General features: G+C 57.3%; 54 protein-coding genes, 1 tRNA gene and 6 pseudogenes (2 of these 61 only partly in view). 21 read left to right on the top strand and 40 right to left on the bottom strand.

The genetic code is table 11. From position 1 onward, the window contains the following. The 4 genes from EC915_RS17855 to EC915_RS17840 form a co-directional block, all read right to left on the bottom strand. On the bottom strand, positions 1-597 hold the 5' portion of the coding sequence (locus EC915_RS17855) for an HAD family phosphatase (protein ID WP_133751840.1). 78 nt of this gene lie to the left of the window's left edge; only the first 597 of its 675 coding nucleotides appear in the window; it begins with the start codon at positions 595-597; the stop codon falls past the left edge of the window. Between the two features lie 193 nt (positions 598-790). Further along, positions 791-1,915, bottom strand: a complete 1,125-nt coding sequence (locus EC915_RS17850; protein WP_133751870.1) for a beta-glucosidase — start codon at positions 1,913-1,915, stop codon at positions 791-793. Positions 1,916-1,947: 32 nt separating this feature from the next. Further along, the gene (gene glf / locus EC915_RS17845) at positions 1,948-3,141 is read right to left on the bottom strand and encodes a UDP-galactopyranose mutase (RefSeq protein WP_133751839.1); all 1,194 of its coding nucleotides are present in this window, start codon (positions 3,139-3,141) and stop codon (positions 1,948-1,950) included. After that, on the bottom strand, positions 3,129-4,298 hold the full coding sequence (locus EC915_RS17840; protein ID WP_133751838.1) for a glycosyltransferase family 1 protein: 1,170 nt from the start codon (positions 4,296-4,298) through the stop codon (positions 3,129-3,131). Before EC915_RS17840 ends, glf begins: the two co-directional genes overlap by 13 nt. Before the next feature lie 322 nt (positions 4,299-4,620). Between EC915_RS17840 and galE the strand changes: the two genes are divergently transcribed. The 3 genes from galE (at position 4,621) to EC915_RS17825 (ending at position 7,283) form a co-directional block, all read left to right on the top strand. Next, entirely contained in the window at positions 4,621-5,697 is a 1,077-nt protein-coding gene (gene galE / locus EC915_RS17835) for a UDP-glucose 4-epimerase GalE (protein ID WP_133751837.1), read from the top strand. Between the two features lie 114 nt (positions 5,698-5,811). Further along, on the top strand, positions 5,812-7,035 hold the full coding sequence (locus EC915_RS17830) for a zinc-dependent alcohol dehydrogenase (protein ID WP_133751836.1): 1,224 nt from the start codon (positions 5,812-5,814) through the stop codon (positions 7,033-7,035). Positions 7,036-7,067: 32 nt separating this feature from the next. Further along, on the top strand, positions 7,068-7,283 hold the full coding sequence (locus EC915_RS17825; RefSeq protein ID WP_372237922.1) for a PLD nuclease N-terminal domain-containing protein: 216 nt from the start codon (positions 7,068-7,070) through the stop codon (positions 7,281-7,283). Positions 7,284-7,581: 298 nt separating this feature from the next. Here the strand turns inward: EC915_RS17825 and EC915_RS17820 are convergent. The 4 genes and pseudogenes from EC915_RS17820 to EC915_RS25685 all read right to left on the bottom strand — a co-directional run. Continuing rightward, positions 7,582-7,788 (bottom strand): annotated as a pseudogene (locus EC915_RS17820) (DUF1275 family protein); the annotation flags it as partial. 156 nt (positions 7,789-7,944) lie between these two features. After that, positions 7,945-8,379: pseudogene (locus EC915_RS25695) on the bottom strand (methyl-accepting chemotaxis protein); the annotation flags it as partial. A 96-nt stretch (positions 8,380-8,475) separates the two neighbouring features. Beyond that, a pseudogene (locus tag EC915_RS25690) lies at positions 8,476-9,219 on the bottom strand (PAS domain-containing protein); the annotation flags it as partial. A 611-nt stretch (positions 9,220-9,830) separates the two neighbouring features. Then, positions 9,831-10,544, bottom strand: a complete 714-nt coding sequence (locus tag EC915_RS25685; RefSeq protein ID WP_372237921.1) for a methyl-accepting chemotaxis protein — start codon at positions 10,542-10,544, stop codon at positions 9,831-9,833. A 1,298-nt stretch (positions 10,545-11,842) separates the two neighbouring features. On the opposite strand from EC915_RS25685, the gene EC915_RS17805 reads away from it, so the two are divergent. From EC915_RS17805 to EC915_RS17790, 4 genes are all read left to right on the top strand, one after another. Then, positions 11,843-12,349, top strand: a complete 507-nt coding sequence (locus EC915_RS17805) for a ferritin-like domain-containing protein (protein ID WP_133751832.1) — start codon at positions 11,843-11,845, stop codon at positions 12,347-12,349. Positions 12,350-12,477: 128 nt separating this feature from the next. Further along, positions 12,478-13,830: an APC family permease gene (locus EC915_RS17800; protein ID WP_166651018.1), complete on the top strand. Its 1,353-nt coding sequence runs from the start codon at positions 12,478-12,480 to the stop codon at positions 13,828-13,830. 232 nt (positions 13,831-14,062) lie between these two features. Then, complete coding sequence (locus EC915_RS17795; protein ID WP_256658768.1) at positions 14,063-14,590, top strand: hypothetical protein; 528 nt, start codon at positions 14,063-14,065, stop codon at positions 14,588-14,590. A 23-nt stretch (positions 14,591-14,613) separates the two neighbouring features. Continuing rightward, a complete protein-coding gene (locus tag EC915_RS17790) occupies positions 14,614-15,150 on the top strand; it encodes a sterol desaturase family protein (protein ID WP_133751831.1) in 537 nt (178 codons plus the stop codon). On the opposite strand, the gene EC915_RS17785 is transcribed toward EC915_RS17790, so the two are convergent. Genes EC915_RS17785 through fni form a run of 5 tightly spaced genes read right to left on the bottom strand, consistent with a single transcriptional unit; the run spans position 15,035 to position 21,006 of the window. Further along, complete coding sequence (locus EC915_RS17785; RefSeq protein WP_133751830.1) at positions 15,035-16,033, bottom strand: phytoene/squalene synthase family protein; 999 nt, start codon at positions 16,031-16,033, stop codon at positions 15,035-15,037. The genes EC915_RS17790 and EC915_RS17785 overlap by 116 nt on opposite strands. After that, the gene (locus EC915_RS17780; protein WP_133751829.1) at positions 16,030-17,520 is read right to left on the bottom strand and encodes a phytoene desaturase; all 1,491 of its coding nucleotides are present in this window, start codon (positions 17,518-17,520) and stop codon (positions 16,030-16,032) included. Before EC915_RS17780 ends, EC915_RS17785 begins: the two co-directional genes overlap by 4 nt. Beyond that, complete coding sequence (gene crtY, locus EC915_RS17775; RefSeq protein ID WP_133751828.1) at positions 17,517-18,683, bottom strand: lycopene beta-cyclase CrtY; 1,167 nt, start codon at positions 18,681-18,683, stop codon at positions 17,517-17,519. The genes EC915_RS17780 and crtY overlap by 4 nt, the downstream gene beginning before the upstream one ends. Next, positions 18,680-19,954, bottom strand: coding sequence for a glycosyltransferase (locus EC915_RS17770; protein ID WP_133751827.1), 1,275 nt, complete (start codon positions 19,952-19,954; stop codon positions 18,680-18,682). The genes crtY and EC915_RS17770 overlap by 4 nt, the downstream gene beginning before the upstream one ends. Next, entirely contained in the window at positions 19,951-21,006 is a 1,056-nt protein-coding gene (fni, locus tag EC915_RS17765; RefSeq protein WP_133751826.1) for a type 2 isopentenyl-diphosphate Delta-isomerase, read from the bottom strand. The genes EC915_RS17770 and fni overlap by 4 nt, the downstream gene beginning before the upstream one ends. A gap of 207 nt (positions 21,007-21,213) precedes the next feature. Here fni and EC915_RS17760 point away from each other — a divergent pair, with 207 nt between their 5' ends. After that, complete coding sequence (locus EC915_RS17760; RefSeq protein ID WP_256658767.1) at positions 21,214-22,119, top strand: polyprenyl synthetase family protein; 906 nt, start codon at positions 21,214-21,216, stop codon at positions 22,117-22,119. Here EC915_RS17760 and EC915_RS17755 read toward each other — a convergent pair whose 3' ends face one another. Continuing rightward, positions 22,120-22,587 carry a hypothetical protein gene (locus EC915_RS17755; protein ID WP_133751825.1) on the bottom strand — a complete coding sequence of 156 codons (468 nt, stop codon included), beginning with the start codon at positions 22,585-22,587 and terminating at the stop codon, positions 22,120-22,122. Between the two features lie 655 nt (positions 22,588-23,242). Here EC915_RS17755 and EC915_RS25680 point away from each other — a divergent pair. From EC915_RS25680 to EC915_RS17745, 3 genes and pseudogenes are all read left to right on the top strand, one after another. Then, positions 23,243-24,277 (top strand): annotated as a pseudogene (locus EC915_RS25680) (cache domain-containing protein); the annotation flags it as partial. A 15-nt stretch (positions 24,278-24,292) separates the two neighbouring features. After that, positions 24,293-25,132, top strand: coding sequence for a methyl-accepting chemotaxis protein (locus EC915_RS25675; protein WP_372237920.1), 840 nt, complete (start codon positions 24,293-24,295; stop codon positions 25,130-25,132). 245 nt (positions 25,133-25,377) lie between these two features. Then, positions 25,378-25,740, top strand: a complete 363-nt coding sequence (locus tag EC915_RS17745; RefSeq protein WP_133751823.1) for a response regulator — start codon at positions 25,378-25,380, stop codon at positions 25,738-25,740. Positions 25,741-25,872: 132 nt separating this feature from the next. Here EC915_RS17745 and cobF read toward each other — a convergent pair whose 3' ends face one another. Continuing rightward, entirely contained in the window at positions 25,873-26,646 is a 774-nt protein-coding gene (cobF, locus tag EC915_RS17740) for a precorrin-6A synthase (deacetylating) (RefSeq protein WP_133751822.1), read from the bottom strand. Between the two features lie 201 nt (positions 26,647-26,847). On the opposite strand from cobF, the gene EC915_RS17735 reads away from it, so the two are divergent. After that, positions 26,848-27,480 (top strand): LysE family translocator, encoded by a 633-nt coding sequence (locus EC915_RS17735; RefSeq protein ID WP_133751821.1) that lies wholly within the window; start codon positions 26,848-26,850, stop codon positions 27,478-27,480. A 170-nt stretch (positions 27,481-27,650) separates the two neighbouring features. Here the strand turns inward: EC915_RS17735 and EC915_RS17730 are convergent, their stop codons facing one another. Further along, entirely contained in the window at positions 27,651-28,331 is a 681-nt protein-coding gene (locus EC915_RS17730) for a lipopolysaccharide kinase InaA family protein (RefSeq protein WP_133751820.1), read from the bottom strand. A 583-nt stretch (positions 28,332-28,914) separates the two neighbouring features. Here EC915_RS17730 and EC915_RS17725 point away from each other — a divergent pair. After that, positions 28,915-29,445: a glyoxalase superfamily protein gene (locus EC915_RS17725; RefSeq protein ID WP_133751819.1), complete on the top strand. Its 531-nt coding sequence runs from the start codon at positions 28,915-28,917 to the stop codon at positions 29,443-29,445. Positions 29,446-29,614: 169 nt separating this feature from the next. Here EC915_RS17725 and EC915_RS17720 read toward each other — a convergent pair whose 3' ends face one another. Next, on the bottom strand, positions 29,615-31,111 hold the full coding sequence (locus EC915_RS17720; protein WP_133751818.1) for a methyl-accepting chemotaxis protein: 1,497 nt from the start codon (positions 31,109-31,111) through the stop codon (positions 29,615-29,617). Positions 31,112-31,468: 357 nt separating this feature from the next. On the opposite strand from EC915_RS17720, the gene EC915_RS17715 reads away from it, so the two are divergent. Together EC915_RS17715 and EC915_RS17710 are read left to right on the top strand one after the other, a co-directional pair. Beyond that, complete coding sequence (locus EC915_RS17715; RefSeq protein ID WP_133751817.1) at positions 31,469-32,530, top strand: M4 family metallopeptidase; 1,062 nt, start codon at positions 31,469-31,471, stop codon at positions 32,528-32,530. A gap of 5 nt (positions 32,531-32,535) precedes the next feature. Beyond that, positions 32,536-32,865: a protealysin inhibitor emfourin gene (locus EC915_RS17710; protein WP_133751816.1), complete on the top strand. Its 330-nt coding sequence runs from the start codon at positions 32,536-32,538 to the stop codon at positions 32,863-32,865. A gap of 29 nt (positions 32,866-32,894) precedes the next feature. Here EC915_RS17710 and EC915_RS17705 read toward each other — a convergent pair whose 3' ends face one another. The 6 genes and pseudogenes from EC915_RS17705 to EC915_RS17690 all read right to left on the bottom strand — a co-directional run bounded on the left by EC915_RS17705 (position 32,895) and on the right by EC915_RS17690 (position 36,468). Further along, positions 32,895-33,488 (bottom strand): acyl-homoserine-lactone synthase, encoded by a 594-nt coding sequence (locus tag EC915_RS17705; protein WP_133751815.1) that lies wholly within the window; start codon positions 33,486-33,488, stop codon positions 32,895-32,897. Between the two features lie 17 nt (positions 33,489-33,505). Continuing rightward, entirely contained in the window at positions 33,506-34,192 is a 687-nt protein-coding gene (locus EC915_RS17700) for an autoinducer binding domain-containing protein (RefSeq protein ID WP_256658766.1), read from the bottom strand. Between the two features lie 109 nt (positions 34,193-34,301). Then, a complete protein-coding gene (locus EC915_RS25335) occupies positions 34,302-34,658 on the bottom strand; it encodes a glycosyltransferase (RefSeq protein ID WP_256658765.1) in 357 nt (118 codons plus the stop codon). Beyond that, positions 34,598-35,320, bottom strand: coding sequence for a hypothetical protein (locus EC915_RS25330; protein WP_256658772.1), 723 nt, complete (start codon positions 35,318-35,320; stop codon positions 34,598-34,600). The genes EC915_RS25335 and EC915_RS25330 overlap by 61 nt, the downstream gene beginning before the upstream one ends. A 19-nt stretch (positions 35,321-35,339) precedes the next feature. Next, positions 35,340-35,576 (bottom strand): annotated as a pseudogene (locus EC915_RS25325) (glycosyltransferase); the annotation flags it as partial. 31 nt (positions 35,577-35,607) lie between these two features. Continuing rightward, the gene (locus tag EC915_RS17690; RefSeq protein ID WP_133751813.1) at positions 35,608-36,468 is read right to left on the bottom strand and encodes an alpha/beta fold hydrolase; all 861 of its coding nucleotides are present in this window, start codon (positions 36,466-36,468) and stop codon (positions 35,608-35,610) included. 626 nt (positions 36,469-37,094) lie between these two features. On the opposite strand from EC915_RS17690, the gene EC915_RS17685 reads away from it, so the two are divergent. From EC915_RS17685 to EC915_RS17670, 4 genes are all read left to right on the top strand, one after another. Then, complete coding sequence (locus EC915_RS17685) at positions 37,095-37,856, top strand: OBAP family protein (RefSeq protein ID WP_256658771.1); 762 nt, start codon at positions 37,095-37,097, stop codon at positions 37,854-37,856. A 147-nt stretch (positions 37,857-38,003) separates the two neighbouring features. Further along, positions 38,004-38,531: a hypothetical protein gene (locus EC915_RS17680; RefSeq protein ID WP_256658764.1), complete on the top strand. Its 528-nt coding sequence runs from the start codon at positions 38,004-38,006 to the stop codon at positions 38,529-38,531. Positions 38,532-38,543: 12 nt separating this feature from the next. Then, positions 38,544-38,987, top strand: a complete 444-nt coding sequence (locus tag EC915_RS17675; protein WP_133751811.1) for a DUF421 domain-containing protein — start codon at positions 38,544-38,546, stop codon at positions 38,985-38,987. Positions 38,988-39,111: 124 nt separating this feature from the next. After that, positions 39,112-40,596: a hypothetical protein gene (locus EC915_RS17670; RefSeq protein WP_133751810.1), complete on the top strand. Its 1,485-nt coding sequence runs from the start codon at positions 39,112-39,114 to the stop codon at positions 40,594-40,596. A 154-nt stretch (positions 40,597-40,750) separates the two neighbouring features. Here EC915_RS17670 and EC915_RS25320 read toward each other — a convergent pair. After that, a pseudogene (locus EC915_RS25320) lies at positions 40,751-41,014 on the bottom strand (helix-turn-helix transcriptional regulator); the annotation flags it as partial. A gap of 173 nt (positions 41,015-41,187) precedes the next feature. Here EC915_RS25320 and EC915_RS17660 point away from each other — a divergent pair. Further along, positions 41,188-41,538, top strand: coding sequence for a hypothetical protein (locus EC915_RS17660; RefSeq protein ID WP_177413392.1), 351 nt, complete (start codon positions 41,188-41,190; stop codon positions 41,536-41,538). Positions 41,539-41,592: 54 nt separating this feature from the next. Here EC915_RS17660 and EC915_RS17655 read toward each other — a convergent pair whose 3' ends face one another. The 5 genes from EC915_RS17655 to EC915_RS17635 all read right to left on the bottom strand — a co-directional run bounded on the left by EC915_RS17655 (position 41,593) and on the right by EC915_RS17635 (position 47,994). Next, the gene (locus tag EC915_RS17655) at positions 41,593-43,521 is read right to left on the bottom strand and encodes a bifunctional diguanylate cyclase/phosphodiesterase (protein ID WP_166651017.1); all 1,929 of its coding nucleotides are present in this window, start codon (positions 43,519-43,521) and stop codon (positions 41,593-41,595) included. A gap of 620 nt (positions 43,522-44,141) precedes the next feature. Then, positions 44,142-44,864 carry a haloacid dehalogenase type II gene (locus tag EC915_RS17650; RefSeq protein WP_133751808.1) on the bottom strand — a complete coding sequence of 241 codons (723 nt, stop codon included), beginning with the start codon at positions 44,862-44,864 and terminating at the stop codon, positions 44,142-44,144. Positions 44,865-45,111: 247 nt separating this feature from the next. Beyond that, positions 45,112-46,722: a methyl-accepting chemotaxis protein gene (locus tag EC915_RS17645; RefSeq protein WP_372237919.1), complete on the bottom strand. Its 1,611-nt coding sequence runs from the start codon at positions 46,720-46,722 to the stop codon at positions 45,112-45,114. 169 nt (positions 46,723-46,891) lie between these two features. Next, a complete protein-coding gene (locus tag EC915_RS17640) occupies positions 46,892-47,479 on the bottom strand; it encodes a phytanoyl-CoA dioxygenase family protein (RefSeq protein WP_256658763.1) in 588 nt (195 codons plus the stop codon). 305 nt (positions 47,480-47,784) lie between these two features. Beyond that, positions 47,785-47,994 (bottom strand): hypothetical protein, encoded by a 210-nt coding sequence (locus EC915_RS17635; protein WP_133751806.1) that lies wholly within the window; start codon positions 47,992-47,994, stop codon positions 47,785-47,787. A gap of 314 nt (positions 47,995-48,308) precedes the next feature. Between EC915_RS17635 and EC915_RS17630 the strand changes: the two genes are divergently transcribed. Next, on the top strand, positions 48,309-48,779 hold the full coding sequence (locus tag EC915_RS17630; RefSeq protein ID WP_133751805.1) for a RidA family protein: 471 nt from the start codon (positions 48,309-48,311) through the stop codon (positions 48,777-48,779). Between the two features lie 315 nt (positions 48,780-49,094). Here EC915_RS17630 and EC915_RS17625 read toward each other — a convergent pair. From EC915_RS17625 to ruvB, 11 genes are all read right to left on the bottom strand, one after another. After that, positions 49,095-49,170: transfer RNA gene (locus EC915_RS17625), tRNA-Lys, on the bottom strand. Positions 49,171-49,234: 64 nt separating this feature from the next. Beyond that, on the bottom strand, positions 49,235-49,909 hold the full coding sequence (gene queC, locus EC915_RS17620) for a 7-cyano-7-deazaguanine synthase QueC (RefSeq protein ID WP_166651016.1): 675 nt from the start codon (positions 49,907-49,909) through the stop codon (positions 49,235-49,237). A 16-nt stretch (positions 49,910-49,925) separates the two neighbouring features. Then, positions 49,926-50,573: a 7-carboxy-7-deazaguanine synthase QueE gene (gene queE, locus EC915_RS17615; protein ID WP_133751803.1), complete on the bottom strand. Its 648-nt coding sequence runs from the start codon at positions 50,571-50,573 to the stop codon at positions 49,926-49,928. A gap of 179 nt (positions 50,574-50,752) precedes the next feature. Next, entirely contained in the window at positions 50,753-51,574 is an 822-nt protein-coding gene (gene ybgF, locus EC915_RS17610; RefSeq protein WP_133751802.1) for a tol-pal system protein YbgF, read from the bottom strand. A gap of 6 nt (positions 51,575-51,580) precedes the next feature. After that, positions 51,581-52,084 (bottom strand): peptidoglycan-associated lipoprotein Pal, encoded by a 504-nt coding sequence (pal, locus tag EC915_RS17605; protein WP_133751801.1) that lies wholly within the window; start codon positions 52,082-52,084, stop codon positions 51,581-51,583. Between the two features lie 52 nt (positions 52,085-52,136). Continuing rightward, positions 52,137-53,438: a Tol-Pal system beta propeller repeat protein TolB gene (tolB, locus tag EC915_RS17600; protein ID WP_133751800.1), complete on the bottom strand. Its 1,302-nt coding sequence runs from the start codon at positions 53,436-53,438 to the stop codon at positions 52,137-52,139. Continuing rightward, the gene (gene tolA / locus EC915_RS17595) at positions 53,435-54,526 is read right to left on the bottom strand and encodes a cell envelope integrity protein TolA (RefSeq protein WP_133751799.1); all 1,092 of its coding nucleotides are present in this window, start codon (positions 54,524-54,526) and stop codon (positions 53,435-53,437) included. The genes tolB and tolA overlap by 4 nt, the downstream gene beginning before the upstream one ends. Continuing rightward, on the bottom strand, positions 54,526-54,981 hold the full coding sequence (gene tolR, locus EC915_RS17590) for a protein TolR (protein WP_177413396.1): 456 nt from the start codon (positions 54,979-54,981) through the stop codon (positions 54,526-54,528). The genes tolA and tolR overlap by 1 nt, the downstream gene beginning before the upstream one ends. 23 nt (positions 54,982-55,004) lie before the next feature. Continuing rightward, positions 55,005-55,700, bottom strand: coding sequence for a protein TolQ (gene tolQ / locus EC915_RS17585; RefSeq protein WP_133751798.1), 696 nt, complete (start codon positions 55,698-55,700; stop codon positions 55,005-55,007). Then, entirely contained in the window at positions 55,690-56,160 is a 471-nt protein-coding gene (gene ybgC, locus EC915_RS17580) for a tol-pal system-associated acyl-CoA thioesterase (protein ID WP_133751797.1), read from the bottom strand. Before ybgC ends, tolQ begins: the two co-directional genes overlap by 11 nt. Positions 56,161-56,295: 135 nt before the next feature. Further along, positions 56,296-57,039: the 3' portion of a Holliday junction branch migration DNA helicase RuvB gene (gene ruvB / locus EC915_RS17575; protein ID WP_133751796.1), read on the bottom strand. It continues 312 nt past the right edge of the window; 744 of the gene's 1,056 nt are visible here — the last part of the coding sequence; its start codon lies off the right edge, out of view; the stop codon is at positions 56,296-56,298.

Raw genomic sequence — 57,039 nt, 5'->3', positions numbered from 1 at the left:
CTCAAGCTCGCCGATGTCGTAACCGCCGGACAGCAGACCGATGCCGGTCGCCTTGCAGCGGCGGGCCGCGAGCATGTCCCAGATGGCATCGCCGATCACCAGGCAGTCTTCAATGGGTACGCCCATGCGCTCGGCGGCTGCCAGGAACAGGTCCGGGTCAGGCTTGCCGTATTTGACGTCGTCGCGGGTGATGAGCTTGATCTCTTCGGCCTTCAGGCCCAGAGCCTTGAGATTGATGTGTGCGGTGTCGCTACCCCCGCTTGTGGCGATGCACCATTGCAGGCCGCTGCGGCTGAGTTCATTGAGCAGTTCGACCGCGCCAGGCAGCGCGGTGATCTGATGTTGAAGCCGGTCATAGGCCTCAGCGTGTTTGTCGCTGAGTTTTTTGGCCTGGTCTTCGCTGATGGCCTGACCCGTTTCACGAGACAGGGACTTGAGCATCAGCCCGCCGCTCATGCCGATCTTGCGGTGGATACGCCACATCGCCAAAGGAATTTGCTCAGAGTCAAGGGCCTCCTTCCAGGCAGCGACATTCTGGTAAACGCTGTCGGTCAGGGTGCCGTCCAGGTCAAAGATGAACGAGGTTTTCTGGCGCATGGAACTCTCCGTGGGTGAATCATCGCCCCGTTCTTAAAAACAACTCGATTCGGGGCGACGAGCACTGATGTTCAAAGGTACGGCTGACGGACTGGCTGCATGGGACCGCCGTTCGTGTTGTGTGCAAATAAACCGATGAAAGGTCACGCAGTTCGCTTGGCCCTGCATCTTGAAACGGCTTCGATACCACCGGCTACTTCACGGCACCGAGTAATTGCATGGCCCGGTGCAACGGATGACAGGAAGCGCGGCTGCCTTCACCATCGGCGTAACCGAAGACCCCTGCCGGACAATATCGACCGTCGTCCCAGCCCGGATAATCCAGAAACGGATACCAGCACAACCCTTCGATGGATACTCCGCGCGTGCTTGCCAACGCCAGCTGACTGGTGACGTAATTCAGCCAAGGCACCCGGTCATCACCTTCGGCCCCTGTTTCCGAGAGCAGCACCGGACGCCGATAACGCTGATGGACTTCCGCCAGCATGCCCGCCAGCGGGCGAAAATGCGGGTCGCCCTTGAGTACCTTGCCGGCATTGAGAAACCACTGATTGTGCGGATAGAAATTCGCGCCGATGACATCCAGGCAATCCTCGCGACCTCCCAACCCGGGCCATTGGCGCCCCGCCAGCAGATCCCAGGCCTCGAACTGCGACAGTCGATAGCCTTCGGCTCTGGCGATCTCGTGCGCACGACTTGAGCCAGCAATCACATGGATCAGCGGCTCGCATTGAACGAAGCGAGCATCAGGCGCGTGCTGACGGATGGCGTCGATTGCCGCGATGGAGGCCCGCACCAATTGATGCTTAAGCTCCTGCCCTCGCCCATGCGCGCAAGGGTTGAAATAACCCACCTCCCCGCCCGCCCAACTCCAAAACGAAATCTCGTTCACCGGCGAGTAAATCGGGCCGACCACGCCCTCCTCGACCATTAGCCTGGCGACGGCTGCTGCGAATCGGGCAAATCGTTCAACGAACTCTGGCTTCCAGATGTCCAGTCCGTCGGGATAGCCGTAGTGGCAAAGATCCCAGATCACCTGAATGCCGTGATCTCGGGCGGCGTGCAACAGCGGCAGGAAACTGCTCCAGTCGTAATGCCCCGGTCGCGATTCGATCAAATGCCAACGCAGCCCGTCACGCGCGCAGGCAATGCCGAGTCCGGCGAGCTGGCGATAGTCGTTGTCCACCCAACGGGCATGCCCGGTCGCGTGCTGCAGGTCGAGACGCCGACCGTCCGGTCGGCGTTGAGTCGCGCATTCGTAACCTGCCATCAGAAAGGAGTTGAACACGCCTGATCCGGATGTGCCCCCGCCTCCCATCGCCGCCGTCCGCTCGTCGTACTGCCCGCAGGTCACCCGGCCTCCAGCTTGACGGCACGGGGATTGCCTTGCAGTTCAGCCTCGATCCGTTGATAGAGCGCCAGTGCCTGACCCACCACCTGATCCATGTTGTAGTACTTGTAGGTGCCTAGCCGACCGAGAAAAGTCACGCCTGGCGTGTTGTCGGCCAGCGTGTTGTAGCGCTTGTACAACTCGGCATTCTCAGGACGGGGAATCGGGTAATAGGGCTCGCCTTCGGCACAGGGAAATTCATAGCTGATGCTGGTGTGGGCGTGAATCTGTCCCGTCAGGTGCTTGTATTCGGTAATGCGCGTATGGGGCACGGCAGGATCGGGGAAATTCACTACCGCTACATCCTGCAGCTGCGTTTGAGGCAGCGTTTCGTGCTGGAAGCGCAGCGACCGATACGGCAGTTTGCCAAAGCAGTGATCGAAGAACTCATCGATAGGACCGCAATAAATCAACTGTTTGTACTGCACCCGGTCCCGCACCACATTGAAGTCGGTGGCGAGCAGCAGATCGATACGCGAATGATCCAGCATTTGCTCGAACATGTGCGTGTAGCCCTGCGCAGGCATCATCTGGAAGGTGTCAGTGAAGTAACGGTCATCAGTGTTGGTTCGCGTCGGCACGCGAGACGTCACCGACCTGTCCAGCTCCGAGGGATCGAGCCCCCACTGTTTGCGGGTGTAGCCGCGGAAGAACTTCTCGTACAGCTCGCGTCCGATCTGGTTGATCACCACGTCTTCGGAGGTACGGATATTCGCCACAGGCTCGGCACGACTGGCGAGGAACGCTTGCGCCTGTTCTTCGTTCATCGACAGACCGAACAGCTCGTTCAGCGTGGTCAGGTTGATCGGTATCGGCACCAGATGCTCATCAACGCTCGCCAATACCCGATGCTCGTAGGGGCGCCACTCGGTAAATTGCGACAGATAATCGACAATTCGCTGGGCGTTGGTATGAAAGATATGCGGACCGTAGCGATGGATCATGATTCCCGCTGCGTCCTTGCAATCGTAGGCGTTGCCAGCGATGTGTTCGCGCCTGTCGATCAGCAGAACGTTCTGCCCCAGCCCCGCTGCCAGACGCTCGGCGATGACACTGCCAGCGAAGCCCGCTCCGACGATCAAATAATCGTAGGGCTGGTTGTCATGCAGGTGCGAAGGCCCGTCAATAGCCTCCTCCAGTGTTATCGCAGGCATTCGATGTGCCCCCTCATCGCCGAGCAGGTCGCATCCCAGGACATGCCCTCAAGCACCCTGTCTATGCGCGGCAGAAAGTCATCATCCTGTCTGGCAATCAGGGCCGCCTCGATTGCCAGGATGAACTCGCCAGCAGATTCAGCGATGGTCACCACGCCACTGTCGCCGTAACCCCGAACGACATCGCGCACCGGCGTGGACACCACAGGGCATCCACCCGCCAGGTATTCCGGGGTCTTGGTCGGGCTGATAAACCGTGTGGATTCGTTAATGGCAAACGGCATGAGCGTCACATCCCAGCCTGACAGATAGGCGGGCAATTGCGGATAACCCTTGCCACCCAGGTAATGAATGTTCGGTCTACGCGGGAGGGAGCCGGGATCGATCTTCACCACCGGGCCAATAATGACCACCTGCCAATCCGGCCGCTGCGCTGCCAGTTCGTCAACAAGGGCGATATCGAAGCGCTCATCGATCACGCCGAAAAAACCCAGTCGTGGATGGCCGATACCCGCCTGATCCGCAGGCTCGGGCAACGTCTGGCGGGCTGTAGCGAAATGCGCAATGTCGACACTGCTGGGCAGCGAGTAAGCGTTGCCGTGTTGTTCGCGCTTGGCCTCCCACAGGCTGTGTCCGCCCGTGAAAACCACATCGGCCCTGGCCATGAGCTGCCGCTCTTTCTCCAGCAGATCCGGAGGAGCGCCCTTAAAGGCCGAGAGCTCGTCCATGCAATCGAAAATAGTGACGCTCGCCTTTAGATGCTCGGTGAAGATCAGGCTCATCGGCGTCAGGTACCACAGCAGTAGCTCACTCGCGGCATGCTGCTTCAGATATTCATCGAGCAGCACGCGTTGCGCATCGGCGATTTGCTGCGGATGCAGCCCGTGAGGCAGGTGGGGCACCAGCAAGGTAATGCCCGGGACAGGCGAAGACACTTCAAGCCGCTGCTGCGGAGCATCAGTGAATATTGGCTCCTCGAAAAAAAGCACGTCGTAGTGCGTCGAAAGGTGGGACATGACGTGCTGCGGACGTTGATACACAAAGCCCCAGCGCAGATGTGACAAGCACAGCAGCGTGGGTCTGGCCAATGTCGCCTGCACGGAGCCTGCGTTAATACGCTCGGGAAGGAGTTGTGACGGCTGGGTTGCAAGGTTCATATCGAATTCCTTATCAGGGATGGAATCGAGACTGAAACCCACATTACCCAGGCTTCGACGGCACTCGTGTGCTGCAAATGTCGCCGCGTGATCGAGCTTCACGAGGTAACACTTCAAAACGTTTGAGGCTTTAGCTTCACACCCCGTTCAATACGCTGGCCGAAAAAACCGATGAAGCGTCTACCAGCGAGCATTTCGCTTGAACTCCTGAATCAGCATAGCGCCCTAATGCATAAGCGCTGATATCGCCCATCGGGTACAGGACGAATCAGCACATCCGGCAGTTCGCAGTCGCCGAGCCAACGGGTAAACGGAGACTGCAATGATTTTGATCACCGGCGGCATGGGGTACATCGGTACCCATCTGGTCCTTGAACTGATGAGCGGCGGCGAAGACGTCGTCATCCTCGATAATCTTTGCAACAGTTCACGTTCCACACTCCAACGGATTGTCCGCGTGGCAGGCAAGGCACCTGCATTCATCGAGGGGGATGTTCGACATCGCAAGACACTTGATCATCTGTTCAAGCGCTATCCAATCGATGCGGTGATCCATTGCGCCGGGCTAAAGGCTGTGGGTGAGAGCGTTCGGGAACCTCTGAGGTACTACGACACCAATCTGGGCGGCACCTTGACCCTTTGCCAGGCGATGGCGGGTGCCGGCGTTTTCACATTGGTGTTCAGCTCATCGGCCACCGTCTATGACGATTGCGCGATAATGCCCATTAACGAACGGTGCCGCACCGGCCACCCTTCCAGCCCCTACGGGCAGTCCAAACTGATGGCTGAAAATGTCATGAAAAGCATGGCGGAGGCCGACCCGCGCTGGTCCGTGGCCTTGTTGCGCTACTTCAACCCGATCGGTGCGCATGACTCGGGTCAGGTCGGGGAAATGCCTGCGCTGATGCCCAATAATCTGTTGCCCTATCTGCTTCAGGTGGCAAGCGGCCAACGCCCTTCCCTGTCTGTTTTCGGCAGTGATTACCAAACGCCTGATGGCACCGGTATTCGCGACTACATCCATGTGATGGATTTGGCCGAGGGTCATATCAAAGCGCTGCAAGCATTGAGATGCGCCCAGGGTCTTCACATCTGGAACCTGGGCACCGGGTTGGGACATTCGGTACTTGAGGTGGTCAAGGCGTTCGAGCGGGTCAGCGGCGTTGCTGTGCCCTTGGCATTCAAGCCGCGACGCGCAGGGGATATCGCCCAGTGCTGGGCCGATCCCGTGAAAGCGTCGAAAGAACTTGGCTGGAGAGCCCATCGCTCACTCGACTGCATGCTGGACGATGCCTGGCGCTGGCAGATGAGCTATCGGCGTGATGCCGCAGAGGTGCTGTTACCTGTCATTACCGGCACGCCGAGTCTGACAACGAGCGCTGGATCGCTATCGATATGAACCCTCCATCCACCGTTTTTTTCTTAATCAATGCTACGGCGGTCAGACGCCGTGAACTAAAAACCTCGCCGACAACTCCGCTGAGTAGTCATCCATAAAAACCGGAGAACCAAGATGAGAGCACTTACCTATCACGGCGTTCACGACGTCAAAGTCGACACCGTCGCCGATCCCGTCATTGAAGAAGCGGATGACATTATTCTGCGCGTGACCGCCACCGCCATCTGCGGATCGGATCTGCACCTGTACCGGGGCAAGATTCCGACTGTCGAGCATGGCGATATCTTCGGCCACGAGTTCATGGGTATCGTAGAAGAGGCCGGCACGGGGGTGACCGCTGTGAAGAAGGGTGATCGCGTTGTCATTCCTTTCGTGATTGCCTGCGGCGACTGTTTTTTCTGTCAGATGAACCTTTATGCAGCCTGCGAAACCACGAATACCGGGCGCGGCGCCATCATGAACAAGAAGGCCATACCGCCAGGCGCGGCGCTGTTTGGTTTCAGCCATCTCTACGGCGGCATACCCGGTGGCCAAGCCGAGTATGTACGCGTACCGAAAGCCAACATTGGCCCGTTCAAGGTGCCCGGCACACTGGCTGACGAAAAAGTCCTGTTTCTCTCGGACATTTTGCCGACGGCCTATCAAGCGGTGACCAACACCGGAATCGGCCCAGGTTCGAGCATCGCGATTTATGGCGCAGGCCCGGTTGGCCTTCTCTGCGCAGCCGTCGCCAAGATGCTCGGCGCCACACGCATCTTCATGGTCGATCATCACCCATACCGCCTCGATTACGCCCAACGTACCTACGGGGTCATTTCGATCAACTTCGATGAAGATGATGATCCGGCTGACACGATCATTCGCCAGACGCCAGGCATGCGCGGGGTTGACGGGGTAGTCGATGCCGTAGGTTTCGAAGCCAAGGGCAGCACCACCGAGACCGTTCTGGCAACGCTCAAGCTTGAAGGCAGCAGCGGTAAAGCCTTGCGTCAGTGCATTGCTGCCGTTCGCCGCGGCGGAACGGTCAGTGTTCCGGGCGTCTACGCCGGCTTCATCCACGGTTTCCTGTTCGGGGACGCCTTCGACAAGGGGCTGACCTTCAAGATGGGACAAACCCACGTGCAGCGCTTTCTGCCCGAACTGCTGGAGCATATCGAAAAGGGCGACCTGTCTCCCGAGGTCATCATCAGTCACCGCATGTCGCTGGAGCAGGCGGCTGAGGGTTACAAGATTTTTGACAAGAAACAGGAAGATTGTCGCAAGGTCATTCTGACGCCAGGCAGCAGTGCAATCCCGGCCCTGGAACCGCAAGCTTTCGACGGCGTACCGGCGTTGTAACGAACCTGCATGCAGAGGCGAATGATATGGAGATGACCGTGTTCTGGGTAGCGGCCGCTGTGATCGTGCTGGTTCTCGATCTGTGGGCCATTGCCAGCATCTGGCGAACCACACGCACGCAAGCAACCAAGCTGGGATGGACCGTGCTGATACTGGTGCTACCTGTCATCGGCGTCGCTATCTGGGGCATCGCTGGCCCCCGCGGCATCGCCGAACCGCCCTCCTCCGACGAGCACAGCAAGGGCTAGAGTCGAGGGACACAGCCGCACCACCAGGTGCGGCATTCCTTCTCGTAAAACGATTCAATCGCCTTCGGCAGCACCCTCTCTCTTCGCATTACCCTGGGCTCGCATCGTCGAGCAGCGCTTGGCCTCCTGCGCGGCAAGCAGCCAGCGGCAAGCGCCTCAATGTCCAGCGCTCTTGCTAGGCAACACCACCGATGAGCGTCGCGACAAGTTCCAGATACGCTCTGCCCAGTATTCCGGCGTGTGCGATGGATTCGCTGTAGACCTGCGTCTTGGTCTGAAAGTGATGGTAGAACGCACCACGTGTAGAGCGACCGTAGCCGTCGTAATGCAGGGACACTGCCAGGCGCGTCGTGTTGCCACTCATAAAAGAGACAACATCACCTGTAGACATGAAACCTATGGCGTCGGTCATTCCAGCGACGAATGAAAGGCCAGCCACCAGGCAGAGCCCGACGCGTCCCTGGAGCAGGGCTTCACGCCTTGATTCAGCGCTGACATCTACAATTTCGGGTAGCACCTCTACCTCGCCGGTTCGAATGAATGGGAGCCAGGCCGAGCTCGGTATGAATTGCTGAACCGAGCAGGCCACCGTTAAAGACAGACGCTGCGGCACAGCGCCTGCATTTCAACCGGATCAACGCATAAGCGCCGGCGCTGGGGCTCACAAATGATGCGTGAATCGCTCCACCGCCCCAACAACCTGGCGCGCGCCTTCCTGGATTTCCACAATCACACTGCCGGCCTGGTTGGCCAAGGACAGCCCGTGCTCGGCGTGCGCCCGGCTATTGCCCATGTCTCGTACCGTTTCGTCGACGAGTTTCTGATTCTGCTGTACCACGGCAACAATCTCTTCGGTCGCCGTGCTGGTTCGTCCCGCCAGCTGGCGCACTTCATCAGCGACGACCGCAAACCCTCGCCCCTGCTCACCTGCCCGGGCTGCCTCAATGGCCGCGTTCAATGCCAAAAGATTGGTCTGCTGCGCAATGCCGCCAATGGTCTGAACGATGGTGCTGATCAGCAGCGATTGCTTGCCAAGCGCCTCCATCCCGGATGAAGCAGAAAGCATCTGATCTGCAATCTCGGTCATGGTCTGCACAGTATCCTTAATGACGACGGCGCCGCGCTGAGCGCAAACGTCGGTTTGCTGAGAGACTTCGTAGGCAGTGCCTGCGGCGACGTTTATCTCTTCTTCCCGACGAACCTGGTCGGTAATTTCCGTCGCGAACTTGACGACCTTATAGAGGTGCCCCTGGGTATCGTGAACCGGATTATAGGTAGCCTCCAGCCAGATCTCTCGACCGTGGCTGTCCAGGCGCTTGAAACGATCGGCAACGTATTCCCCGGTGTTCAGGGTTTTCCAAAAAGCGGCGTATTCACTCGAAGAAGCGTATTTAGGGTCGCAGAAGATGCTGTGATGCTTGTTCTTGATTTGATCAAGCTTGTAGCCCATCACCTGCAGGAAAGCGTCGTTGGCGTTGAGTACTTTGCCTTCGAGATCAAATTCGATAATCGCGGTAGAACGTAAAAGCGCATTGATGAACGCTTCGTTTTCCCGGGCTTTATTAATAGCAACGGTCACGTCAGTGGCGAGGCATTTCATGTACAGCACGTTGCCCGCATCGTCCTTTATCGGCGACCAGGTCGCGTGTAACCAGATCAGCGAGCCATTCTTGTGTATGAACCGATAGTCGTCCGTTACAGCCACGCCTTTGGAGCTCGCGGATTTGAGGTTTCTGAAGCAAGGAAGAGAGGAAACGTAACCCGGGACTATATCAATCATGGGCTTACCGACTAACGCGGCAGCCTCATAACCGATCGCAGTGCAGAACTTTTCGTTGACCTCGGCAAGCCTGAAATCGGAGTCGACGGTAATTGACACCATTTCCGAGGAGAATGCCTCCTGCAGACGACGTAGCGAAACGAGCTCCGCTTCCATTCCATTAAGCTGGGCTTTGAGTTTTCTACTGAACATTTCAGTCCTGCCTGTAAGGGGAACCGCTAACGTTGTGTCGGCGCGTTACGCCACAAGTTTAGCCAGTCCAAAACCCTTCGCATGACTGAGTAGTGAAAACGTGCACAGCCGCTAATTTCTGGCTGAATAAGGAAGACGCCACGCCATCGAGAACCGGATTCGGCGCGTCAGGGTGCAGGCAGAATCAGCAAATGGTCTCAGGTTCAGGCAGTGCCTGCGTCAGATTGGCATAGAAAACACAACCTAGCCGGGTAAACAGACCCAGTGCTTCACGCAGATCTTCATCCTCGAACGTGACCGGATCGGATCGGAGTCGAGTACGCAGAGTGCGAGCTTCAGGACGTTGGTAGTGGCTTCTATTTCCGCAATCGCGCACCGCTCCTCCACCCAGAGCAACCGATGCGCAGACGTCAGTTCAGCAAGCATGCACGTTCTCCGGTAGTTAAGCCGCCTAGGGTGGTCGGCCCACGATACACAGTGGAGGAGAAAGCCGACGAGACAGAAGCGTACCGGAGTTTGGCGGCAAGACCGCTCGATCCTGACCGCTACAAAGGCGCTTGCGCACGCCCCTCACACTATGAGGCTGCTACCTGAAAGATCGCTACTCGTTGCGTCAGGCGGTCGGCCAGCGCGGTCAGTTCCTGACTCGCAGAAGCTATCTGCAGCGAGCCTGTGGCCGAGTGAAGGGTCGAATCGTGGATGCGGCTGACGTTTTGCGCGACGTCCTCAGCCACGGTTTTCTGCTGGATGGCAGCACTGGCTATCTGCGCATTCATTTGATTGATCTCGCCCACCACGCGGCTGATTTTCGACAGCGAAGATTGTGCGTTGCGCGTCTGATCCACCGTACGGCTGGCCAGTTCACAGCTGCCTCGCATGGTCTGGGCAGCGGCCTCGGTGCCCTCCTGCAAGGTGCTGATCATTTCGCGGATTTCCTCGGTCGACTGCTGGGTGCGAGTCGCCAGTGACCGGACTTCATCGGCCACCACTGCGAAGCCGCGACCGTATTCACCGGCGCGCGCGGCTTCAATGGCAGCATTGAGCGCCAGCAGGTTGGTCTGGGCAGCAATCGAGTTGATGACCCCGACGACCTTGTCAATCTGCTCGCTGTGCCTGGCCACCTGCTCTACCGTAGAGGTGGTGTCTGCCAGGGTTTCGGCCAGCTCTTCGATCGCTTTCGCCGTTTGTGCAACCAGAAGATTGCCGCTACTGACCTCTTCATGGGCTTGACGGGTGGCTTGAGCCGCCTGCGATGCATAACCCGACACTTCAGCGACGGTCGCGGCCATCTGCGTGATAGCCGTGGAAATCTGCTCGGCCTCGTAGGACTGCGCGTTGATCCGCTCATTGTTTGCGCCAGAAACCCTCGACAGCTCCTCCGAGGAAAGATTGACCTCTTGTGCGGCGAAACGGACCTGCGTAACGGTTTGCGCCAATTGATCAAGGGCGGTTTTCAGCACCCCCATAACGCTGGCCGGGTACTTCGTGACGATGGACTGGTGCAGATTGCCCGCCGCCAGCTGTTCGATCGCTCGGGCAACCTCGGCAGGTTCGGCCCCCAGCGTGGATTTGACAAAGCGGATGGTGAATACCGACAGCCCTAGGCTCAGCAGTAACGCAATGGCCGTTGCCACCAGCATGAGCCCACTGAAATGGCCTGCGGTTTTCTGCACCAGGTCAAGCTGCGATCTGATCGAGCCTTCCTCGAAATCAATCAGCAGATTAACGCGCTTGAGCCACTCGCCATAAAGCGCGGAGGTCTGGCTGAGCAACAGTGTCTGGGCCTGCGCGATGTTGCCGCTGCGGCGAAGTTCGATCACGTGTTGGGTCGAGGCCAGCGTGTCTTTCTCGATGTCCTTGATGGCCTGCAGCAATTGCTGCTCATGAGTGCTGGCGTTCGCGCCCCTCATTATCTGGTCCATCGGTGCGGCGGAGTCGACATACACCTGTTCCAGGTGTTTGATCTCGGCCAAATGACGCTCAAGATCGGCATCACCGGTGACCAGCACCGCGTCACGAATGGAAATCGCGCGGTTGTGCACGCTCCCACGAAAATTGATCGCGTAGCGCTGTATTTTTGCCGCGTTGGCGCTGACGTTGGTCAGGGTGGAGTCCATCAGCCCAACGCGCTGAATGCCCACAGCGGTGATGAGCACCAGCAGCGATACAACCATCGCGTAACCGAGACCGATGCGCGCAGCAAGTGATATTGGTTTTTTCATGATAAGTCTCAGGAGGTACGGAGGATGTATCAATAGGCCATCATCTGTGCGCAAAGATACCGGTTGGTTCCTGTCGAGCCCAATCTATATTTGCGCTCGTGGCGATAGAATTGACCAATGGACTTTTCAAGCCGTTAATCAATTACCGTCCTTGCAACTGCCCGACATCCACAGAGGAAGCGTGCTGGAAATGGATCCAACTGATCACTTCCAATGATTGCATTAACGCGCCACACCCACCTTCCGTCGGCAGCAAAGTGGATAACTTGAACGCAACGCGCTGACGTTAGGTCGAGTAACTGGCTGGCAGCAGTTGAATATCAGGTCAGCAATCCCCTAAACGTTACCGGACGAGATAAATAAAAATGGCCAGAACTACGATAGAAGACCTGTTTATCCACGAGCTATCCGACGTATACAGCGCAGAGAAACAGATCACTAAAGCATTACCCAGGCTGGCACGGGCTTCGACTAACCCCACACTTGCCGAGGCGTTCAAATCGCATCTGGAGGAAACTCAAGGCCAGATCGAGCGTATTGATCAAATCGTTGAAATAACAGGTTTCAAACTCAAGCGAATGAAGTGTGTAGCCATGGAAGGGCTGGTTGAAGAGAGCAAAGAGCTTCTCGATGAAATCGAAAAGGGCGAAGTGCTTGATGCAGCACTCATCGGCGCCTGCCAGAAGGTTGAGCACTATGAGATAGCGTCCTACGGCACATTGATCGCGATGGCTAAACATCTCGGCAAAGACGACGTCGCAGCACTTCTAACAGCAACCCTTGCAGAAGAAAAAGGGGCAGATGAGAAATTGTCGGCCATTGCCGAGCAAGGCGGTAATCAAGCTGCGACCCTGACAAAAAAGAAGGCCTGAGGGAATAAACCCGTTCGTTAAACACGAACGTGTAGATTCTCTCGACAGCCCGTGCCTTGCGCGGGCTGTTTTTTTGAGCAGGACGTTTTAGCAACATGCCGCCCGCCGCGGCCATCAGGGAGCAGGACATGAAATCATCGGAGCATCAGCCGAGCAACGCGTTGAAGCGTGCAGTGAACGGCCCCATGCTGCTGCTGTTTATTTTGGGCGACGTATTGGGCGCAGGGGTATATGCACTGGCGGGCACCATTGCCGGCGAGGTAGGAGGGGCGGTCTGGGTTCCCCTGCTGATTGCATTGTGCTTTGCGCTGCTGACAGCTGGCTCGTATGCCGAACTGGTGACCAAATACCCGCATGCTGGCGCTTCAGCAGTCTTCGCCGGTAAAGCGTTCAATTCTCCCCTTCTCTCTTTTCTGGTCGGCTTTTGCATGCTCGCTGCGGGCGTCACCAGCGCGGCGGGACTGTCAGTGGCCTTCGCTGGCGACTACCTGGCTCCGTTCATCGATATCTCGCCGAATATCGCAGCATTGGTGTTCCTGGTGATCATCGCCCTGCTCAACGCGCGAGGGATCAAGGAATCGCTGACGGCGAATGTGGTGATGACTGTCATAGAGGTCTCGGGCCTGCTGCTCGTCGTGCTCGCTGGCGCTTGGTTTTTTCGCAGCGGGCATGCCGATATTGGACGGGCGCTGGAGTTCAAGGCGGGGATCAACCCTACGCTCGCCGTGCTCAGCGCTGCACTGCTGGCCTTCTATTCCTACGTCGGGTTCGAGACTTCAGCCAACCTGGCCGAAGAGATCCGGGATGTGCGCAAGACCTATCCCCGTGCGCTGTTTGGGGCATTGCTGATCGCTGGTGCGATCTACATGGCAGTCGCAATCGCTGCCGCGGCGGTCATGCCGGTGGAGCGTCTGGCTACCTCCTCAGCGCCACTGCTGGAAGTGGTGAAGGCCTCAGGCTTGGGCATCCCGCCATTGCTGTTTGCCTTTATTGCGCTGGTCGCCGTGGCCAATGGCGCATTGTTGACGATGATCATGTCCAGCAGACTGGCCTACGGGATGGCGCGACAAGGCCTTCTGCCGCAGGCCCTGTCGAGGGTTCTGCCGCAGCGCCGCACCCCGTGGGTAGCGATTCTCGCCACCACTGCCGTGGCAATAGTGCTTACCCTGACCGGCTCACTGGCAACCCTGGCGCAGACGGTGGTGTTGCTCCTGCTGTTCGTGTTCATCAGTACCAATCTGGCAGTTCTGGTGCTGCGCCGGGATGTGGTGGAAGCCAAGCATTTTCGGGTCCCGACCTGGGTTCCCGTGCTCGCCATCGCCTCATGCCTTCTGCTGCTGACCCAGCAGACCGCGGATACCTGGCTGAGAGCAGGCGCCATGCTGCTGGTCGGTGTGCTGATGTATGCCCTGACCCGTGCCGGCGGTTTACGTCCGGTCACCAACGATAACTTCCAGGCACCCGGTGAGTCGGAAGGCTGAGCCTGTGCTGCAAGATCTGCCTATTGAGCTGCTTTGCAGACGACTGGTCAGATAGCTTCACAAATACGAGGAACTCGGCGTCAAGCTTTCTCTCCCTTCTGTATCAGGCAGTGCGAAGCAATTCATGGCCTGAGAAAACGGCGATGCCACCCCTGCGGGGTGTCGCCCCACGTTGCACCCACCCGCACGCTCATTGCGCTAATGGGCGCCTCCATTTTCAAAGGAAAAAATCATGAAGATTGCATGTCTTGGGTGGGGATCGTTGATCTGGAAGCCGGGTGTGCTGCCGGTCGCTTCGCACTGGTTTAATGATGGTCCGGAACTTCCGATCGAGTTTTCCCGGGTAGGTGATGGGGGCGAGCTGGCAACAGCGATTTGCCTGAATGCGCCTGCGTGTCAGGTGCTGTGGGCGATGCTGGCGACAGAGTCTCTGGATGAAGCAGTGCGAGCGCTGCGCGTGCGCGAGCAAATCCCTGCGGAGCGCTCAGATGGCGTGGGCATTTTCACCATCAACAGTTCAACCGTCGGCCTGCTCGGAAAGTGGGCTGCGGATCGGCAGCTGGATGCAGTGATCTGGACTGCCCTGCCGCCTCGGTTTGACGACAACGAAGGGTTGATTCCGTCGCTGGATGATGTACTGGCCTACCTCATCTCGCTGGACGGTGACACGCTGGAACACGCCAAATCCTACATGGAACAGGTGCCTGAACAGATAGACACGCCTTATCGGCGCGAAATCAAAAAGCTAGGATGGGATTGACGCACAATGGGCAGGCCCCCTGAATGATGGTTAACGCTTTGGTATTTTTCGCGACGTTCCTGGGAATGGAGGGCTTCGCCTGGTTTGCCCATAAATATATGATGCACGGCTGGGGCTGGGGCTGGCATCGCTCCCATCACGAACCCGGAACCGGCTGGTTCGAGAAAAATGATCTGTACGCTGCGGTGTTCGCCGCGTTCGCGATCCTGCTGATTGCCCTCGGGACCCAAGGCGTGCATCCGTTAGAGTGGGTTGGCGCTGGCATGACGGCTTACGGAGTCGTGTATTTCCTGGTGCACGATGGGCTTGTGCACAAGCGCTGGCCGTTCAGGTTCGTGCCCAGGCACGGCTATCTCAAACGCCTTTATCAAGCTCACCGGATGCATCATGCCGTCTCTGGAAAAGAGCGTTGCGTCTCTTTCGGTTTTCTCTATGCCCCGTCCATCACTCGGCTTCGGGGTCAGCTGCGCGAACTGCATGGTGGGTCGCTGAACAACCGTGAAGGGGACGTTGCCACAGGTCAGCCGGGCGCGGCGGCCATTGACGACCACGGGAAATAACGGCGCGCCACAACCCGGCGAGCACCAGGCGAACCTTGTCGAGCTTCGAGGTCGAGACCCGGGTATCCCAGGCGTTTGCCCCGCGCTTGCTGACATTGATGCCGATTTCTCGGTACACACCGCTGGCCGTCGCCACCGCCCAGGCTGAGCGCCACGGCAATGCGGTCAAACCTGCCTGCGCGCTCGCGTAAAACGGCTCCGCCATGTTCACGAGTCGCCGGGCGAGCACGGCCAACGAGTCGCGATACTGAATCTGGTCAAGGCCCTGCTGCGGAATCGAGAACTCGGCCAGCCACGCGCGCGGCAGATAACAACGGCCTACGCTGGCGTCCTCGACGATGTCGCGGGCGATATTGGTCAGTTGAAAGCCCATTCCCAGGTCACAGGCGCGATCCAGTGTGCGCTCATCGCTTGCGCCCATGACCTGGGCCATCATCAGCCCGACCACGCCCGCAACGTGGTAGCAATAATCCAGCGTGTCTTCAATGGATTCGTAGCGCCGTTGCTGGACATCCATCGCAAAGCCGGACAGGTGCTCCAGCGCATAGGTCTCTTGAATCTGGTGCTCAATCACCACTTCACGAAACGCTGCGAATGCCTCGTTCTCAACCGCAAGCCCTGCATAGACTGCGTGAGTCTGCGCCACTAGTCCCGCAAGACGCTGATTGACCTCGTCCTGCCCGATGACCGTCGCCGAGTGCCCCGCTTCCTGCCCATCGATCACGTCGTCACAATGCCGACACCAGGCATAGAGCATCACCGCACTGCGGCGAGTGGCCGGGTCGAACAGACGCGAGGCCGCCGCAAAGCTTTTCGAGCCGACAGCAATGCTGCGGGTCGCGTGATCGAGCAACTGCTGATCGTTAACCCCGACTGCGCTCACTGGTGCAAATCCTCCACCATCAAGCCCGCCGTGGCTTTTGCCGAGCCAATGACACCCGGCACCCCGGCTCCCGGATGAGTGCCTGCGCCCACCAGATACAGGTTACTCAGATTCGCATCGCGGTTGTGCGGACGGAACCAGGCGCTTTGGGTGAGGATCGGTTCGAGAGAAAACGCCGACCCGAGATGGGCATTCAACTCACTGCGAAAATCGTCAGGCGTGAAAATGCGATTGGTCACCAGGTCATCGCGCAGGCCCGGTATGTAGTGTTTTTCCAGGTAGGCGAAAATTCGGTCTCGATAACGCGGCCCCTCTGTCGCCCAATCAATGGCTGCGTTGCCAAGGTGCGGCACCGGCGACAGCACGTAATGACTGGAGCAGCCGTCTGGCGCCAGGCTCGGATCGGTCACGCTAGGCGCATGCAGGTACAGGGAAAAGTCCTCGGCCAATGCCTGACCCTTGAAGATCTCCTGAATCAGCGCGCGATAGCGTGGCCCGAAGCACACCGTGTGATGCTGCAATTGCGGCTGCGGGCGCTTGAGACCAAAGTGAATGACGAACAGCGAGTTGCTGAAGCGCTTGCCTTTGAGCCGGGCGCTTTCCTGCACGCCCCTTGGGTGCCCGCCGAGTAATTTGGCGTAGGTATGCACCACATCGGCATTTGAAGCGACGCTGTCGGCCAGGAGTTGCCGACCGCCCGCCAGACGTACCCCTGTGGCTTTGCCGGCCTCAACCTCGATGCTGGCGACATCTGCATTGAGTTCAAAACGACCGCCAATGTCTTCGAACAGTTTGACCAGCGCATTGACCAGCGCGCCCGTCCCCCCTTTGGGAAACCAAACCCCCCACTCTCGCTCCAGGGCATGGATCAAGGTGTAGATCGAGGATGTCGAGAACGGATTTCCGCCCACCAGCAATGAGTGAAAGGAAAACGCCTGGCGCAGCTTATCGTCTTCAATGAACCGCGAAACCATCGAATAGACACTGCGCCAGGCCTGCAGACGAGCGAGCTGCGGGCCGGCCTGGATCATGTCGCGAAACGACAGAAAAGGCACAGCCCCCAGCTTCAGATAACCCTCGCGAAACACCGCTTTCGAGTAGGCCAGGAATCGTTGGTAGCCTGCGACGTCGCTTGGGTTGAACGTGGCGATCTGACGATCCAGAGACGCCTGATCATTGGCGTAATCGAAGCGCGAACCGTCTTCCCAGCACAGCTGGTAGAACGGCGACACCGGCAGCAGCTCGACATAGTCGCGCATCGACTTGCCCGCAGCCGTGAATAGCTCCTCGATGGCGGTGGGGTCGGTAATAACCGTTGGCCCCGCATCAAACGTGAACCCCTGGTCCTGATACACGTAAGCGCGGCCACCGGGCTTGTCACGCTTTTCCAGCAACGTCGTCTGGATGCCTGCGGCCTGGAGCCTGATGGCCAGCGCCAGCCCGCCAAACCCTGCGCCAATCACAATGGCTTTTTTCGCGTCAGTCATTCTTGGTTCTCGTAATGTCCAGGCAGGTAACGGAGCATGGCACGAAGGGCCTCGTTGACCGGCACCGGCGGCTTGCCCGAGACCACGCGCAGCTTGTCTGCAAGGTTGCTGTCGCCGGCATAAAAGCGGCTGATCAGCCCATCGGACAACCCATAGAATCGCTGCATGACCTGCCAGCGATTCCGGGGTCGCCCTGCCAGAAACAGCATGCGGTTGAGCAGGCGATAGAAGCGTTGGCCGCGCCATGCCTGATGAGCAAACTCACGCATGCCTTGCGCCAATGAGTCGGCACGAAGATCCTTTTGCAGCGCAATCCAGTCAGCCAGACGCACGGCATGGGGCAATGAATACCCGGTGGTGCAGTGGAACAAACCGGCGCGCAGTCCTGAACGGGGCTGTCCCGGCGCTTCGTTCCAGAATTCGGCAAAATCGCCTGCAAGGGTGATCGGCAACACGCCCTCTTCTTCGCGCAAACAGGCAGTGACAGCCCATCCCTGTTCATGCACGTACTCGCTGATATGGGTGCGTAGCTGCTCGGCAGAGAGCGCGTGATGATCCACGTAATGAGTGTCTTCAACCAGGACGGTGTCCGCTGAAAACGGCAGAATGTAGACGAAGCGATAACCCTCCCCTTGTGCCACCCGCGCATCCATGATGATCGGGCCGTCCAGCCCATGCGGTGCCTGTAGCTGCAACACTTGGCCCAGAAACGCCTGATGTCCCAGCACCAGATGCTTGCTGTCCCTGATGCCACGGCCGTCGATAACGGCATCGGCTTCAAGGCGCTCGCCACTGGTCAGCACTACCGAGCGCGGGTTGACCTGCGCGATGGATTGCCCTGTACGCAAGTCATTACCCAGCGCCGGCGTGATGATTTGCGCGAAGCGTTCGCAGGTAACGCTGGCGTAACCTGAGGTGAGTCGACGCGAACGGTCCGGGAAATGCACGTCATAGCAAGGCCATCTGTGCACCACCAGCGGGCTGAGCCATTGGTGCTGCGCTGCGCTCAGGTCGCCATCGTGAAACGACCAGGTGTGGTTGCCTCCGATAATCGACTGCTCTTCAACACACAGAACCCGCAACTTGGGTCTCAGCTGTTTGAGTCGCCAGGCAATCAGCCCGTTGGCCAGGCCGCCACCGGCGAGAATCAGGTCGTATTTCATGAGACGTCACTCGCCACTACCGGCTCGCCCGTGCGCACGACCCTTTCAACAATGTCCGCAGCGCGCCGGGTTCCACCGGCCTGCTCCAGCGCTGCGGCGAGTCGATGCAGGGGCTCAAGCGGAAATTTCAGCAGGTGCGCCAGTGCGTCGTGGATCTGTCCAGCCCCGGCCCGGCGGCTCAACTTCAGCCCCACGCCCGCATGGCTGACCCGCGCGGCGACACCGGGCTGATCGAAACCAATCGGCATGACCAGCATCGGCGTTCGGGCCTGGATCGCATCCATCACGGTATTGAGGCCGCCGTGAGTCACCACCGCATCGGCGTTTGCGAGTGCCCACTGCTGGGGCGCGAAATCCGTGACCCACGTCGCCCCCTTGCGCTTGAGTTCGGCTTCCTGCGTCACATTGAGTCCGCCGCAGTGCGCTACCAGCAATTGCGCTTTCAAGCGTATGCATGCCTTGGCCACCTGACGAAAGATGCCCATGCGTCCACCCTGCAACGTACCCAGGCTGGCAAACACGAACGGGCGCTCAGGATCGAGGGCCAACTCGCCCTCTACAGACTGCGTCGGCGTGCGCAACGGGCCTACTGCATGAAAGGTGGCTGGCAAGCGAGTCCGCGGCAGGTCGAACCCTTCAACGGTCTGACTGATCTGCGCGTAGGGCGACAGACATTGATCAAGCCCATCACGCGGCTCGAGGGCGAACTGCCGACACGCCTCACGGATAACCTCGCGCTGTGGGCGCATCAGCCAGTCGTACACCTGCTGGCTGCCTTCATACATTCTTAGGCTGCGCGCGTCCTGGCTGTACGCAAATGGCATCACGGCCAGCGGAACCCCAGGCTCGCGGTTGACCGGGAGTGCGCAGGCTACGGAAATGAATGGCAGGCCCATGGCTTGTGCTACCAAACCGCCGGCGGCTTCCATTTGATCGCAGAGCAACGCATCGACCCCTCTTTGGTTCAGCGCAGCTGGCAGTTCGCTGCAGAGCATCTGAGTGGTCGCACACAAATCACGGATCACGCCACGCAAGCGCAAGGGGTTGTTCGAACAGGCAGCCCGCTGCAACGATAGCTCAAGGCTGCCGGGCGGATGACTCAGGGCGCCGAGGGCGTGAAACCCGATGCGCGGGTCCGTCAACCAGCGCCGGGCATCGGCCTGTTGAAAAAAGGTAACGTGGTGACCGCGCTCGATCAGCTCTGATGCCAGTGCATGAAATGCCTGGAAATGGCTATAAAAAGCAGGGGCAACGACGCCGAAATGACTCATGGGCGGGTCAGGAGTGACGGTTCGGTGGACAACAGACGCGCCTTTCGCAATGCGGCGAGATCAGCCGAACCGGTGCAGAAGCAGGCAATCCGCAATTGTCTGATCACCACGTCGAAATGCTCGATGACAGCGGCCGTCGACAGCGTCGCATCACGCAGCACGCCTGCTGCCTGTCCCACCAGGTCGGCTCCCAGACAGATAGCCTTGGCCGCGTCGACGCCGTTACGGATGCCGCCGGAAGCGATCAGGGTCACGTCAGGAAGCGCCTGGCGAACCATCTTGAGACTGGTCGCCGTGGGGATGCCCCAGTTCCTGAACGCCATAGCCACTTCGCGGTCGCCGGGACGTACCGCGCGCTCGGCCTCGACCGCCGCCCAGCTTGTGCCGCCCAGGCCTGCGACGTCGATCACCTGCACCCCTGCCTGTACCAGCGCCAGCGCAACCTGTGACGATATCCCGGCTCCGACTTCTTTTACGATAACCGGCACCCCGACCGTCTCAACCGTACGCCGTATGGCCTCCAGTACTCCGCGCCAATTCCTGTCACCGCCTGGCTGCACGGCTTCCTGCAGGGGATTGAGATGGATGATCAGCGCATCAGCCTGCAGCGAGTCCACCGAGCGACGCGCGAGGTCCAGACCGTCATGCTCCAACAGTTGAGCGGCGCCGATATTGCCCAGCAGCGGCACATCAGGCGCCAGACGACGCAACTCGCGGGTCAACCCCTGGTCATTGCCGCTCCTGAGGCCTACCCGTTGCGAACCGACGCCCATGGCAATGCCCAGCGCTTGAGCCGCTTCAGCCAGGTGGCGGTTGATGGCAGACGAGCGGTCCACGCCGCCGGTCATGGAGCTGATCAGCAATGGGGCGTGCAGTGACTTGCCGGCCAGAGCACTTCGAAGATCGACCGCGTCCAGGTCCAGCTCAGGTAAGGCACAGTGCTCGAACTGCAGCGCATCGAACCCGGTTGCAGCACCCTGACCGCCTGCACGCCTGTCCAACACGATATTCAGGTGATCGTCCTTGCGTCGACTCAGATCGCTTTCACTCATTACAAGCCCCAGATTGCTTGAATCATTTCATGCCGAGCGTGGTCATTTAGCTGAGCAAAGTTGTACAACTATGGCAATCAACACAGCTTTTGTACAAGATTGCTGAGGCTGAGGCACCAGACATACGGAGTCGTTCCACGTTTCTGGCGTCTGCAAGCTCAAAGGACAGGGTCGAACCGCTCAATCGTCACAGAGGTAACAACACCGATGACAATGGACTCAGACGCCACCATCAACGACGGATACAAAGAGCGTCTTGAACAGGTGCGCGCTTGCATCGAAAAGCGTCTGGATGAGTTGTTGCCGGAAAGTGGCAACGAGCGGGATCTGGTCGCATTGGCGATGCGCGAATCGACGCTGGCCCCCGGCAAACGCATGCGCCCTATTCTGCTGATGCTTACTGCCGAAGGGTTGGGACACGACGGCACCTGGGGATTGGACCTGGGCTGTGCTGTGGAAATGATTCATGCCGCATCGCTGGTGCTGGACGACATGCCGTGCATGGACAACGCCTCACTCAGGCGCGGTCGACCCACCGTGCATTTGAAGTTCGGCGAAGACATTGCGATCTTGACCGCCATCGCCTTGCTGAGCCGTGCATTCGGCGTGATTGCCGCGATCAGTGACCTGGCGCCCACCATCAGAACTCAGCTTGTCGAGGTGGCAGCCAATGCGGTGGGCATGCGCGGTCTGGTGCGCGGTCAGTTTCAGGACCTGCGTGACGGACAGCAATCGCGCCGCCCCGAAGAGATAGCCGTGACCAACAACCTCAAGACCGGCGTGTTATTCGGGGCCATCGTCGATATGGCGTGGCTGATCAGCAGCGCTGAGGACAGCGTCAGACCCATGCTGCAGACGTTTGCCATGGAGTTGGGGCAGGCATTCCAGATGTACGACGATTTACGCGACACCTGCCCTGGCAGCGAAAAGGATCAGGGCAAGGATGTCGGCAAATCCACATTCGTGTCGCTGTACGGCGAAGACAAAGTGAGGCAGCAACTGTTTGTCCACCTCTGCAATGCTGAACTGAGCCTTCGTCAGGTCTTCGGTGATTCGGGCCTGATCGCCGATTACATGAGAATGGTCTTCAAACAGGCAGCGCTTACGCACTGATCACGGATGCGCCTGATCAGCGATGGCTTGCTTGAGTTTCGAGCCATCGGTATAACGCGTTTCCTGTACCACCGCGCCGTTTTTCAGAGTCAGCCACTGAACGGACTCACGATCCCCCTGATAGCCACTTGCGACCCTGCCCTCGCGATCCAGCAGAATTCTGTATTTAGCGGAGCGCATGGCGGGCACCGCCACCACTTGTACCAATGAAGGCATCTTTTCGATATCCGCGACGTAAATCATATGTCGCGCTTCCAGATAGCCTGCAGGTGCATCCTCTACTGCTGCGTTGAGCAGTCTGGCTGCCGACATGCTACGTGCAACCAGCAGCACTTGTGCATCGTCATCAAGGGTGTAGGCCTTATCGTTCTGATCCAGCAGCGTCCACTTTTTTATAGGCTCAATCGCGTTATCAGCCCACGCACTAAAGCAGAGGAGGACACCGGTGACGAGAACTAAACGCCGCATTGTTCAAACCCCTTGATACAAAAAATTGAGGTGTATCTTATTCCAGCCACGCCCGTTGCGCTTGATCGACGTCAGTCATCCCCTCAGCCAGGTCCATGGCGAACGATCGAAGGCCTCCCGCTTTCGCAAGCCGGAAAAATCTTTGAACCATGTTTAATAGCCATCTGCCCTACTCACGCGCGGAATAACCGCCCCTATCGATCTCCAATAGCCTCCTCAATAAATGAAAAACTACTGATCGCTGCGTTCTGCTGTCCTGCCTGGCCATCAACGCCCAAGCCGCGGAAATCTCCGGCGCCCTGGGTGCCACGACTCAAGGCGGCCCGACCGCACGCATCTAGCTTGGCCTGCACTAAAGAGCCCAATGACGGAATCGAGTCCTACGCGCTGTTTTACAGCCACTCGAGCTAACGCTCATATGCCACAGGTGGCCGCCCTGGAGCAGCCACGTTCAATCTTCAAGTGCGCCGGCAGGCACGGTGCATTTATTCTGAGGCCACTGACACCACGGATATGACCGGCGGTCTGAAACCATCCATTTGAATACAGTTTTATTGCCAAGCCGTTAAACCGACTTCGCGCCCCGCCGATATCCCGGTGAGCGAACGCAAAAATCCGCTCTCATCCGAAGCAACCACGGGGAACATCATCGGCTATGACCAGATCATTGAAATTCAGCCACAAGATACTTCTAGCAGCCTCCCTCGTCGTTATTGCTGCGTTCACGCTATTTACGCTTTACAGCAACTACCTCCAACGAAATGCTACGACAACCCAGCTAAAAGAAAGCTTGAGAGAGACGAGCAAAGGCACCGCAGGCAACATTCAGAGCTGGCTGTCCGGCAAGATCCTGCTGGTAGAGAGCGCCGCGGAGGCTCTCGGGTCGGCGCCAACTGCCGATGGGCAAACCCTCGTACTTAAGCAAAAGACCCTGTTGGCCAACTTCATGACCCTTTCTCTGGGTCAGAGTGATGGCTCTTTCCTCACGCAGCCGCCTGATGAAATGCCGGCCGGCTATGACCCGCGCACCCGGCCCTGGTACAAGGGCGCGATCAGCGCCGCAAAGACCACGCTCACCGAACCCTATCTTGATGCCGTGACCAAAGGGCTGATCGTTACCATCGCAACCCCCGTCAAAAACGTCACCGGGCAGCAGGGCGTGGTGGGTGGCGATCTGAGTCTGGAAACACTTGTCAACATGATCAGTTCGCTGCGCGTACAAGGCGACGGCTACGCGTTTCTGGTCGACGCCAGTGGCCGTATTCTGGTGCACCCGGACACTTCGCTGGTGATGAAAACCCTGGCCGAGGTCTATCCAACCGACACCCCCAAGCTCTCCAGGGACATCAGTGAAAGTACGCTGGCTGGCAAAACCCAGATCCTCACCTTCGCCCAGGTCGATGGTCTGCCCTCCGTCAACTGGTACGTCGGTGTGGCGGTAGACAAGGCCAAAGCCTACGGAATGCTGAGTCAATTCCGCAACTCGGCCATCATCGCGACCATTATTGCCGTGGTGTTGATCATTATTCTGCTCGGCATGCTCCTGAGCTTCCTGATGCGCCCTTTGAACCTGATGGGCAAAGCCATGCACGATATCGCTGCAGGTGAAGGCGACCTGACCAAGCGCCTGGAGATTCAGAGCCAGGACGAGTTCGGCTATCTCGGCAATGGCTTCAACCTGTTCGTCGAACGCATTCACCAATCGATGCGTGAAGTCGCCTCCTCCACCGTGCAGCTCAACGAAGTCGCGCTCAGGGTCGTGAGTGCCTCCAACTCATCGATGCTCAACTCGGACCAGCAGGCCAACCGTACAAACAGCGTGGCGGCTGCGATCAACCAATTGGGCGCAGCCGCTCAGGAGATCGCACAAAACGCCGCCCGTGCCTCCGGTCATTCCAGCGATGCGCGCAGTCTCGCTTTTGACGGGCAGGAAGTGGTCGGGCTGAACATTCAGGCCATGAACCGTTTGTCCACCCGGATCAGCGGCGCGAGTGAACAGATCGAACAGCTGAATACCAAAACGGCGAACATCGGCCAGATTCTTGAAGTGATCACGGGCATTTCCCAGCAGACCAATCTGCTGGCGCTCAACGCGGCTATTGAAGCAGCCCGTGCGGGTGAAGCGGGACGCGGCTTTGCCGTGGTTGCGGATGAAGTGCGCAGTCTGGCCCATCGTACGCAGGAGTCGGCAAGCCAGGTGCAAAGAATGATCGAAGAGCTGCAGTTGGGTGCCCGCGAAGCGGTGGCGATCATGAACGAGAGCCAGCGCGAAAGTAACGAAAGCGTGAGCATCGCCAACCGCGCAGGTGGCAGCCTGGAAAGCGTTACGGCACGCATCGGCGAGATCGACGGGATGAATCAGTCCGTTGCAACCGCGACCGAGGAGCAGACCGCGGTCGTTGAAGCCATCAATATGGACATCACCGAGATCAACACACTGAACCAGGAGGGCGTGGAAAACCTGCAGGCGACCTTGCGTGCCTGTACCGACCTGGAACAACAATCCTCGCGTTTAAAGCAGCTGGTGGGCAGCTTCCGCATCTAGCCATGCGACGCCGCGCGATATTAACGCGGTGCAAAATCGCAGAGCAGCCTGGCGCCCAAAGCGGCGAAAGGCTGCTTTGGGCGGGCGTGCAAACTGCAGTGTGTTACTGCAACCGAGCGGCTACCTGCCAGCGCTGTCGCTCATGAAGCTCAACTGTGCTGATAATTGCCGACGAACTGCATTTAATACTTGGAATCTGGAGGCCCCCACCCTGTCGTATAAAAAATGCCTAAGGAAGACAGAGTATGGATTCGATCATCGTTGTTGAGGACGAGCAGCTGATTCTCGAGCTGGTGGTCGACGTGCTGGAGATGTACGGGTACAAAGTTCGCCCCTTTCACGATGCGGACGAGGCCTGGTGCTTCATTCGAGATTGCAACTACCCACCGCGCCTGCTGATCACGGATCTGAACATGCCCGGAAAGATAGACGGTGTGGAACTGATCAGGCGTGTTCTGGACGTTCAGCCGCAGATGCCGGTCATTGTTGCCTCGGGTTTTCACTCCGCCTCGGAAGACATTGCTGATCAGAGCGTGTTCTGGCTGCCCAAGCCGTTCAACATTGATCAGCTGCATTCGATATGCATCAAGCTTGCACCTTTGCATTGAAAACCGTTTCCTATGGCCTCAATGAAAAGGCCGAGCCATTTGAAATGGCCGGGCTCATTGGCCAGCCGGTGCACCTGCACAACAACCAGGCCGGCCTGGAACCCTGGCGATCTCAGCGATTTATCAGCACGGTTATTCGGACTCATCCTGTACACCGCGTTTGAGCAAATACGTGTCCATGATCCAGCCATTCGCCTCACGAGCGGCATTGCGCACGCGCTCGATCTCGTCGGCAACTTCACTTAACTTCCCCGAAATCAAAATCTCATCGGGCGTCCCCAGGTAGGCCCCCCAAAAGATCTCGACAGCCTGATCAGCCAGCGCCTTGTAGGCATTTTCAGCGTCCAGCATCACCACCAGACTGTCGACATTATCTGGAAAGCCTCGAGCAAGTCGTCTACCCGTGGTGATCTCGACCGAGTGGCCAATATTGTTAAGGGGCACTTTATGTTGTGCCGTCAGTGCCTGAACGCTGGTAATGCCGGGAATGACCTCGTACTCAATGACGTGCTGACCGGCCTTGATAATCGCGTTGAGTATGCGAATGGTGCTGTCATAGAGCGACGGATCACCCCAGACCAGAAAAGCGCCACAATCTCCGTCATCGAGTTCTTCAGCAATCAACCGCTCGAAGACGTGCTGCTTTTCGGCGTTCAGGTTGTCCACTGCTTTTAAATAGCCAAGCCCTTCTCCTTGCCGCTCAGGCGTGGTCGCTTCAACGATCCGGTAATTGCGGTCAGTGATGTAGCGCTTGCAGATTTCCCGGCGCAGGTGGTTGAGCTTTTCCTTGCTCACGCCTTTGTCCATGAGGAAGAACACATCCACCCGATTCAGTGCCTTGACTGCCTGCACGGTGATGTACTCGGGATTCCCTGCGCCGATACCGATGACCAGGATTTTTTTCATCGGAGCACTCCGGGCGATTGGGGTGGATGAATCATATCCAAATGCTTCTACCGGGGACTTACCGAAAAACCATATGGATGCTTAAACTGCGCTTTCCCATGGGCTAAGAGACTGCTGTTCGTCTGGAACGAGGAAGGAAACGCCGTACATTACACTGCGTGATCATCCATACCGCAAACCCAACGTGATGCAAGGGCATAAATGATTAATCTCTCTGTAGCAGCACTTTTCGCGGGCGCTTGTCTGGCGCTTACACTGACGCCGGGCCCTGATATGTTACTGATCGCTTCCCGGAGCATAAGCCAGGGCCGGGCCTCGGGTTTCGTTTCTCTGGCAGGTATTCAGGCAGGCACCTACTGTCACGCCTTCGCTGCTGCTTTGGGGCTTTCACAATTGTTGATCAATGTCCCTGCTGCATACGACGCCGTCCGGTTTGCCGGTGCTGCGTATCTGGCATTCCTTGCCTGGAAAGCATTCAACGCCACTGCCTCTGCTCTGCAAGCCGATGCAACCCTCGCGTCTACGCCTTTGCCGAGTATTTTCAAGCAGGGAGTGATAACCAATCTGCTGAACCCAAAAATGGCACTTTTTGTCCTGTCGCTGTTTCCGCAGTTTGTTGATCCCGCGAAAGGTTCGATAGTCGCTCAGATGCTTGTATTTGCGACCATCTTGAACTTCATCGGCTTGCTCGTGAATGGATCGGTGATTCTGTTAGCGAGCAAAATAGGGATCACGCTGGCTGCCAACGCTCGGATTGCCAAGCGCCTGAATCAAGTATTGGGGGCGGTGTTCGTTGGATTGGCTTGCCGCATGGCACTGGTGTCCGGGAGATGAGTGGTCAGGCTACGGGGTGTTTGCCACCCCGTCTGCCGTAAACGTCTTACCGGCCATTGAAATGATCAAGAGCGCGCATGGCCATAAGGCAGCAACCCGGTAATCATCCGCCGTATATACGCTATGCCTGATTCCCTACCGGCTTTGGCCCTGCCTGAGCGACCAGCGTCTTAAGCGCCGATTTGCCGTCCCAGCTTTTTCTCATACAGCTCTAGAAAGTAAGCCCAATGCGCATCGCTCCACGGCGAATGCCTGCGAAGCTGGGGGATATCGTGACGCGCGGCATTTAACGCTGTCTTTCTTGGCCGCGATTTTTCCAGGTCCAATAACGCCAGACTGAATTGACTGCCATCCTCGGCGTTCCCGGAATTGATAAAGATGTGCTTGGATCGCATGCAGCCATGCTGTTGACGGGCGTGATGCATCTTCGCGAGCAAGACTGCCAGGTTCTGCAGAATAGCCAGATGATCTTGTTCGGTCAGTTGTGCCGCTGCTTGCTCGGCATACCACGTATCCAGGTCCTGATATCCCTGCAATTCATGGGTGACCAGCAGACCGTGCCAGGTGCCGCCGATTTTACGTGCACCGAAATAGATAGGTTTAGGTGCCAATACCCCTAGCTGATCCAGTCGCGAAAGCGCTGCACCTTCACGTAGAACGGTGGGTCTGCCCATGGGGTAGCGAAGACTACGGAACGTATGCCCGGTCTGACGTTTTACGTAAACAGTGACGCCATCATGAGTGACTCTCTGAACGCCACTCATGCCTTTACGACGATAGTTTGGCTCCTCAACCCAAGGCCCTTCGGTATTCCACCAACGGTCAAAATCTTCGTCGGTCACGCGCTTCATGTTAGTCCAGCCTTATATAAAACAAATATTGATGCAAACTTCGAACCTTGCCGGGACAACGCCCCACAAAAATTGATTTTCGCAGCCACGAATTTTGAACGTACTTTCAGCAGCGCGCCCCAGCCTCATTGAGCACTCGGTGCATCGCAAATCAAACAGGGGGCTGGCAATTACCCGCTGCTTGAGGGGCGCCGCCCAATTGGAGCGCTGGCGATTGAACCTCAAATCATCCCGCCCTGCACGCTTAATTACTCATTAGTCTCGCCATAAGATGGGGCAATCCTGACAGTTGAAGCATGGGTACGCGCTCCAAGACCTGTGAGCACAATACAATAACCCCAATTATCCTTACTCACTTAGTCCGACTAGCCCGGCTGGTTCCTGATGCAGGGGTTTCAGACAAGCTGCCGGTTACAACTTTCATCAAGTGGGCGGATGCGTAGTATCCGCGCAGGCCGATGCTGCCCGCCGCTCGCTCCCGAAGGGAAGGTGAAAGCATATTTTCCCCCATCCTGTCGCATCTCTCTTGATAGTCGAGGTTTGGCAACGCGAGCACCAGAACGCTTCGACTCAAGGAGAAGTAATGATTTCAATCCAGAAAGCCAAGCAGATGGCCAAGCACCTGCGTGTTTCATTGGGCAAGCACCATCAGGAGGTCTCCCACTCCACGGCACTCGAACTGGTCGCGCAACAGCTGGGCTATAAAGACTGGAACACCGCCTCAGCGATGCTTGCAGATGAAAGCGCTCTACCCGCCATTACATTCGATAAATCAATTCCGATCCTGCGTATCTTCGATGAGGCCAAAGCCTGCGAATTCTACGTTGATTTCCTGGGTTTCAAGGTCGAATTCGAGCATCGATTCGAACCGACGCTCCCCCTGTATCTAGGGGTCATGCGCAACGGGCTGCAGTTGCACTTATCCGAACACCACGGCGACGCGAGCCCAGGTTCAACGCTGTTTGTTCCGATGCAGAACATCGAAATGCTTCGCGATGAGTTACGCGAAAAACGCTACGGATACGGACGTCCCGATATTGTTCAGCAAGAATGGGGGCAAGTTCTGGAAGTTTACGATCCATTCGGCAATCGCATTCGCTTCTGCCAGAGCTGATTTTACCGAGCAGACGTATTGATGTGATTCGCCCGCCCTTGCTGCCTGAGCAATGGAACGCTCCCAGGCGACATCAAGGGTGGTCGAATAAGGGCAATGCCATTCGCAGGGAGCTTTCCGCGCGCGCCGATTGGCTGCATCGATGGGGTACTGCGTGAATCTTCAGCCGCTAACGCTGAAACGTCTGACCTAGGGCTTCCAGGCGCATGGCCAATGGAGGAAGTCGCTGACTGCTCTGCGCCAGCACGTCAACATTGCTCGCGGTACGCTCGGCAATACCCTGCAAGGCGCGCAATTGCTCGGCGATCTCTGCGCTCGCAGCTGATTGCTCGGTTGTAGTTGCGGCAATCAGCCCGTTGATCTGATCGATATGCTGGATGTCTTCGCCGACCGCATGCAGGGCTTGTGAGGCGAGCTGACTGTTTTCGACGCAACGGATGACGCTTTCGCGGCTATCGTGCATGGCTGTGGCGGCCTGGTGGCTGCCCTGCTGCAGATCCTGGATGATCGTTTGTATTTCCTGAGTCGACACCGCTGTACGCTGGGCCAGGTTACGAACCTCGTCGGCGACCACGGCAAACCCCCTGCCCTGCTCACCCGCGCGGGCGGCCTCGATGGCAGCGTTCAACGCCAATAAATTGGTCTGCTGCGCAATGCTGCCGATGACATCCAGCACTTTCCCGATCTGTTGGGCCTGACCGGCGAGCGCTTGCACCGTCACATCAGTGCCATTGATGCGTTCGGCCAACTGGGTAATTTCCTGGCGGGCACGATCAACGCTTTCACGGCCACGATTCACTTCGCTGCTGGCCTGGCCGGCGCGCTGCACGGCCTGATCCACCTGCTGGGCGATGTGCGCCATGGCATCTCCCATGCGCTGAATCGCAATACTCATGCGCGCCACTTCAGTCAGCTGGGTTTTGGCCCCGGATTCCAGGGTATCGCTGGCTTGCGCGAGCTGGTGACTGAGGTCTCCAAGGCCGGAGGTGTCGCGCACGACGCCGTCGACAAGCCCAGCGATCTGCCCAATAAACTGATCGAAGCGCTGCGCCAGGGAAACTGGCGGCGCTGCACTACCTTTGCCATGGGCGGACGAACTAAAAGCGGAAGCCGTGACGAGCATCTTGTCCAGCAAATCCTGGCTCTCGCGGGCATCGGCCTGATTTTGCACGCTCAAATACAACAGAATGGCACTCTCTGCGACCACATACAGCGCGTGCACGACGACCATGGTCCAGCCGCCATGCTGCTGCATTACGAATACAGGAAAGCCTTGAAGCTGAAGGATATGAAAGATCACATGGTGCAAGGCAATCGTAACGGCCGCCACGACGATGGTCAGCCAGTCGCGGTAAAAGGTAAGAATCGCCAGCAAGGCGAAGATGCCGAAGTGAATTTCAATCACGCCTTGGGCCTGATTGATGTGCAGTGCGGTCATCACCATCATGGCAGCGGCGATCAGACAACGCATCACGCGGCTTCCGCCAATGCTGCGATACGCCAGGGTCAATGCCAAGGTCGTGCCGCCCCCTATCACGATGGCCTGTATCCAGGTGTCGTGCCAGAAAGCCAGGCCCAAGGCATAGACCAGCAATAACCACAAGACGCCCAACATGATCCGATCAGCTTTGCGGTAATGGTCGGTAAACCGGGGTCGAGGCGACATAGATGCAATTTCCTTGTACAGATGCGGGGTGCATCAGGCGGCGCCTGGGTTCCAGACAGTAGATTATCGGCGGCTTTGAGCTGAGGTTTAACAGGTTTTACAGCGCGGACCCCATCCGGGATATGCAGACTTTGAATTTCATCCACTGCAACCTGCCGTGCAAATCAGCCAATCTAGCGGACAACAGGTGAATGAATCGTTCCCTTCCCAAGGTTGGCTCGGCGTCGTGTCGGGCGCAGGCTCGTTGGTAACTTGGCATCCGTCCGATGATGGGGAACCGAATCGTCAAATCAGGCTCACATCCTTTACAACGCCTGGACGGGCGGCTTTGCAGTACCACACGTCATGGAGGCATCGATGTCAGGCACGACCCTTTATCGCGGTATCATCCCGCCCTACATTCTCAAACACTTGATCGCCAATGGCAGCGAGCCACAGCGCGCCAAAGCCGAGGTGACCCTGCGTCACGTCAACAGTTTGCGCGGTAACCCCGGCCCACCCAAAGCTTCGGCGCAACAGGCTGCCGTTGCCAAAGGCGGCGTAAAAGGCCAATTGACGCGCAGCGTGTACGACGCTCATCACGGCACCCGGCTACCCGGTAAAAAAGTGCGGGCCGAAGGACAGCCAGCCAGCGCCGACCCGGCAGTTGACGAAGCTTATGACGCCCTTGGCGCTACCCATGATTTCTTCTGGAAGGTCTATGGCCGCGACTCCATCGACAACCATGGCTTGGCCCTGCTGGGCACGGTGCACTACGACAAGGACTACCAGAACGCCTTTTGGAATGGCGAGCAGATGGTCTTTGGTGACGGCGACGGCGAGATCTTCCAGCGCTTCACCCGCTCGCTGGATGTAGTGGCTCACGAGTTGACCCACGGTGTAACGGAAAGCGAAGCAGGCCTGGTTTATGCTCACCAGTCGGGGGCATTGAACGAGTCCATGTCGGATGTCTTTGGCGTCCTGACCAAACAGTACGTTAACAAGCAGACCGCCGAAGAAGCCGATTGGCTGGTGGGTGCTGAATTGCTCACCGATCAGGTCAAAGGCGTTGCCCTGCGCTCCATGAAGGCGCCGGGCACGGCGTACGATGACCCGGTACTGGGCAAGGATCCGCAGCCTGCAGACATGGCTCATTACATCCAGACCCAGGATGATAACGGCGGTGTGCATTTGAACTCCGGAATCCCCAACCGGGCGTTTTATCTGGCAGCGGTGGCCATCGGCGGAAATGCCTGGGAGCGCGCCGGACAGGTCTGGTACGACACGCTGTGCGACAAACAGCTAAGTAACGTTGCCGAGTTCAGTGACTTCGCCGCCTTGACCTTGAAAAATGCCAAAAGCCGTTTCAGCGCCGAACCCCATGTTGCCCAAGCGATCGAAAAGGCCTGGAAACAGGTGGGCGTCCAACCGAGGAAGTAGAGCAAATGAAAGAGCTTCCCGAACTGGGTGACAACGCGTTCGTGCGTCTGTCTCGCCAGGGCGGGGTCGCCGCCATGCCGGGGCTTGCCCGTCCGCGAGAAATCGAATTCGCCCAATGCGATCCCCAGCAGCGTACGCAGATCTGCTCGCTGCTGTCCGACTGCATGCCGTTGGTGGCAGACACCAATTCAGCCGGGCACGGCGACCAGCGTTTTTACCAGATCGAGTTGCATTACCGCATCCAGGATCGGGAAGAAAAGCAAATCCTCAAAGTCCCGGAGTGCAACGCCCCGAGCGGGTTGGTGCGGCTCTGGGATAAGGGGGAAGTACCTTGATGTGCACGCTCATCGGGAGCCGGTTGCCGCTACGCCCGCGACAACCGGCTTCGGCCTGCGAAGTCAGCGGCACCTTGCATACCTTCAGGCTGATACGAGGCAAAGCTCAAAGCAATCAGTCGCTCCCCTTTTACGCGTTGCGGCGCACCCAAGCGGGATAGCTTGACCCCATTGCGCAAGAAATAACGTTCCAGTGACTGCGTTGTTACCGCCACCACTGAATTTGCACCCATCAGCCAGGCACGGTGCAGGCTGTACCAAAACACCTGCATGGCAAGCCCGGGCGTGAGTTCGCCGCTGGCGGAAAAGCGGGAGATTTCCCAAATATTGCCATCCGCTGGCGGGTCGTTGTCGCATAAATAACCGAACACCTCGCCTAACAGATACGGCTCCCGTGTGGGCAACAATCGCGCACAACCCCGAACCTGAGCATGATCATCCACGGCAATGATGTGGTGTGTCCCTTCATGATCGAATTGGTCGAACTCGCGATCCGGCAACGGCGATGTGGACGTGACGTCCCAGCCCAGCCTTTGGATGAAGACCTGATGACGGTAGCAACCCAACGCATCGCGTAATGGGCCCGATAGCTCTGCATGGCGCTTGCAGACGACGTTTACCATCTTCCAGACCCTTATCGCTAAATCATTCCCAGGACAGCAGCGTAGGCAACTGCCAACGTTTTGTTGGGCGCCCTGAACTTCTTCTGGATGGCTTTGAGGTGGAAATTAACGGTGTTGATCGAAATGCTCAGGATCAACGCGATTTCGCCCGAACTCTTGCCGTCAGCCGTCCACTGCAGGATCTCTCGTTCACGCTGGCTGATGCCGATCTGCTGCGAGGTCAGCATCGGATGCTGCAATTCATGAAGGCGCTGTATGACGCCTTCAATCAGGCAATGCAGATGAGAGCTGATCCGGTCGCTCTCGATGACCGTGATTGCGTCATGCGCTCGGGCCACGGACAAAACGCTCAACGCATGATTGCTGGTACGCAGCGGAAACGTGGCGCCGACCCTGAGCCTGTGCTCACGAGCTTCTCCCCACAGGTTGCGACACGTATTGAACAGCTTGTCACCCCAGACAACCATCTTTCGTGAATGCAGACCGTTGAGAAATGCGGGATCAACTGCCGCGTATTGCTGCTCCCGGTAATGGTTTACCCAATCGTCGGGGTAGGAGCCGAGAATCTCGGTAGGAGGTCGGGTGAACGGAATGACGTGACGAATCGCACAGGCATAGTATTCAAAACCCAAGCGATGCACTTCACGCTCAAGCAGTTCGAAAACGCCACCGGTTTCGCGCTGCGAGAGTATTTCGTGATGCAAATCATCACTCCATACCCCCCACCCTGGTCCATTAGTCACGGCACAGCTCCCGGTTCAACAACTCCTTGAATCTAGCGCAGGACCGCTCTATGTCAATGGTTCCGTCAGATCAGCCGGCTTTTTTAAGCGTGCGCGCCTGATGAAGCGCATGACAACGCTCCATCAAGTCGACAGCTATGTCACATGCCGTCGCCGAAGGCGCCGTGCGTAATTGCAAGCGCTTGCAGGTGAAGGTGATGCCGGGGTCTTCAAGAACATGCTTCATGGCATTGAACATATCGTCCTCACCCAGCGGCGTGCGAAGACTCACGCCAGCACCCAGGCTCACGAGGCGTGCTGCGTTATCAAACTGATCATGGGCGACCGGCATCGCGACCTGCGCAATACCGCAAGCCAGCGCCAGACTCATGGCGCCGATCCCGGCGGGATGCACCAGCGCCGTGCACTGCGGAAGCAGGCTTGCCATGGGCACATACGCGCGTTGAAATATCGTCGGCGGCAGGTCGTCGAGGGCGCACGGTTACCGATCAGAAAGATGCCTCGCATGCCCAATTGCGCCAAGGTGCGTTGCGCAACCGTGTAAAAGTGCTCGTCAACATGCGTCGTCGATCCCTGGGTGAATACCACAGGCGCAGGACCTGCCTGCAAGAACGCCGTCAGCTCGGCATCCAGCGGCACGTCGCCGGCACCGTCGAACAGGGTAAAACCACTCATCGTCAAAGGTCTCGGCCAGTCCGGTTGAGGTTCGGCGAACCAGGCTGGAAACAGGCACAGCACACCCTCCGGCGAATGCAGCCACCGGCTGAAGACACGCTGCACGCTTCCTTTCAGGCCGACCCGATGACGCAAATGATTGATCGCCGGTGCGCATACCCTGTCGAGGCTGAGGTATTCGATCCCGCGCCACAATATTTGGCGCATGATCAGCGGAATGCCAGCCGGGACGTTAAATGTGGGATGAACGGGGGGCAAATGCGCCGACAGCAAGGTCGATGGCGATACCTGAACCGACAGATAAGGGATTGCATGACGCTCTTGGGCGATTCGTGCACCGAGCGCCCATAGCGATCCTACGACCAGGATGTCTTCGTGACGCCGGGAGACCACGTAGCCGATAGACCGGCTCAAGCATCTGAGCGATAGCGTGCCAAAGCCTGGGTAATGAGGTCTTCGGATCCCACAGCTTTGGGTCAGCCATGGCTTGCACGTAGGTTTGCTCATCGCACACCGGCACGAAGGGCAGCCCGTGCTGCTCAATGACCGATTGGAATACCGGCATGCTGCACAGCGTTACGCCGTGACCACGCTTGAGCAGCGTGCGACCCAGCCCAATGAACGGGTACACATCACCCGCCGAGCCGATTGCAATCAGTACCACGTGCATGCCATATCCTCCTTGATATCTGTCTGTGGGATTACGCGTAACACGCCTTCGCCGACTCTTCGTGGCCGACCAAAAGCTGATCGAGCAACGCCCGATGCACGCGTTCAGCTGCCGTACGAGACTCCAGATCCAGAAAATGCCCGACGCCTTCCAGACTCGAAAAGCTGCAGTTTCTGAGGTGTCGCCGGAAACCTCGGGCATCCTGGACCGTGGTGTATTCGTCCCACAGTCCGTTGATGAAATGAACGTGGCTGTCGATCCGGTTCAGGCGATTGAGGTAATTTCCGTTGCCCAGCAACATCACCTGATTGATATGAAAGCGCGCCTGGCTGTACTCGGCGCTGGCCAACGACGCCATGTGTTGGTGATTGCTGGCCTTGAGCCTGGGTGGCAAGTGCTTGCCAACCGTTTCGTTCAGCAAATGACCTATGGCGGACTTGTCATCCAGATCAATCAGCTGTTGGGCGCGCTGGACATACTCAAGCATGGCCCGATTGAGGCCAGGGGCAAAGGCCATGACCACCGAGCTTTCGATGGACGCAGGATTGTGGCTAAGTGCAAGCAGGCTCGATATCCCCCCCCATGACGCCGAAACCAGGTGATTAACATCAAAATGGTTGACCAGTTCCAGCAGGATCTGAATCTCGTCGTCCTTGGTCACCAGCATCTGCGACGGGTTGTGTTGGCGCGAGCGACCGGCGAACGGCAGGTCGAACATGACAACATTGAAATATTGCGACAGACAACGGCTGGTGCGTGCGAATGAAGCCGTGGTGGACATCGCACCATTGACCAGCAGTACCGTCTTCCTGCGCGGATCATTGCCGATTCGTTCGACGTAGATGGCGTACTTTTTAAACACCTGCCCGATGACAACATTGTCGTGGCGCATTCTCACCTCCAGCACTGCATTCCTTTACGCGTATAGAGACCCTTAGCTTCCGTTCATGGGGAGGCTGTGAGCTTGGGGAGGTCTTATTCTTGTAGGAAGACAGGGCTTGCTCGCAGCGACATTCATCTGCGCTACGCCTGCCGAGGGTGTGATTCTCAAAGCTTGAGTGTGTATAAACAACTACCTGATCTGGTAGGGAGGAGTCTTTAGTTACGAGCCGAGCGCCTGCGCAGGACGCAAAATACCAAGCTTTACTTAGTAAAATAAACGGACCGGTACTTTTTTGGTATGCAGGTTATCTGAGCAGTTGCATCCAATCCATTGTGAAGCCAGCTTCTATTTGGCGCTGGAACAGCTGATTTTTTTTATCGTGGCGTTGCAAGCGAACTTTTTTGACCAAGTTATCCTGATTCAAAAGCTGCGGAAATTCCGAGAGAGTCAATGCCAGGTATGAATCGCGAGGAACGCTAAGTAAGTCGAGACAAACCCATTCCCTTCTTGTCCAAAAACAGTCGCACAGCCCTCAATGGCGCTTGAGCACGTTTATGAATCCTGGTGAAACCGTCACTTATCTGAAGCAACACAGCCTGTAATTGGCCCATGACAAGGAGTTAAGAATGGACAGGATGCATCCATCCGAGCAGCGAACGGTCATCAAACTGCCGTTAACCATACTTGCAGCGGTGGCTATCGCCGGTTGCGCAGGTAACAACAGCGTGTCCAATGTGAACGCTCCTGGCGCGCCTGAGAAGGCCTCTACCAAGGCCCTTGAAGTCGGGGCCGACATGCTCCAGTCCCGCCCGCCAATCGATGCGCTGAATGCCTATCTGGACGGCTTCCATTTCTACAATGGCCACCTCCACTCGCAGATGGAGGCTCACCACTATTGTTCGATTTTGAATGAAGAGGTCATCCAGTGCGTCATCTACGACGGTAACGTCAAGGATGCCAAGCTGATGGGGGTTGAATACATCATTAGCGAGCCGTTGTTCGCCAAGCTTCCGCCCACAGAGAAGGCTCTTTGGCACAGTCATGTGCATGAGGTGAAATCAGGCCAGCTCATCGCTCCAGGGATTCCTGAGCCAGCCGAGCATGCACTCATGGACAAGCTTGTGCATACCTATGGCAAGACGTGGCACACCTGGCACACCGACCTTGATAAAGATCTGCCGCTGGGTGTACCGCAACTGATGATGGGGTTCACCGCCGATGGCCAGGTGGATGCCACATTGGTTCAGAAACGCGATAAACGATTCGGCATCGACAGCGCCGAAAAGGAAAAAAACCGGGCTGACATCCCCACACCGACCGTGGATAACGGCGCCGATGCCTGGAGCAAAGGGAATACATTTCAGATCAAGGATCCCACGGGCAGTCATACCCACTAGTCGTATCCCGCAAGCAATGACCTGTCAGGCTGCCCGCTGAAACGCATGGGAACTTGCGGTTCAGCCTGTCCGTCTGCTGTAACTGGGCACGCACGTGAGCGAGACGATGGACGCTCCGCCAACCCCTCGCCAAAGGACAGCAATGCAATGACACGACCCGATGGTGATATGCACAGTCAGGAATTCAGCAGCAGGTCATACCCGATCCAGGAGGATATGGCGCAGCAACGCAAAGCATGGCGCTTCGAGCGCATCGGCTGGGTAGGCCTGATTCTGCTCATCGGGCTGACACTTGCCGGATTATTCTCCAAGGGGCCATTGAGCCAGGTGGAACCCGCCACCGCAGATGGAAGACTGCAAGTGAAGTATGAGCGTTTCAGCCGCAACGGTGCTCAGGATGACCTGATCATCACGTCCAAAGGCGCTGCATATGAAATCCTTTATCTGGTGCTGGGAAGCGAACTTCTTGAAGGTGTTTCTATCGAGGGCCTCAATCCCCAGCCTGAACCGCTTCGCAGTGAGGGCCGTGATCTGGTCATTCCGATGAAGGCGGACAGAAACGGTCTAGCGACCTTGTATCTGACTGTTCGCAGCAATGGCGTGGGGCTTTACCGAGGGTCAATGCATTTGATCGGCGGCGAAAACCTGCCAGTGCCCAAGTTTATCTATCCATAGACGGAGTAACTTATGGATGCCGTGCTTCGAGCCGCAGCGATGTACTTTGTATTGATGGTCTTGTTTCGTATTGCAGGGCGCCGCTCCCTCACCGAGCTGACAACGTTCGACTTCGTGCTATTGCTGATTATTGGTGAGGCGACCCAGCAGGCTCTGCTCGGAGATGATTTCTCGGTAACCAACGCGGTGCTTATCATTGCCACGCTTATTGCTATCGACGTCGGCTTTTCGCTGGCCAAGCAGCGGTCAAAGCGTCTGGCAAAGTTCCTGGATGGTGGCCCGACTGTTGTTGTAGAGAACGGCAAGCCATTGATACATCGCATGAAGCAAGCCCGCATCACTGAGGCAGATGTCATGGAGGCTGCGCGTTCTACCCAAGGGGTCCTGGAGATGAAGGACATCAAATACGCGATCATGGAAAGAAACGGGGCAATCTCGATTATTACCGGACAGTAAGAGACTTCTCGATGCGCTCGCATCTTACTAACCATCACAAAAGGTGAATAAAGCTGTCACAGCATGGAACTGGAGTCACAGGCCTGCCACACACCTGTGACTCTCCCCCCAAAAGGCCATGGCCATGCGTGTCTCCCATTACAACTCGACTCCAGGCACGTCCATCGGCCCGGGAGAAATCGCACCTGAGCATTCACAAGCCCAGTCGGCGTCGACCAAAAACCTCGCGTCTGCTAACAACTCGATCCATTTTGGCAATGGCGAGTCAAGCGGTGGTGCCCCACCTCAAGCCGCCAACGATATCACCAAGACCTCAACACTGGCCCCCCTCGGTAAGCTGCTGAGCCGACTGTTCACGGCAAAAGCCGAGAGCCCGAACGGTCCCGAGTCGGTGCAAAAAGCACAGGTGTCGAAAGAACAGAAGCCTGCGGGTGAAGTAGCGGCCGACAGCGCGAAGACGCCAGTCAACGCAACGCCCGCCGTCCAGCAAGGACCGAGCCCTGAGCAGCAACAAGCGATCGATGGTGAGTCCACCGACATTCCCTCGCCCGATGAAAAGGCGCCTCCCGGTTTCGACGTGAAGAAGATCAACGAGCTCAACGGCGGCCTGCTGGGCAAATTGGGCAATAACCAGGAGGTGAAGAAGGACGATAAAAGTGTCGGCAACCTGCGCGATGTGTTGGCCAAGGACCCCAATGTGCATGGCGACATCGACAACGACCCTGACGCCGCTTGGCGGGCCTACAAGGTGCTGACTGCGGTCAAAAATGAAAAAAATCCGGATGACTCCGACAAACCGACCGACTTCCGTCATAACGGCAGCATCGGTGGCTATACCAAAGGCAGTTGGGGAGATGCGGCCGGCGGATCGGAAGCCGGTACCCTGCAGGACTACCTGGTCAAAGGCCGTACCCCCTCCAGGCGCGAAGACCAGCGCGACCCGCATTGCGGCAGTAACGGCGGCGGCACCAACGGCCTGCAGACCTTTGGCAACATGGTCAAATATGGCTTCGAAGACTTCGGCAAGATGATCGTCGACAGCGCCAAGAAAGTCGGTAAAGCCTTCTCTGATCTGGGTCACGACATTGCTAATGGCTTTAATCACTTCGGCCAGATGGTCAAGCACGGGTTCGAAGGCATTGGCGACTGGATCCGGGGTGACAATGAAGCCAAGGAAAAAGAGTGGGCCGAGGCCCGGGATAACGGTTCCAAACTGGGCGACGACATCAAGGACGGCTTCAAACAGCTGGGTACCATCGGCGAAGAACTTGGCCCACTGCTGCTCAACGCAATCCCCGGCGTCGGTACCGAGTTGTCCGTTGCCGTGACGGCGGCCAAGTTTGGCGCCGAGATGGCCTTGAAGGCTGGCTTGAAGGCAGGGACCAAGGAGTTTGTCGACATGGCCCTCAAGGAAGGCACCAAAGAACTGGCCAAAGGTACCGCGAAAGCGGCCGGTAAGGCGGAAGCCAAAGCAGCCGGCGAGCAGGTGTATGAGGACATCACCGGTGAGAAGCCCAGCGACACTGCCAAGGACGTGGCCGGGGATGCGAAGGACAGGATCGAGCCCGTTGCAGGCGAGATGAAGAAGGACGTCAGGTCCGTGGCCTGACGCCTGAGCAGTGCCCGGTCGATGGAACAGAAGCCGTTCGCGCCGGATCAGGACCATTCGCAGCTCCACGCCTCAACTCCGAACAGCAACTGACGAAGATGACCCAGGCTTTACCGGGGCCGCTGGATGCTTAACGTCAACGTCCAGTCCTGTCTTAGCGCTCAGCCCCGGGCGCGTGACCAAAATACGCCTTGTAAGCATGGTTGAAGTTAGCGGGATTGGCGTAGCCGAGCCGGTGGCGATCGGCGCCACATGCCATTTGCGCTGACGAAGCAGGGTGCGAGCCAGTGCCATGCGCTGCTGGCGCACATAATCCAGCATCGACTGACCATAGACTCGATTGAAGCCTCAGGGCAGCGTGGTCTCCCCCTACCCCCAGGCTCCGAGCGAGTACCTGAGTACCCGGCGGGTTCATGAGGTCCGGCTGACGACCTCGATGTCCGGCACTTGCGTAATAGGCTGATCGAGACAAAAAAACCAAATGCAGTCATTGAGCGTCCATCATTTTTCAGTTTGGTAAAACACTTGGGTGGGGTTTGGTATTCAGCGACAGGAACTATCTTTCCTGTTATTTCGCAAGGTAATTGCTGAGTGAAAGGCACTTTCGCATTGAACCAATCGAGCCTGACGCGTTTCGAACAGGTCCATTGTATAAAGGCGCTCAGAATGACTAACAAATTTACCCTGCCGTTGCTGTTGATTGCTGCAATGGGTCTTGCCGGTTGTGACAAGTCATCCGAAGACCATGTGCAGGATGCTAACAAGCACGTAGAGACTGCCGATCAGAAACAGGCTGAGGGCAACCCTCAGCAAGCTGCGGATGAGAAGACGCAGGCAGACAAGGATTATGCAGCGGCTCGCGACGCACGTGCGACCGAAGATCGTCACCAACCCCCTTCTCTGGCTTCGCCTGGTTATATAAAAGAGCCGGAAAAAAAATGAGACAGGGCGCAAGCCTCCTGCACGAATAGGTGAGTCTGCGTGGGCTGCACAGGCTTATGCTAGCCGATCATGTTGCGTTCCAGACTGGCGAGGCCGGTCAATGGCACTCGAACCCGCTGGTATGCCCACGCTGCCAGCGAGCAACAGGGTGGTCACCTGGGTCTCGCTCAAGGGCCGGCTGAACAGGTAGCCCTGCCCTTCCTGACAACCATGTTGTCGCAAAAAGCCCAACTCCAGAGAGTCCTCGATACCTTCGGCAACCACGCAGTGCTGCAGGCTTTTACCCATGGCGAGAATCGCGGCAACCACCGCAGAATTATCTGTGCGCAAGTTAACGTGGCGAATGAAGGATTGGTCGATCTTCAATACGTCGAAAGGCAGTTGGGTCAAATAGGCCAGACTGGAAGCTCCGGTGCCAAAGTCGTCCAGCGCCAGGCTAAGCCCGGCAGCCTTGAGACGCGAGAGCACCTGAAAATTGAATGGCAGATCGGACATCAGCACCGTTTCCGTCAACTCCAGCTGCAAGGCCCCCGGTGCGATGCCAGTTTCTTTGAGAATGGCCAGGATATTGTCGACGTAACAGGTCTGCAGTAATTCAATGGTCGACACGTTTACTGCGACACAGACATTGTCCAGACCTTGCTCGCCCCATTTGCGTATCTGTTGGCAAGCGGTGCGTACAACCCAGTCGCCAATCGGGATGATCAACTTGCTGTCTTCGGCGATACCGATAAAACGCGAGGGTGAAATCATTCCCTCACGTGGGTGACACCAGCGCACCAACGCTTCGACGCCGGTGATTCGCCCGCTGCTCAGATCCACCTTCGGCTGATAATGCAGAATGAACTGTCCAAGATCGATGGCGCTGCGCAGATCCGCTTCGATGAGCTGGCGTTCCACAGCCTTGGCGTTCATCGCCGGCATGAAGAATTGATAACGATTGCGGCCCTTTATTTTTGCATCGTAGAGCGCTGTGTCCGCATGTTTGATCAGGTCTTCGACGTTGGTGGCGTCAGAGGGGTAAAAACTGATACCGATACTGGCCGAGATATAAAGCGTTCGTTCATTTAACTGATGTCCCTCGGTAACGCCCTGCAGGATCTTCCTGGCAATGACTTCGACATCCTCATCCACCTGCAATGTCGGCAGCAGTACCACGAATTCATCACCGCCCTGACGACTTACGGTGTCCGAAGCGCGGACACTGCGGGTCAGGGTTTTGGCCACCGAGACCAAGAGTTGGTCGCCTACCGCATGTCCAAGGGAGTCATTGATATGTTTGAAGTTGTCCAGATCAATGAACATCACCGCAAGGCGTTGGCGATGACGCCGCGCAGCGCGAACCGCCTGCTCCAGGCGATCCTGGAACAGCACGCGATTGGGGAGCTGAGTGAGGTAGTCGTGCTCGGCCAGGTAGGTCATTTTCACTTTCATGGCACGCTCTACCGAGACGTCATGAAACACCACCACCGCCCCGGTCAGGTTGCCGCGATAATCGATGATCGGGGCCACCGAATCTTCTATATCCACCCGACTGCCGTCGCGCTTGACTAACACCGCGCCTGCACTGAGACCCGTCGTAGAGCGCTTTTGCAGGGCCATTTGCACCGGATGTGGCTCGTATCCCAAAGAATCATCGAGATCGATGGACATCACCTTGCCGATTGGTTGCCCTGTGGCCGAGGACTTGGACCAGCCGGTCAGCACCTCGGCTGCCGGATTGATAAAGTCGATATTGCCATCGGTGTCAGCGCCGATCACCCCGTCACTGATGGCATTGAGCGTGACCTCGGCTCGCACCGCGCTGCTCTTGAGCTGACTATGCAGCCGAAAACGCAGGACCAGATCACGAACGATCTGGACACTGGCAAGGCTATCTTTTGCATCGCAACTGCCAAAACCTTGCGCCCCGCAGGCGATGAAGGCCTCAGCGGCGCAGCGTTGATGCTCAGCGCCACTCATTAAAACGGGCATATGGGACATGGCATCATAAAATCGACTGAATCTGGCCAGGTCCTTGAATCGACCCCGAGCCATACTGACGATAATAACATCGGCTGAGTGTTTTTTTAGATGGCGAATAACTGAGGCGGAAGTCTGGAAAAACGTTATCAGCCAATCTTCATCATTGGCAGCAAACTGCTTAATAAAGGTAGCGTTTTCGCGAACTCCACAAAGTATAAATATCGGGATAGCCATGCATCCATGCTCCGAGAGACTTCAAGAAAGTATGAAATCAAAATGCCAGTGCGGCCATAATTCGGAGTATGACGCACAGCGAACTAACGTCGCACTTTTACAAATAAATAGATATACAGACCCGGACCGCCGGTCCGAGTTTATTATTAGCCAGCTAAGTAAGTGCAATCCACACATGACCGCTCATCCAGACTTTAGTCTTTATAATCCGTCTTTGCGCAAAAAGGTCATGCTCGGATCAGCACTAACGCGAACCTGGAAAAAGGAAAAGTGACTGACATTGCCAAGGCTCTGAACCAGGGCTTCCACTGCCCTTCGTACCGTGTTGCATGAACTCGGCCGTGAGTGTTCTTGAGTAGAGCAGCGGCTGCCAAAGCGATTACCCTTCGGACTGCTGAGAAGTGTCAACGTCCACTGTCGAACTTGCTTGAGGACGGAATCAACAACTCCGGCAGTCTGGAAAGATCCTTGAGCACCGCGTCAGGTTGCCAGGCAGCATGAAGGGGCTCTCCTTCCCGGTCGATCCAGACAGACCGGATGCCGAGTTCGTGGCAAACCTTCAGGTCAGAGAACTGACCCATGGCTACGTGGATCGTTTCTTCTTTCGTGATCCCCATGAGGGAATAGGCATGGAGGAATAGACGGTGATCGGGTTTGTAGGCTTGCGCCTGCTGGGCAGTCACCACGAAATCAACGGGCGTGCCGATCGCATTGACGGTTCCAGCGATAAGTTTGTCACTGGTGTTGCTGATAATGGCGATCCGGTAATGTTCGCGCAGGCGGCTGAGCGCGGCTGGCACTTCAGGATGGGGCGCGATTCTTCCCAACGTTGCCAACAGCGTATCCAGGTCTTGCGCCGTAGCTTCATGACCATTTTCAGACAATGCCTCGTTGAGACTGGCTTTCAGGACCGCCTCGTACTCGCGAAAGGGAGACCGCTGTTGGTGCTCCATCGCTATCCCTCGCAGCCGGTCTGCCAAGCCGGTGGCTTGTTCCTGCGTCGCTATGGCCCCCAGGTGCTTGTTGAGAATTGCGCCGGCAGCCTGGCGCATTGCTTGATGCCATTGGACGAGAGTGCCGTAGCAGTCGAAGGTAATGACTTGGGGAAGGGGATCGAGTTCAAGCATGGAAATGTTCTCAGATAGGAGACCTCATCATGCATCGTGCTGATTACACACGGCAAGGCTGCTGGCCTTTGGCACTTGGGGAGTTTTCCTGAACTCGGCACCTTTCTTTGGCTGGCCGCGCGTTGCACAGCTTTATCGTGCGCCCTGATTCGGCCATGTCGTCATGCCAGGTCCATGCAAAACCAAATGCAGTGGGATCGTGTCTCTGCATTTGGCCGATCACCATGACCGGCCTCAATGGCCTGTCCTAAACCTTGAAGCGCGACACCAACTGGTTCAAATTGACCGCCAGACTGGACATCTCGCCGCACGCACTGGCCGTTTGGCTCCCCGCTGCAGCGCTCTGCGACGACAAGTCGCGAATGCTTGTGAGGTTGCGGTCCACTTCCCGCGCCACCTGAGCCTGCTCCTCGGTGGCCGCTGCGATCAGCAAGTTGCGATCGTTGATCTGGGCAATGGCTTCAGCGATCTGGCGCAACGAGACGTCAGCGTTCTGTGCCACTGCGATGGAGTTGGCAGCCATCTCGGTACTCAAGCTCATGGCGCTCACCGCTTGGCTGGAATCGCTCTGGATGGCGGTGATCATTTGTTCGATTTCCTGGGTCGACTGCTGAGTGCGATAGGCCAGGGCTCTGACCTCGTCGGCCACCACTGCGAAACCGCGACCCTGCTCCCCCGCACGAGCGGCTTCGATCGCTGCGTTCAAGGCCAATAGATTGGTCTGTTCAGCAATTGCCCGGATGACTTCCACCACTTTGCCGATGTCCTGGGCCCGGCTCGACAAGGTTCTGACCTGCGCATCAGTGACGGCAACGTTGCCAGCCAACCCCTCGATGGCTTTGAGGGTCTGCGCGACATTTTCGATGCCGGTACGGGTGAACTCCTGGGATTGGCGCGAAGCTTTCGAAGCCTCTTCGGCGTTGCGCGCCACCTCATCCACCGCTGCACTCATTTCGTTAACGGCTGTGGCTGCTTGATTGACTTCATCGTTTTGGCGGGCCAGACCGTGACTGGCATCTTCGGTCACAGCTGTCATTTCCTCGGAAGCGGAGGCCAGTTGCGTGGAGGAATCGGCGATATGAGCGATGGTGTTCTTGAGGTTCGTTTGCATCTTCGCAAGCGCACTTAGCAGCCGGCCGGCTTCGTCATGGCCGCTGGACTGAATTTCCCGCGACAGATCACTGCCTGCAATACGCTCGGCCACCGCCAGCGCCGCACTGATCGGTGAGGTGATGCTACGAGTCAGCAATGTTGCCAGCACTACGGTGAGGAGCACGGCGCAACTGACCAGCGTAATGACCAGCGTAATACCGCTGGAGTAAACATGTGCGGCAGTCATCCCGGCCTGTTTGGCCCCCTCATTGTTGAAGGCGGTTAGCTGGCCAACCTGCTCCATCAGTCGATTCGCCAATGGGCGGATGTCGTTGTTGATTGACGCTGAGGCGGCGGCGTTGTCCCCGGCGTGAAGCAGGGTTTCCAAAGCATCCAGCACTTTCCCGTAATCCGCAGAAGTGGCCTGGATGCCTTGATAAAGCGCCCTGTCCTTATCATTGGCAACCAGCGACCCGTAACCCTGAAGGGCATTGACGTAAGCGGTCCTGAAACCGCCGAAAGTGCTTAACGTCTCCTGGCGGAGCTGCGGGTCAGTGGCGGTGCTGGCGCGCAGACTTTCCAATCGCAGACGCAGCAGGCTGCCATCTATCTGCGCGGTCTGGCGGATGCTGGCCATCCAGTTGGTCTCAACGTCCTGCTCGGTGGCGCGCAGTTTGCCCATTTGCAATGCGGCCACCGTCCCCAGTGCGAATACCACGAGCACGATCAGGGAAAAGAAAACAGCTGCTCTCGGCGCCAGGTTCATCGTACGTATGTTCATGCGGTGTGTTTTTCTCCGATCCATGAGTGAGCCATTACCTTCATATCGGCTAACGCAATACGGCCTTAATTCAGGCCGACGAAAGGTGCAGTGGACCGCAGAAATCAGCGCTAAAAAAGCAGCCCGTGGGCTGCTCAAGGTTAACGCTGTGTGTTTAGTGCATCCCGCCGATCAGGCCAAGAGAGCGCGGCACGTCATCGGATTGCAAGTGGGTGATCGGACTGACCATCTTGCCGCCCTGCTCGACCCACCCCATGAAGTTTTCGCCCGCATCCCAGCCCAGCAAGCGCTGCACTTCTTCGGGCAAGCCTTTGAGCACGTCGAACGGTATCGACAGGTATTGGTTCTCTTCCTGACGAATGCAGCCCTGGTCGATACCCATGGTCAAGCCCAGACGCGGCTTGTCGCTGCTGTTGGTCCCGTGGTAGGTGGATCCGATGAACAGCAAGGCTGAACCCACTGCCATGACCGCGTCCACGGTTTCCTCAGGTTCGGGGCGACGCTCGTCGTCCCATTTGTGGCTGCCCGGGATGACCTTGGTAGCGCCGGTCTCTTGCGTGAACTCGGTCATTGCCAACATGATCTGCAGACGCGCCTCGCAGGCATAGTTGGGATGGCGCCAAAGAAAGCGGGTGTCGTCCCGGTGCAACGGCTGCTTGCCCTGGCCCGGATGGATCTCGATGGCCTGGGTCATGCCTATCTGGATCTGCGGGTGATGGTGATGCGCTCGTGGCCAAACCACACCGACACCGGCTTTTGCAGAATCTTCCTGGCGGCCCCCAGGTACAGCGGGTGGAGAACCACATCGACCATACGTGGGAATATAGAGCGGTGGCTGCGGGGGTTACAGGTTGGTGCCAGACATAAACAGGTGAATAACGGCCACCGCGCATTTGCTCATCGACGATGCCGTTGGGCTGCTGGATCAGAACGTCCAAGTCACCAGGGTTTCAAACAGACTCGATACCTTATCGTCGCCGTAGACCTGCCTGGCGCCGTCGCCTGGCTTGGCCACACCGTACACCGCAGTCAGGGTCACCGCCGGAGTCACGGTCCAGTTGGCATACAGATCCAGTTCCTCGGTGAAATCACGGCTGGTCGCATGGTCAGGCTTTTGTCGAACTGAAACCTGGAGCCCATCACGCCAAAGTTCAGGTCCTGACGCGGGATCACGGCCAGCCTGAGCATGTCGATATCGACATTGCTGTTGAACAGCATGTACTCACCGTACGATTCCGCCCTGATACCAGGTGCCATACTCACCGCCATAACCGTAGGTCATCGGATCGTAGGTCTGCGATTTCTTAAAGCCGGTAAGCCATAACGAGCTGCAGCCGGCTGGCACCGATAAGCAGTACGCGCCATCCGTCCCCGACAATGCAACAGGGAGTGTCATAAGGAGGACGCCGTGTGGTGCGGATCATTGCCACACCGCACCTATATGACGTTTTGTCCCTGTATGACGATTTGTGAATCGATCTGTATCTCGCCGCTTCGCATAAAACCTCTCACAATCCTTCCTGAAGGCTATTGGCGATATCTAACGTTGAGATTATGTTCAGGAGCAAATTATGTCTTGCGACCAACAATTTATCGGCGTTTTGGAGCAGTTGGGTTATTCGTTCGAAGCCGGGTTGAAGCGGGGTGGCGATTATTCGGCAACTGTGCGGGACGGTGACAACATCTACGTCAGCGGACAGATACCGCGAATAGCCGACGAGATTGTTAACCCTGGCAGGGTTGGTGCTGACATCAGCCTGAGTCAGGCGCAGGAGGCAGCGACGATCTGTGCGCTTCGTTGCCTTGCGTTACTGCAAGAGCAGGCAGGCTCTTTGGATAAGATCAAGGCCATCGTTCGTATGACCGTCTTTGTACAATCGGCCGACAGCTTCGTGGATCAAAGTGAAGTGGCCAATAGCGCATCGCATATCCTTCACCGTGTGCTAGGTGATGCCGGTATTCATACCCGCACCTCGGTAGGCGTGTACCAATTACCCAAAAACGCGCCCGTAGAGATCGATTTGATTGCCGTGACGAAATAGACGGGACTCGCCTTATCGAAAGAGCGGACGTTGCCCATCCCCTTGAGGGATTTCATGCGATGGCTACTGGTGCAGCCACCCCCTGATGGCCTATCCCAGTAGCCATAATGCTGACAGAGCAATGCTCTGCACATCCTTACGCACTGAGATGAATACTGATGTCACGTCAGCTCAAAACGGTGGTGGGCAACAGATGGCTGCGCGCCCATGTAAGTTTGTAAACTTTCAGAGAAAAGCCAGCACTCGCCCCGCTTTCCTTCAGACGAAAAAAAACCCGGAAATCCACACTTTCGTGGGCCTTCCGGGTTTTGAAGATGGTGGGTCGTGTGGGATTCGAACCTACGACCAATTGGTTAAAAGCCAACTGCTCTACCAACTGAGCTAACGACCCGCTTCGTGGTGGCGCGTATATTACTGATTTTTCTCAGTAATTCAACACCTGATTTGAAAATAATTTAAAAATAACGCGTAGGGTCGGTAACACCGGCCGCTGCGAAGCCTTCTGCACGCAGGCGGCAGCTGTCGCATTTGGCGCATGCGCGGCCCTGATCATCAGCTTGGTAGCAGGAAACCGTCAGTGCGTAATCCACGCCCAGACGCGTGCCTGCCCTAACGATATCGGCCTTGCTCAGCATCTGCAGCGGCGCCTGAATCGTGAAACCCTGGCCCTCTACCCCGGCCTTGGTCGCGAGGTTGGCCATGCGTTCGAAGGATTCTACGAACTCGGGACGGCAGTCCGGGTAACCGGAGTAATCGACCGCGTTTACCCCGATGAAGATGTCTCGCGCGCCCAGTACTTCGGCCCAGCCCAATGCCAGCGACAAAAAAACCGTGTTGCGTGCAGGAACGTAGGTCACCGGGATGCCTTCACCCGGGGTTTCCGGCACGGCAATGTTGGTGTCGGTGAGGGCTGATCCGCCGATACCATTCAGATTGAGACCGATCACCTTGTGCTCGGTCACTCCCAGATCTTTCGCCACTCGCTCGGCCGCTTGCAACTCGGCACGGTGCCGCTGGCCGTAATCGAAGCTCATGGTGTAGCAGCTGAATCCATCGGCCTTGGCCATGGCCACCACGGTTGCCGAATCCAGACCGCCAGACAACAGGATTACCGCTCTTTTATCAGTCATCGTTGATTCACCCATGTCAGCGTCCCGGTTCATCGTTCCAGAGAATTTTATGCAGCTGCAGTTGCAGACGCACCGGTAGGTTGTCGGCAACGATCCAGTCCGCTAGGTCGCGAACATTCAAATCGCGATGCACGGGAGAGAACAACACTTCGCCCGCGCGACGCTCAAGGCCGTACTGAATGATCTTGGACACGGCCCATTCATAGTCTTCCCTTGAGCAGATCACGAACTTGACCTGATCATTGGCGGTTAGTAGATCAATATTTTCATACCGATTGCGCGCGACTTCCTTCGAACCGGGTGTCTTCAAATCGACCACACGGCTGACGCGAGGGTCGACTCTGGAAATATCCAGGGCACCGCTGGTTTCCAGAGAAACCTCGTAGCCTGCGTCACACAGGCGCTGGAGCAACCCAATGGCGTTCGGCTGAGCCAGAGGCTCGCCGCCGGTGACGCAGACATACCGCGGACGGTAGCTGGCCACCTGCTCCATGAGCGAGTCAAGAGTTTGAATAGTGCCGCCGCTGAAGGCGTATTCGCTGTCGCAATAGTCGCAGCGCAGCGGACAGCCAGTCAGACGCACGAATACGGTAGGCAAACCTGCCGTTCGCGTTTCACCCTGCAATGAGTAAAAAACTTCGGTGATGCGTAATGTGTCTTGCATAGGGGCCACGGGCGTAACGGCTAAACAGGCCATCCGCCTCCGTCAGGCACTTGTGCACACTCTGCGCTCGCAGAATCCACACAAGCGTAATCAATACCGGAATTTCGGGTGCGGAATTCTAACGAAAAAAGCCGCGCAACGCGCGGCTTTCTTGAATCGAAATTCAAACGGTCTGGCGATCAAAGACGCTGGAGATCACGCTGAGCCAGTTGTGCGGCCGAAGTCCCAGGGTACTGGGCAACGACTTGCTGCAGAATGCCCTTGACCTTGTCGGTATGACCCAAACGGCGCTCGACATCTGCCAGCTTGTAAAGGGAGTCAGGCACCTTGGCGTGCTTTGGGTAAAGCTGACTCACCTTGGCAAAAGCCTGGCCGGCGCCTTGGAGGTCGCCTTTGGCCAGATTCACCTCGCCCAGCCAATACTGAGCATTGCCCGCGTATTGGCTGTTGGGGTATTTGCGCAAAAAAGCAGAGAAAGCCTGACTGGCCTTGTCGAAATCCTTGGCCTTGATCAGGTCGAAAGCAGCATCGTAATAAAGCTTCTCTTTCGCCGGATCGCCCGGCTCGCTGTTGGCCTGTGGGGCTTGGGCGGCAGCAGGCGCTGCGGATGCTCCGCCGGCGTTTACACCACCGTCGGAAGCTGAATTGTTGGCAGCTGGTGCAGCAGGTGCGCCGCCAGCTCCTATGCGAGAATCGAGATCCTTGTAACGATCCAGCGCTTCTTGCTTCATTTGCCGGATGTCGTTCTGCTGGACTTCGACAACTCCGCGCAAGCGCGAAATTTCATCCTGCATTTGTTGCAACTGCATGAACAGCTGACCTTGCGCCGAAGGCTGGGCAGTAGCCCCGCCTCCGGCGTAGGCGCCCGCCGTACCATAACCCGATGGCGGATAACTGCTGCCAGCGGAGCCAGAGTTGTCATCGACCACAGGAACCGCACCCACCGCTGCAAGAGGAAGGGTGAGAGCCAAAACGGTTAAAGCACGGCGGCACGTTCGCATGTCAAATTACTTACGCAGTTCGACGCGACGGTTTTGAGCCCAGGACTGCTCATCGTTACCGGTAGCAACTGGACGCTCTTCACCGTAGGAAACGAGTTCCAGCTGTGCTGGCGAAACGCCTTGCAGAACCAGGTAGCGCTGAACGGCTTTCGCACGACGCTCGCCCAGTGCCAGGTTGTATTCGCGAGTACCGCGTTCGTCAGTGTTACCTTCCAGAACAACGCGAGCGCCGTTAGCTTTCAGGTCCTTGGCGTGAACGTCCAGAGCGCGCATGGCCTCTGGCTTCAGGTCAGAACTGTCGTATTCGAAGTAGAACGTGGTGATAGCGCGCAGAGCAGCTTCTTCGCTCAGGCTGCCGTCAACAGCACCCGTGTTAGCGCCGTAACCGGCGTTTGGATCTACAGCAGCCCCGCCTTGACCGGCATTATCGCCGCCTTTGGACGAGCAACCTACAGCTACAGCCATGGCCAGAGCCAGCGCAGCAAACTTACCAAACTTCAGCATTTCCATCGTGAAACTCCTAATGAACCCCAGTGTGTTAAGTACAACGTATAGCGCCGCGTCAGTTCAGGTAAGGGGACCAGGAAGGTTCTCTGACTTCGCCTTGAGCGGTAGGAAGCGGGAGCCTTACGCGTCCGTTGATGGACACGAGCATCAAGACTCCCCGGCCCTGCTGGCGGGTGGCGTAGATTACCATGGTGCCGTTGGGCGCAACAGTAGGCGACTCATCAAGGTTGCTGTCTGTGAGGATTTTTACGCTACCGCGCTGCAAATCCTGAGCCGCTACCTTGAAGTTGGTGAAGCCATCCTGACGATGGATCATCACCAGAGTCTTTTCATCGGCCGACAATTTAGGGTTGGCGTTATAGTTGCCGATGAAAGTGACGCGCTCAGCGCCGCCACCGTTAATGCTCGTTTTATAGATCTGTGGTTTGCCGCCACGATCAGACGTGAAATAAATGGTCGAGCCATCTTTACCAAAGAAAGGTTCGGTATCGATGGAAGAATCATTCGTGACCCGCGAAAGCTGACGCGACGCCAGGTTCATCACGTAAATTTCAGGGTTGCCATCTTTGGACAGAACCATTGCCAGCTTGCTGCCATCAGGCGACCAGGCAGGTGCACCGTTAAGCCCCTCGAAGTTGGTGATCTGCTCGCGGCGACCGGTATCGATATGCTGGACGAAGATGCGCGGACGCTTCTGTTCGAACGACACGTAGGCGATGCGCTTGCCATCCGGTGCAAATCTCGGCGACAGGATAGGCTCACGCGATTGCAGCAGTGTTACCGCACGCGCACCGTCGTAGTCAGAACGTTGCAAGGTATAACGGGTGTTGTCAGTACTGAAACGCTCAGCGGTGACATACAACATGCGAGTCGAAAACGCGCCTTTGATACCGGTCAGTTTTTCAAACGACTGGTCAGAGATGTAATGCGCCATGTCGCGTAGCTGGTCGGTGGTACCCGACACGTTGCCCGTCAGCACTTGCTGTTCGGTGGCCACATTAAAGAGTGCATATTGCACTTGAAGGCGACCACCGGCAGGCGTGATGCTGCCGACCATGACGTATTGGGCTCCTAACGCTTTCCAGTCACGGAAAATCACTTCGCTCGCCTGGCTTGGCTGGCTGATCATGTTTTCTTTTGGAATCGGTGAGTAATAGCCCGAATTCAGCAAGTCATTGCCGATGATCTTAGCCATGTCTTCCGGCAATACGCTGCCACCCTGCAGGCCGAAAGGCACGACTGCGATAGGCGTGGCACGGTCACTGCCGCTGGTGACCAGAATGTTCTTTTCGTCGGCAGCGGCGAATCCCGCTGCGCAACAAAGAACGACAAGCAATCCTCGAAGAAGGTTAATCACAAGGCTAGATCCTCAGGTGTGAATGTCATCTTGAATGAACGGTAAGGCGCAAAATCCGAAGGTTTCAGCCCCTGCATCTCTGTCAAACGACCAATATTCTTGACCGCTGCTACTGCCGAACTGTCGAAAGGGCCATCGCCGCTGGACTTGCTGACATTCACCGAAGTAACGGTTCCGTCCGGCAACATGGCGATCTGCAACACGACGGTCATGCCTTTGCGCGCTGAAGGAGGACGTGCCCAGCCTTCTGCAGCTCGCGAGCGAATCAAGTCATCAAAGCTGCCAGCGACCTCATCACCCTTCTCATCGGCCAGCGCCTGCTGGCGTTCGGGCTTGTCGGAGAGCAGGTCAGCCAGTGCTTGCGCCTTCTTCTCTTCCGCCGATTTACGGGCAGCATCCTGGGCTTTCTTCTTGGTGTCGTCTGCAGCTTTCTTCTTGGCATCCTCAGCCGCTTTTTTCTTCGCGTCTTCGGCAGCTTTTTTCTTCGCGTCGTCAGCAGCCTGCTTCTTCGCATCCTCGGCAGCCTTTTTCTTGGCTTCTTCGGTAGCGGCGCGCTTGGCGTCTTCCTCGGCTTTTTTCTTCGCGTCGTCTTCAGCTTTCTTCTTGGCTATATCAGCCAATTGTTTCTCTTCAGCGGTTTTCTTGGCGTCATCCGCTTTTTTGGCCTCGGCCTTCTTTGCATCATCGGCAGCTTTCTTTGCGTCATCGGCCTTTTTGGCGTCTTCCGCTTTCTTCGCTTCCTCAGCCTTTTGATCCTCGGCCTTTTGAGCGGCATCGGCTTTCTTTTGTTCCGCCGCTTTTATGGCTTCCTGCTCAACTTTTTTCTGCTCCATCTGCTCGACTTCTGTTTGCCGCGCAGCGGATTTCTTTGCCTCGCCAGCAAGCTTCTGGTTGGTCTGGGTCGTCGCCTGGCTTTTCGACTTCAGCTGATAAAGCGTGGCCTGCACAATCGGCTTGGCTTCAGGCAACTCCGGCGTCATCGCAAAGCTGACGAACAACAAACCGAAAATCAGAACATGCAATGCCACAGCCCAGACCGAGGGCCAGAAGTAGCTTTCCGAGGCTGACGGCTCTCGAATCGGCTGCATCAGGGTGCCTCGGTAATCAGACCAACGTTCCCGACTCCGGCCTTCTGCAACCCGCCCATGGTGCCCATCACGGCACCGTAGTCCACGGTTTTGTCGCCACGGATGAACACTTGGGTCTGCTTGCCAGCATCACGACCGGCGGCAATGATCTTGGTCACGGCGCTGGTCAGTTGCGGCAAGGTCATGGCCTTGTCCATCTGTTTGTCGGTATCGACTTCGCTGCCAAGGTTCCAGTAATAGGTCTTGTCAGCCTTGATCGAAATGGTCAGGACTTGATTGTTGTTGTCCTGCGGCAAGGCCTCGCTGGAGACCTTGGGCAGATCCACTTTCACGCCCTGGTTAATCATCGGAGCCGTCACCATGAAGATGACCAGCAGCACCAACATCACGTCGATGTAAGGCACCACGTTCATTTCGGCGACCGGCTTGCGTTTGGCGCGTCGACCGCGAGCGATTAAAGCCATTGGGAAATACCTGCTTATTCTTCGCTGGTGTGCACTTTACGGTGCAGGATGGCCTGGAACTCGTCGGCGAATGTGTAGTAACGGCCGATCAGGCTCTCGCCGCGAGCGGCGAAACGGTTGTAGGCAATTACTGCAGGGATTGCTGCGAACAGACCGATGGCGGTAGCGATCAGTGCTTCGGCGATACCCGGTGCAACGGTGGCAAGAGTGGCTTGTTGTGCAGTGGCCAGGCCACGGAAGGAGTTCATGATCCCCCATACCGTACCGAACAGACCGACATACGGGCTGGTGGAGCCTACGGTTGCCAGGAACGGCAAGCTCTGTTCGAGCTTCTCTTCCTCACGGGAGATTGCCACGCGCATGGCACGCGCGACACCTTCCATCACGGCATCAGGGTCTACACCTGGCTGTTGGCGCAGGCGTGAAAACTCCTTGAACCCGGCACGGAAGATCTGCTCCACGCCCGAATCCGGGTCAGGGTTGCTGCCAGCCTGACGATACAGCTTGGACAGGTCGATACCCGACCAGAAGCGCTCCTCGAAACTGTCCAGCGCACGGCGCCCGGCGCGCAGCATGGCGCTGCGCTGAAAAATCATGATCCACGAGGTGACCGATGCGGCCACCAGGATCAGCATCACCAACTGAACCACCACGCTGGCATTGCTGACCAAACTCCACATGGAGGTATGGTCGACGACGTTAGCTTCCACGCTGTATCTCCTGCTCTGAATGTGTACCCGCGCCACTCTGGTCGGCGAAGGCCGTGCGCAGAGTTTCGGGAATGGCCCGGGGTTTCAAACTATCGGCGCGCACACACGCCACCAAAAACTGCCCCTCACAGAGCAGCACATTATCCGCAGCCCGCCTGACCTGTTGCTGGAAGCGCAGGCTGGCACGGTTCAATTCGGTCACTTCGGCGCTAACCAGAAGTTCGTCGTCCAGTCGCGCTGGCTTGTGATAGCGGGCCTCGCTGGAATGCACGACGAACAACAGGTTCTCGTTCCCGGCCATCGCAGATTGAGCAAAGCCCAACTCCCGCAGCCGCTCGGTCCGAGCCCGCTCCATGAATTTCAGATAATTGACGTAGTAAACGATGCCGCCAGCATCGGTGTCTTCGTAGTAAACGCGACACCGATGTGCGAACGACTGACCCCCGTTTTGCGCGCGCATACTCTAGTGCTTACTCCTCAGGTTGCCAATCCGGCAGGCAACTGTTTTTCATCGTTTCTAATGTCAGACGCAAGACTGAATGCGGTGACTGCCCGTCAGACCACCAAACCGCCGAATAAATCGATCAATTCGCCGTTATTCGTCAGCACCATCAATCAATTCATCAGGAATCGACCGTTCGCCCATTCGAGACGGAATGTTGAGGCCGAAATGCAGATACGCATGCCGCGTCACCATGCGGCCACGAGGTGTGCGCATCATATAGCCTTGCTGAATCAAATAGGGCTCGAGCACATCCTCGATGGTGTGGCGCTCTTCGCTGATCGCCGCCGCAAGGTTGTCCACCCCTACAGGGCCCCCGTCGAACTTCTCGATCATGGTCAGCAGCAATCGCCGGTCCTGATGGTCAAACCCACGCTCATCGACATTCAGCAGATTCAGCGCCAGATCGGCGATAGGCTTGGTGATCTGACCATTGGCACGAACCTCGGCAAAATCCCGCACCCGACGCAACAGGCGGTTGGCGATACGCGGCGTACCCCGCGCACGACGGGCGATCTCGAAAGCCCCTTGATCTTCGATGTGCAGTCCCAGGATCCCGGCCGAACGCGACACGATGGTCGCCAGATCGGCGGTACTGTAGAACTCAAGGCGTTGCACGATACCGAAGCGGTCACGCAGCGGATTGGTCAGCATCCCCGCCCGGGTCGTGGCGCCGACAAGCGTGAACGGAGGCAAATCCAGCTTGATCGAGCGAGCGGCAGGACCTTCGCCGATCATGATGTCCAGTTGGAAATCTTCCATGGCCGGATACAGCACTTCTTCGACAATGGGCGAGAGGCGGTGAATCTCATCGATAAACAGCACGTCGTGGGGCTC

Origin of the sequence: Pseudomonas sp. LP_7_YM (genome assembly GCF_004364435.1) — a bacterium.
Taxonomy (GTDB): Bacteria; Pseudomonadota; Gammaproteobacteria; order Pseudomonadales; family Pseudomonadaceae; genus Aquipseudomonas.
Note: the sequence above shows the minus strand (reverse complement) of the source record. Positions and strands in the feature narration are given on the sequence as shown.

Coding starts and splice junctions, on each gene's coding strand:
- EC915_RS17710 (WP_133751816.1), top strand. CDS start 32,536: ATGAAAGAGCTTCCCGAACTGGGTGACAACGCGTTCGTGCGTCTGTCT.
- EC915_RS17850 (WP_133751870.1), bottom strand. CDS start 1,915: ATGGGAGGCGGGGGCACATCCGGATCAGGCGTGTTCAACTCCTTTCTG.
- EC915_RS25335 (WP_256658765.1), bottom strand. CDS start 34,658: ATGGCAAGCCTGCTTCCGCAGTGCACGGCGCTGGTGCATCCCGCCGGG.
- EC915_RS17685 (WP_256658771.1), top strand. CDS start 37,095: ATGCATCCATCCGAGCAGCGAACGGTCATCAAACTGCCGTTAACCATA.
- fni (WP_133751826.1), bottom strand. CDS start 21,006: ATGAGTGAAAGCGATCTGAGTCGACGCAAGGACGATCACCTGAATATC.
- EC915_RS17760 (WP_256658767.1), top strand. CDS start 21,214: ATGACAATGGACTCAGACGCCACCATCAACGACGGATACAAAGAGCGT.
- EC915_RS17715 (WP_133751817.1), top strand. CDS start 31,469: ATGTCAGGCACGACCCTTTATCGCGGTATCATCCCGCCCTACATTCTC.
- EC915_RS17655 (WP_166651017.1), bottom strand. CDS start 43,521: ATGTCCCATATGCCCGTTTTAATGAGTGGCGCTGAGCATCAACGCTGC.
- EC915_RS17650 (WP_133751808.1), bottom strand. CDS start 44,864: ATGCTTGAACTCGATCCCCTTCCCCAAGTCATTACCTTCGACTGCTAC.
- queC (WP_166651016.1), bottom strand. CDS start 49,909: ATGACTGATAAAAGAGCGGTAATCCTGTTGTCTGGCGGTCTGGATTCG.
- EC915_RS17840 (WP_133751838.1), bottom strand. CDS start 4,298: ATGAACCTTGCAACCCAGCCGTCACAACTCCTTCCCGAGCGTATTAAC.
- EC915_RS17790 (WP_133751831.1), top strand. CDS start 14,614: ATGATGGTTAACGCTTTGGTATTTTTCGCGACGTTCCTGGGAATGGAG.
- EC915_RS17680 (WP_256658764.1), top strand. CDS start 38,004: ATGACACGACCCGATGGTGATATGCACAGTCAGGAATTCAGCAGCAGG.
- EC915_RS17725 (WP_133751819.1), top strand. CDS start 28,915: ATGATTTCAATCCAGAAAGCCAAGCAGATGGCCAAGCACCTGCGTGTT.
- EC915_RS17805 (WP_133751832.1), top strand. CDS start 11,843: ATGGCCAGAACTACGATAGAAGACCTGTTTATCCACGAGCTATCCGAC.
- queE (WP_133751803.1), bottom strand. CDS start 50,573: ATGCAAGACACATTACGCATCACCGAAGTTTTTTACTCATTGCAGGGT.
- EC915_RS25675 (WP_372237920.1), top strand. CDS start 24,293: ATGCGTGAAGTCGCCTCCTCCACCGTGCAGCTCAACGAAGTCGCGCTC.
- EC915_RS17735 (WP_133751821.1), top strand. CDS start 26,848: ATGATTAATCTCTCTGTAGCAGCACTTTTCGCGGGCGCTTGTCTGGCG.
- tolA (WP_133751799.1), bottom strand. CDS start 54,526: ATGCAGCCGATTCGAGAGCCGTCAGCCTCGGAAAGCTACTTCTGGCCC.
- EC915_RS17675 (WP_133751811.1), top strand. CDS start 38,544: ATGGATGCCGTGCTTCGAGCCGCAGCGATGTACTTTGTATTGATGGTC.
- EC915_RS25685 (WP_372237921.1), bottom strand. CDS start 10,544: ATGGCCGCGACCGTCGCTGAAGTGTCGGGTTATGCATCGCAGGCGGCT.
- EC915_RS17690 (WP_133751813.1), bottom strand. CDS start 36,468: ATGCGCCACGACAATGTTGTCATCGGGCAGGTGTTTAAAAAGTACGCC.
- pal (WP_133751801.1), bottom strand. CDS start 52,084: ATGGAAATGCTGAAGTTTGGTAAGTTTGCTGCGCTGGCTCTGGCCATG.
- EC915_RS17795 (WP_256658768.1), top strand. CDS start 14,063: ATGAAGATTGCATGTCTTGGGTGGGGATCGTTGATCTGGAAGCCGGGT.
- EC915_RS17635 (WP_133751806.1), bottom strand. CDS start 47,994: ATGGCACCTGGTATCAGGGCGGAATCGTACGGTGAGTACATGCTGTTC.
- EC915_RS17800 (WP_166651018.1), top strand. CDS start 12,478: ATGAAATCATCGGAGCATCAGCCGAGCAACGCGTTGAAGCGTGCAGTG.
- EC915_RS17830 (WP_133751836.1), top strand. CDS start 5,812: ATGAGAGCACTTACCTATCACGGCGTTCACGACGTCAAAGTCGACACC.
- EC915_RS17780 (WP_133751829.1), bottom strand. CDS start 17,520: ATGACTGACGCGAAAAAAGCCATTGTGATTGGCGCAGGGTTTGGCGGG.
- ybgC (WP_133751797.1), bottom strand. CDS start 56,160: ATGCGCGCGCAAAACGGGGGTCAGTCGTTCGCACATCGGTGTCGCGTT.
- EC915_RS17745 (WP_133751823.1), top strand. CDS start 25,378: ATGGATTCGATCATCGTTGTTGAGGACGAGCAGCTGATTCTCGAGCTG.
- EC915_RS17670 (WP_133751810.1), top strand. CDS start 39,112: ATGCGTGTCTCCCATTACAACTCGACTCCAGGCACGTCCATCGGCCCG.
- EC915_RS17770 (WP_133751827.1), bottom strand. CDS start 19,954: ATGAGTCATTTCGGCGTCGTTGCCCCTGCTTTTTATAGCCATTTCCAG.
- crtY (WP_133751828.1), bottom strand. CDS start 18,683: ATGAAATACGACCTGATTCTCGCCGGTGGCGGCCTGGCCAACGGGCTG.
- galE (WP_133751837.1), top strand. CDS start 4,621: ATGATTTTGATCACCGGCGGCATGGGGTACATCGGTACCCATCTGGTC.
- glf (WP_133751839.1), bottom strand. CDS start 3,141: ATGCCTGCGATAACACTGGAGGAGGCTATTGACGGGCCTTCGCACCTG.
- EC915_RS17630 (WP_133751805.1), top strand. CDS start 48,309: ATGTCTTGCGACCAACAATTTATCGGCGTTTTGGAGCAGTTGGGTTAT.
- EC915_RS17645 (WP_372237919.1), bottom strand. CDS start 46,722: ATGAACCTGGCGCCGAGAGCAGCTGTTTTCTTTTCCCTGATCGTGCTC.
- ybgF (WP_133751802.1), bottom strand. CDS start 51,574: ATGCGAACGTGCCGCCGTGCTTTAACCGTTTTGGCTCTCACCCTTCCT.
- EC915_RS17730 (WP_133751820.1), bottom strand. CDS start 28,331: ATGAAGCGCGTGACCGACGAAGATTTTGACCGTTGGTGGAATACCGAA.
- EC915_RS17720 (WP_133751818.1), bottom strand. CDS start 31,111: ATGTCGCCTCGACCCCGGTTTACCGACCATTACCGCAAAGCTGATCGG.
- EC915_RS17755 (WP_133751825.1), bottom strand. CDS start 22,587: ATGCGGCGTTTAGTTCTCGTCACCGGTGTCCTCCTCTGCTTTAGTGCG.
- EC915_RS17705 (WP_133751815.1), bottom strand. CDS start 33,488: ATGGTAAACGTCGTCTGCAAGCGCCATGCAGAGCTATCGGGCCCATTA.
- EC915_RS17825 (WP_372237922.1), top strand. CDS start 7,068: ATGACCGTGTTCTGGGTAGCGGCCGCTGTGATCGTGCTGGTTCTCGAT.
- cobF (WP_133751822.1), bottom strand. CDS start 26,646: ATGAAAAAAATCCTGGTCATCGGTATCGGCGCAGGGAATCCCGAGTAC.